Below are 57671 nucleotides of genomic sequence, written 5' to 3'. Positions count from 1 at the left end.
CTGAAGTCGGGCATCAAAGTTACCCGGAAAGTACGTGTGCCATAATCCACCATCTTTTCTCCCTGGCGGTTAAAACCGAAGTTGGGGATGATTTGGTCGGCGAGTTCTTCTATCGACAGGCCTTTCCGGATGGCGGCTTGCCGGAATGCTACCCAGGCAGCACGTTTGTACATGCCGTATGGAGCAGTCTCCATCCAGTCGTTGAGTATGATAAGCGCGTTAGGACTAGCTTTCAATCCCAGTAACTTCATCGTGAGGCCGACAAGTTGTTTGCGGGAGGCTTTCGACCATGACTTTATCAGAGGGGCTAATTGGGCTATCTGCCATTCTGCCCCGTAGAAACAATAAGGAAGCAGAAGCATCCTCCTGTTGGCCTCCGCACTGTCTGCCAGCCAATAGCGGAACAGTTCTTCCAGGGCCGCCTGCCATTCTTTTTCATCGATGAAAGGGACAATCGCATCACAGGCATGTAACCGGGTGATTTGGGTGAGTGCCATATGTTCGCTTAATACATAGCGGAGCACATGGCGCGGTACAAACTCGTCTACATCGGTTTCGTTTGCCCAATGGATTCTCGTATAAGGCTTCTGCGGTAACCAGGCTATTTGTTGCGTGCAATAGAGCTCGATATGTTTGCTGCAATAGTCGATAACAGCCTGTTTGTTTCTGAATTTGATTTTACTGGCTGAGGCATGTGAGTTATCCCAGTATTTGAATAACTGCCGGGTCCAATTCTGCGAATCTTCATCCAGTTCCGGATATAGTTGTTCCAGTAAATTGCGGGTTTTCTTCTCCTTGTCGAGGATGATCTTTTCGATGTTCCTGCGGATTAGTTTGGAGTTTTCCTTCAGTAATCCCAGTAACTGCTCATAGTCTTTCAAGCCGCAATCGGAAAACAGCTTATTCAACCAGATCAGTCTCTTTTTCAATGCGACATCACTATATAAATAATCGTATGCTGCCTGTTTGTTCTTACGGATTATATCGTCGAGCGGCATCTCCTGAAGTGTTTTCAGAACCTGCCAGTCGGAGGCTGTATATGCTTCGCAATAGCTGTCGAATAATGCTGCTAAATCCGGTTGTTGCTTTCTCTTCATATCCTTTTATTCTTCTTTCAATACATCAAAAATACCCAATATACTGCTCAGGAAGCGGGCCGGGACACTTTCGGGCGAGAGGATTGCGTTGTTTTTCGGTTCGTCGTCGGTCGTCTGGTCTTCTCCCATGCGGTAGAGGATGACATCTCCGAGTGTCACGTCGTCATTATATTCCTGCCCCATGTACATATATTCGAAGTTCAGCAGGGCGGCCATATTCAGGTACTTGTCTACCAGATGATAACAAGTGTAGCTGCCGGCATCCCATACCTCTCCGCGAACCATGTTGTGTTTCTTTGCCATGCCGCTTATCTTTCCTGACTTGACGCTCAGGCCGTTGTAACGGGTTATCTTATTTCCGTCCGTCTCCTTTTCTCCTAAAACAATTATGGGGGCGGTTAGTTGCGGGATGGGCTGCACAATTTCATAATCATCCAGTTGCTCCTTCCAGCCTGCAAGAACTTCTTCCTCCAGCTCGATGGGATGGACGAGGGTGATAGCGGCCTTTTCGGGCAGCGTATATTCCTCTTCATCTACCGTATTGAATGTGCCGTCTTCCATATAACGGAACGTTCCGGTCAGTTTGTCTCCGTCATACACACCCCATATCAGGGCGGTTGCAAAACGATGCATAATCGGGTTCTCTACGAAGAGGGTGTTCCAGGAACCGGCTGTCCAACGGCGTCCGTTCATCAGCACCTTTTCCAAACGGTTGGTTTGTGACTGTACGGTGGCTTTGATTTGTTTCTTCAGTTCGGTGAATTCCTTTTTGGCGGCCGTCGCTTTCACTGTGTCGTCATTGGCTCCGGGAGAAGGCATCGACTTGATGGCTTTCTGTTTTTCGTTGTCGAAGATAGAAAGTGAGAAGTCGGGCATCAAGGTTATTGTGAAGTTTCGCGGACCGTAATCGAGTATCTTTTCTCCTTCCTTATTGAAGCCCAGGGTAGGGACAATCTTGTCGGAGAGTTCATCCTCCGGTATTTCCAATGCTTTGGCTGCAAAAGAGAAGGCTGCCTTGGCGGCATTTTTGACCTGATTATTGGGGAACTTGACAGAGATGCCGTCTATCATGACCAGTGCAACGCTTCCTCCGTTCATGGCGATGGCGTTGACCACAAAGGCGGCGATAGCACCACGTGAAGCTTCGGCCCAGTCTTTCAACTGCGTTTTGAGGCGGAGTATCTGTGTGTCGGAACCGTAGATGCAATACGGGACCATAATCATTTTCTTTTTGGCTTCGGCTCCGTTCTCTTTCCAGAACAGATAAATGTTCTCCATCATTTGCTGGAAGTCCGGAGTATGCAACTGCTCCGTTATTTTATCGCAAGCCTTTATTTTGTAGGCTTCTTCCAGACAGAGATATTCGGAGAGGATATAACGGGTGACGATGGCGGGCGCTTTTTCGGTCATGTCGGCAAAGCGTACGTCGGTGAACATGTCTTCGGGTATCCAGGCAATGAATTTCTGATTATCCTTGTCGAAGTTGTCGTTGCAATATTCGACGACGCTTTCTTTGGTAAAGGTAAAGTCTGCACCGAATTTCCGTTCGTTGTCCCAGCGTTTGATGATTCGTTTACCGGCTGCCAGGGCATCTCCTTTCAGTTTGGATAATCCCGATTCCAGCAACGGACGGGTTGCTTCTTCATGGAGGTTAATCAACTCTTCGGCAGTCTTGCGGAGTATCTTCGATTTGTTGGATAATAACCCGAGCAACGGTTGGACGTCCGTTATTTTACAGGTTCCGTAAATCATGTCGAGCCAGTTCTGTGTCTCTTCGATCGAGAGGTCGCCGCTGTTTAGCAAGTCCAGTGCCAGAGACTGGTGGCTGATAATATCTTCTTTATCCAGAACGTCCTGCATCCGGTTCGGGTTATAGGCATAGGCTTTGAAGGCTTCGGCATAGGTGAACCGGCTGGTGGTGTCGAGTAATAGCCGAAGGCTTTCCTTTGGAGAACTGTTCAGCCATTTCTTACGTGTTTCAAGGAATATGTATGTAAGATATACCGGATTATTTATTGCGGCACTGGTACGGACCTGAATCAGCAGCACGTTGATGAACCGCCGGACCAGTTCCGACTCACAGTATAGAAGAGCCAGGGCACCGATCAATAAAGCCGGAGCATTTTTCCCGTATCCCCAGCCGAAGTTGCTGCAATTCTTCAGACGATTCTCCCAGGCAACCTGCGGTGTCGAATCGTCGGTCAGGGCTGAAATAAAATTACCAGTGTTACCTAAGTTTTCTCCCAGCAGGTTAAGCATGCAGCGGGCTTGTAACTCTGTACTTTCTGCCAGTTCTTCCGTGCCTTCTCCATTTTCGAGCAGGATTGACAAAAGGTAAAGGCTGTAGGCAGCCTGTTGGATGGGAGTTGTCTTTGCCAGCATCCGGTAGACTTCCATGAACAATTCCTTATCTTCTTTATACAGGGTATGGAACATGGATGCCTTATCGGTATCATTATCTTCCGTCAGAATTAAATAATAATAAATGCCTAAAGGTGCCCCGATCGATTGCAGGAATGCCAGCATCTTATGCGGATTGAGATGGAAGAACAAGGCTCGTGCCGATATAGTCTCTTTGAGCAGTTGAAGTAAACGCTCTTTTAGTTCGGGAGCGAACTTATAGCAGAAATACAGGATGAATGTGAAACTCGGACCGGAATATCTGTAAGCCAAAACGGTCAGTACCGGTAGATAGCGGGCATATTTATCCGCATCCTGTTCCAGCAACAGGATGGCCAGGTATAAAGCCAGGTATAATTCATGGGTGTTGTTTCGCTGTTCTTCCAGTTCCTTTAATTTATCGGAAAGAAGCAGGTCGGCAAATGCTTCCGATTCGGACGGGCAATATTTCAGTAATATCTGTGCTGTTTCATATAACTCCGGACCTTGTGTTTTGTGACGGGTTACCGACTCTTTAATCAGGTTCCTGAAATCATGGCCGTAACCGATGCGCAGGCAAATCTCCAGATCATCTTTCATTCCCCATTTCTGGATAGGCCCGTCGCGACGTATTTTCGAGAGGATAACCAGCATGCGGCGTGCCAGCTCCGCATTGTCCCCGTTTAATTCATGTATAATCCAGGCGTCATAATTAACATATATCTTTGGGCTCGACATCACCGTTTCGGGAACCTGGTCGATTTTCTCGTCCAGATATTCATATACTTTCGGGGTGAAGGCGCATTTGTAGTATCCTTGCTCATAGATTCTAGTCCATTGTTCGAGCATTTGTTCTTTTGTCATGGTGTCGTTTTAAAGTTTGCTTTGATTGAATATATAAGCAAATGTATAAAAAATATTTTGTAATTTTGCACCTTCCAAATAATAAGGGTGTGAGACAGACAATGAGAAAATATCTGAAATGGCTGCTACCGGTGATTTTTATCGCCTACTATAGCTGTATCACGTTATTTATCCATGTCCATATCGAACATGGCACGACGATTGTCCATTCACACCCTTTCGGAAAGCTGAACGGCGGTCCTTGCCATCATCATGCTACTCTTTCCGAGATACAGCTATTCCATATACTGACGACTCTTAGTGTGGAAGATGGAGCTGTTCATGCGTTACATCTGAATTTTAATGCACAACAGATCGCTAAAATAGTTGAACATCCGGTCTATCCGGACTATAAACTCCCTGACAAAGGGCAGCTTTGCCTTCGTGCCCCTCCTGTTTTCTGATAAAGAATAGTAAGACTTTTATTGATAGGGATAGGTGTTTCTACTATAAACATCCCATCCTTCTAATCTTTTGACCCGGGTCGAATACATTTTTGACCCAGGTGAAACACGTAGTTGACCCAGGTGAAATATGTATTCGACCCAGGTCAATAGCATAAAACATCGGAGGCTTTGAATTAGAAAGTGCCATGTTTTACATTATAACATTACCTATTTATCAGAACAAATCGCAATGAATAAGATAATTACGCTTATACTATGCCTGTGTTGTGTCTTTACAACAGCATGGGCGGATGATGCTCCGGTCCTGAATCCGTCGGATGCCAATATCGTGGGACATATACTGGACAAGAAAACGGGTGAGCATCTTTCTTTTATTAATGTTTTCCTAAAAGGAACGACAATCGGTACATCGACCGATGCTACCGGTCATTATTACCTGAAGAACCTGCCGGAAGGCAAATACACCCTGGTGATGAAAACGCTGGGCTTTAAGACAGTAGAGAAACCTATCACCTTGAAGAAGGGGAAAACGTTGGAAATCAATTTTGAGGCGGAGGAAGACCTGGTATCGTTGGATGGTGTTGTCGTATCGGCAAACCGTAATGAGACAACCCGCCGCCTGGCTCCTTCGTTGGTGAATGTGCTCGATTCGAAAACATTTGAGACGACACATGCTACTTCCTTAGCAGACGGCCTGAACTTCCAGCCCGGTGTGCGTGTGGAAAACAATTGCCAGAACTGCGGGTTCCAGCAGGTGCGTATCAATGGACTTGAGGGTCCTTATACGCAGATATTGGTTGACAGCCGCCCGATATTCAGTGCTCTGACGGGTGTGTACGGTTTGGAACAGATTCCGGCCAATATGATCGAACGTGTGGAGATTATGCGTGGGGGAGGTTCCGCCTTGTTCGGTTCTTCTGCTATTGCCGGTACGATTAATATCATTACCAAAGAACCGTTGCGAAATTCGGCACAGATTTCTCACTCACTGACGATGATTGGCGGCGACCGTCCCGATAATAACACAACGATAAACGCATCGCTGGTGACGGACGACCATAAAGCCGGTATTTATATGTTCGGACAGAACCGTTATCGCGGGGCTTACGACCATGACGGTGACGGATATACCGAACTGGGCAAACTGAATGCCCGCACGCTCGGTTTCCGTTCTTACCTGAAAACAAGCATGTATTCGAAGCTGACTTTCGAGTATCATAATATCAATGAATACCGTCGTGGCGGTAACTTGTTGGATTTACCTCCCCACGAAGCCGATATTGCCGAGCAGACCGAACATAACATCAATGGCGGTGGCTTGAAGTTCGATTTGTTTTCAAAGGATTATAAGCATCGTCTGAATGTTTATACTTCTGCCCAGCATACTCAAAGAAGCAGTTATTATGGTGCAGACAAGAATCCGAATGCTTATGGCAGCACGACGGATATGACCTTTGTCGGAGGAGCGCAGTATTCCTATGAATGGGATAAATGTCTTTTCATGCCTGCCGAGTTTACCGGAGGTGCCGAATATAACTATGACGATTTGCAGGATAAGATGTTAGGGTATCACCGCACGATTGAGCAGACTGTGCATATCGGTAGTGTTTTCCTGCAAAATGAGTGGAAGAATGAGAAAATGGAGTTTCCTGGTTGGTGCACGGATGGATAAGCACAATTTGATAGACCATGCGATATTCAGTCCGCGTGCCAATGTGCGTTTCAATCCGACCAGCGATATAAATCTGCGTCTGTCTTATTCGAGCGGTTTCCGTGCCCCTCAGGCTTTTGACGAGGACTTGCATATTACAGCAGTCGGCGGCGATGTGGCGATCATCCAGATATCTCCGGACCTGAAAGAAGAGAACTCGCAAAGTATCAGTGCCTCGGCCGACTTTTACCGTCGTTTTGGTCCGGTACAGACTAATTTCCTGGTAGAAGGTTTTTATACGGATCTGCGTAATGTCTTCATCCTTGAAGAGATAGGTCGCGACAATGATAATAACCTGCTGATGGAACGCCGTAATGGGAAAGGTGCCCGTGTGATGGGAATAAGCCTGGAGGCAAAAGCCGTCTATTCATGGATGCAGATTCAGGCAGGTGCAACTATCCAGCGCAGCCGTTACAAAGAACCGGAGAGCTGGAGTGAGAATGAGAATCTGGCACCTCAGAAAAAGATGTTCCGTTCGCCGGATGTATATGGTTATTTCACTTCTTCATTTACGCCGGTGAAGCGGTTGACGGCTTCGTTGACCGGCACTTATACCGGCAGCATGCTGGTTCAGCACCTGGCCGGTTATATCCCGGAAGACAGGGAGGAGAAAACGAAGGACTTCTTCGACCTGAATGTAAAGGTTGCGTATGATTTTCCTCTTTATAAATCTGTTACTTTGCAGGTAAATGCAGGTGTCCAGAATATCTTTAATTCTTATCAGGATGATTTTGATAAATATGAGAAACGGGATGCCGGCTATATTTATGGTCCGGGTATTCCCCGCAGTTATTTCATAGGTTGTAAGATCAGTTATTAAGATGTTGATTTAAAATATTCGAAAAGGCCCGGTAAAAGTTTCTTGTTTTTACCGGGCTTTATGTTTACTTTAGCGCCCATTATAAATAAATCTGATATAACATGAAATTAAGTGATCCCAAAGATTGTTTGTATTGCACGAACAATCAGACTTTAGATGATTTGATGATCGAAATAGCTCCTTTATCAGTCTCCCGGCTTTTTCTTTTCAAAGAACAGACTTATTATGGCCGTTGCCTGGTTGCCTATAAAGAGCATGTGCATGATTTGAATATGCTGAGCGATGATGAACGGAATGCGTTTATGGCAGATGTAGTAAAAGTAACCCGTGCCATGCAGAAAGTATTCAATCCGCAAAAGATAAATTACGGTGCTTATTCCGATAAGCTGTCGCATCTGCATTTTCATCTGGCCCCTAAATATGAAGATGGTCCCGATTTCGGAGGAACATTCACAATGAACCCGCAGAAAGTTTATCTGTCGGAACAGGAGTACAAGGAGATGGTGGAGAAGATGAGAGAGGCGTTGTAAGGCTATATAAGATAAAAAAGGAAGCGAAACTGCTTCTTTTATCTTAGTTGTTCATTAAAATCTTCCGGATTCTGACTGTTAGACCAAATGTTGGCAATACAGATTGTCTTTTTTTCTACATAGTAAATGATTTTATGGTTCTTATGTCTACGAAGGAACGATAATTTCTTTTACATGTTTCGGTATTCAGTTCAATCGGTTGTCCCATATTAGGATTTAATGCCAGTAAGTTTACAGTATCTAAAATACTGTTTATGAATTTGTCGGCAGCTCTAATGCCCATTTCTTTTTTATACCAGGCATAAGTTACTCTAGCATTCTTTCTTGCTGGACGTTTCCATTTAATAGTTAAAGGTTTCTCCATGAAGCAACAGCTTTTCGCATCTCTTCCTGTGTATAATAAACAGGATCGGCCTCCGACAGCCTAAGGCTTTCTATCTTCTCCTCATAAGATAATGGACGCATAGCATTTTCAATCTCTTCATCAGTGATGATGTCGATGTCATCCACTTGAGTAGTACGGGATATTTTGTATCGGTTAGATGCGATACGTTTAATATACTTCTTTACTTTCTCGATACTTTCCGTGTCAAGGTTAATGATTTCGTTGAACAGTTCCAGGCGTTCACCCTGTAATTCCATTGCTTTCATATCTTTACTCCTTTCGGTTTTGATGAATTACAAATGTATTTATTTTTTTTGGAACCGGCATAAGATAAGTAAAGAAAAATTATTCAGGAGGCTGTGGTCGCACGGCAACTATACTTGGTGAAGCGCGACCTTGCAGAGCGGATGATTGTATCCGCTCCGGTATAATTGTGGCGATTCCGTGCAACCGACACCATGTCGCTCCCGGATAATGCTACCCTTTTAAACTTTTATTTATTGTATCGATATAATCAAGTATTTCTTCCCGGCCTTCTTTTTTCTCGGATGAAGAGGTAAGGATAGGGGGAAGCTCTTCCCACGTTTCAAGTAATTTTTCTTGATAGGCTTTCAGGTTTTCTTTCAGACGGCCTTTGCTGATCTTATCGATCTTGGTGAAGATGATGGAGAAAGGAACACCGTTCTCACCCAGCCACTCCATAAACTCCAGGTCGATTTTCTGTGCTTCATGGCGGCAGTCGATTAAGACGAATAGATTAGTTAGCTGCTCACGTTCCAGGATATAATCTTCGATAATCCGCTGGATATTCTGTCTTCCTTCTTTTCCCCGTTGAGCAAACCCATATCCGGGTAGGTCGACCAAAAACCAGTTGTTATTGATAATAAAATGATTGATAAGCAATGTCTTTCCAGGTTTCTGAGAAGTCATTGCCAGACCTTTCTTGCCTGTCAGCATATTGATAAGGGAGGATTTGCCAACATTGCTTCGCCCGATAAAGGCATACTCCGGAAAGTTTCCTGCGGGGCATTTCTTTACGTCTGTGTTACTGATAACAAATTCTGCACTTTTGATTTCCATATTCTTAAACTTTTATTGTTTTGTGTTTGACAGAGGCAGCCCATAGCCCGAAGAATGTGATGGCTCCGTTGAGCATCAGCATTTCGTAACCGAAGGCATAGCCTGTATGTTGTTTCACCAGGTAATCCGTTGCGAAACAGATTAGTGGCGAGAGAATACATATATAAGGAACATATTTGTCACGCGGTTGTTTTTGGGTGAACAGGCCGAAGACAAATAATCCCAGCAAAGGACCGTAGGTATAAGAAGCAATCATATAGATTGCATCAATCACACTGCGGCTGTTTACGGCCTTAAAGATAAGGATTATTATGGCAAACAGAGCAGAGATAAGTAAATGAACCATCAATCGGGTGCGTTTAGCCTTGTTCGCTTCCTCCTTTTCTACTCCCAGAATATCGACACAAAAGGATGTTGTCAAAGCCGTTAATGCCGAATCGGCACTACTAAAAGCGGCTGCAATAATACCGATTGTAAAGAAAATTAGGATGGAATGCCCCAAGATTCCGGAAGTGCAGAACATTGGCAGAATATCATCGTTTAAGGCCGGCAGTTCGATATTCTTTTGAGAAGCCAGGCTCAGCAATAATACACCTAATGCCAGGAACAGGAAATTTACCGGCGTGAAAGCAAAACCATAGGTGTACATATTCTTCTGTGCATCTTTCAGGCTTTTGCAGGACAAGTTCTTCTGCATCATATCCTGGTCGAGTCCGGTCATGACGATGGTGATAAAGATGCCGCTGAAAAACTGCTTCACGAAATGTTGTGTGCTGTGCCAGTCGTTGAATTCAAAGATACGAAAATGGGGGTTCTCGGTCAGAGTCTGTACCATGCCTCCCATATCCAGGTCCATGGCATCTTTCACCTTCCAGATGATGACGACCAGCATGGCAACCAGGCAAAGAGCCTGAAGCGTATCCGTCCAGATAATAGTCTTGATTCCGCTCCGGTATGTATATAGCCAAACCAGAAAAATACTGATGATAACAGTTACCCAAAAAGGAATATTCCAGGTACTGAAGACGTAATGCTGTAGAATGAGGACAACCAGATAAAGCCGTGCCGCTGCCCCGACAATCTTTGAAAGCAGGAAGAAAGAAGCGCCGGTTTTATAACTCCGCTTTCCAATCCGATCACCCAGATAGGAGTAGATAGAAGTCAGTTTCAATTTATAGTAAAGCGGTAACAGCACTTTGGCAATCAGTATATATCCGAAAAAGAATCCGAAAACCGTTTGCATATAAGTCATGTCTATGCTGCGGACCATCCCCGGAACTGAAACGAAGGTGACACCGGAAAGCGATGTCCCAATCATCCCGATAGAAACGATATACCACGGAGATTTACGGTTTCCCAGAAAGAAAGCATCATTACTTGTACTTTTCCTGCCTGTTATCCAGGCAATCAACAACAGTATGCCAAAGTAAATTGCAATTATAGAGAGGATGATATAGCTATTCATTCACCAGTATTTAATTAAGTAGAGCAGGGTATTTGGTCCCTGTCGAACGTTCGGATACAAAGATAACAACAATTTGCTAAAATGTAATATCATGTAAACTTCTTCTTCTTTCTGGCGGGACGTTAGAGGGAGAATAAGGGCGTTTGTGAACCGTATGTCAGGTTAGGTCTAATGAATTTTATCGGTGTTTTTCCCCTTTTTGTGGGTAAAATATCCTTATTAATCTATTTTGTTTGTCTTCTTGCTTTATTCTTTATTCCTTTGCAATCAGTTAGAGCTCGTGAGAGTGAAGACAACCGGATTCCACTAGGAACCGGAAAGATAGGTAAACACAAAAAAAGGTCGCTATCGTGAGATTAGCGACCTTTTTATTAATACCTTTTCTCTATAAATGCTCCCCGGAAATAATGTTCCAGTATTTTTGTATAAGAATATCCTTTTTCGCCCATGACGGCTGCACCGATCTGGCAAAGCCCTACGCCATGCCCCCAGCCGGCACCCGTCAGTACGAAACGTTGGGGAATACGAACGCGTATATCTTCTTTGTCTACCACAAAGGCGGAACTGTACAGATGGGTTTCCGATAAAGTGCGCCGTATCTCCAGTTCCTTGCCGATAGTATAAATACGGCGGGTTCCCACAATCTGTAACTCTTCGATACGTCCGGAAGTTCCTCTTTTCAATGGAATCAGGTCTTGTATTTCGCCAAAGTCGATGCCGCTTTTGCGATGAATCAGTTCGGACAGTTCTTCTTGAGTGTAAGACACTTTCCAGCGATAGAAATTTATCGTTTCCTGATCATAGTTGTTCAAGACCTGGCTGAGTATCTTTTTATTTGTTGTGTTGCAAAATGCGTTAGGAGAATTACGTATCCACATTTCCGCTTCAATCGGGTCGGTCAGGTCGGGATAAGAAGTTTCTTTACTGTCCCGTACAACAGTCAGATAGGAGTGGGGCACCGGCTCCCAACAGTGTTCGAACTGTTCGGTCACGCCTCCGCAACATTTAGAGAAACGTGCGTCGCAAATGGATTCGCCATCGGTCAGTATCTCGCCGCGGGTTTCGTGGACTGCTTCCTGTACGATTGCGGTAGAAGCACGGGTAATGCCTTGGTAACGCTGGCAATGGTCGTCGGCACACACATCGAACATGGTATGATCTTCGCGGTCGTACCAACGGATTAATTGGTTATTGTCGCGATGGCAACTCTCATATTTTTCCGAAGCGTTACCCAGGCGGAAATTCTTTTCTATCTGCGCCAATAGCCAGCTGCGGGAGATTACGGCGTGCGCCTTCAGCAACTCTTTTGATGCTGTGGCACTCATTTCAGACGAAATCACGCTTGTCAGATATTCTTCAACGTCAATACTGTTGATTACAACAATCCCGTCATTTGTTGCCACCAGGTTCAGTGCTCCTTTGAAGCGTTGGTCTTCCTGGCGTTGCCAGTGGAAGTCTACTCCGATTGTCACAGCTTTCAGGTCGAACGATGATTGGGGCGAAGCCGGTTCAAAGAAAAGTTCCTTGTAGAGCTTGCCGTTATAGACGATATTTCCGTTTACAAACAATGCGCGTTGTTCTCCCGTCAGGAAGGAACTGCTCTCCGTATGGATATATTCTCCATTGAATATGAAAGAGAGAGCCTTCCCTGTCATAATTCCAACATTAACTAACGGTGCATCCATTCTTTATTTTATTCTTTTTTCGCGCTCAATGAACTTATCGCCAGATAAGCCATCAATGCAATATACATTACAACAGCCAGTGGTTCGGCAAAGTTCCCTTCCAACCATTTTTCATTCAGCAGGTTGATGCCACCGAAACGTAAAGCTGCGCTGATAACTCCCATCAAGGCACCACCTGCGATGAAACCGGATGCAAGTAATGTCCCTTTTTCCAAACGGGCCGTATTCAATGCCTGGTCTTTGCTGCGGCTTCCTACATACCAGCTGATGGCTCCACCGATCAGCAGCGGAGTGTTCAGTTCCATCGGGATAAACATACCCAGTGCGAATGCCAGTGCCGGAATTTTACAGAAGTTCAGAACGATAGCCAGTACGGCACCGATGCCATACAGCACCCAGGGTGCTCCCGAACCGCTCATCAGCGGTTCGATAACGGCTGCCATTGCATTAGCCTGCGGTGCGGCCAGCTGCCCGGTCGTAAATCCGTACGTCTGGTTCAGGATAAGGATTACACCGCCAACTGTTGCAGCAGAGACTAAGGTGCCGAGAAATTTCCATGTCTGCTGTTTAGCAGGCGTACTTCCCAGCCAGTAACCTATCTTCAGGTCGGTAATGAAACCGCCTGCCATGGAAAGTGCCGTACAGACAACACCTCCGATAATCAGGGCCGAAACCATACCGGCCGTTCCTTTCAGTCCGGCAGCCACCAGAATGATGGACGATAAGATTAATGTCATCAGCGTCATACCCGACACCGGATTTGTTCCTACAATAGCAATGGCATTTGCGGCAACAGTCGTGAACAGGAAGGCAATAATCCCGACAATCAACAACCCGATTAAGGCATAATACCAGTTATCCAATACTCCGAAATGGAAGAACAGATAAGTAACAATCAGCGTAGCAAAAATACCGATTGAGATAATCTTCATCGATAAGTCTTTTTGTGTGCGTACTGTGGCTGTGTCTGCTTCCGTATTTTTCCCTTTCAGTTCTTTGGCTGCCAGTCCGACGGCCCCGCGGATAATTCCCCATGAATTGATAATGCCGATAACTCCGGCCGTTGCGATACCACCGATACCGATATGGCGGGCATAGGTCGTAAAGATTTGTTCGGCACTCATGCTTCCGACTGTTGCGGTAATAGCGTCATTACCGAATGTCAATACGTCTGTACCGAAGATGGCAGACATCAGCGGGATGATGACCAACCAGACAAGGAATGAACCGGCACAGATAATCATGGAATATTTCAATCCGATGATATAACCGAGTCCCAGTACAGCGGCACCTGTATTAACTTTCAGCACGACTTTCGCTTTGTCGGCCAGCATTTCACCAACTCCGACAATGCGCGTGCTGACAGTTTCGCTCCACCAACCGAAAGTGGCAATAATAAAATCGTATAAACCTCCGATCAAACCCGCCAGAATAAGCGGTTTCGCCTGGCTTCCACCTTTCTCGCCCGAAACAAGCACCTGGGTGGTTGCTGTTGCTTCCGGGAACGGATATTTGCCATGCATATCCGAAACGAAATACTTCCGGAACGGGATTAATAGAAGAATGCCGAGTATGCCGCCCAGCAGCGAACTCATGAATACTTCAAAAAAGTTGATGGTAATTTCCGGATATTTGTCCTGAAGGATATACAGGGCAGGAAGAGTAAAAATCGCCCCGGCTACGATTACACCGCTACAGGCTCCGATAGATTGGATAATCACATTTTCTCCCAATGCATTTTTTCGTTTGAAACCGCTCGACAGTCCGACGGCAATGATGGCAATCGGGATAGCTGCTTCAAACACCTGTCCGACCTTCAATCCCAGATAGGCGGCAGCCGCGCTGAATATGACAGCCATGACAAGTCCCCAGAATACAGACCAGGGGGTTACTTCCCTGTATTGTTTTTGAGGTGACATAATCGGGTTAAATACTTCTCCTTCTTTGAGTTCTCTGTAGGCATTTTCGGGTAGCCCGCTTACCTTTTCTTCATCTTCCTTTTTCACTGTGAGTATTATTTTTAGTTAGATTTAATCCCAAATGTGTTTTTCTGTATCTATAGCGTTACAAAACTACGTTATTTTTTTAATTGAACAAATGATTAAGGCTGGAAGAATGACAGACAGGGATATTTAGTGAAACAAAATCCCCACCTTTTTGACATAGGTGGGGAAAATGCCCCATGCATGTGGGGAATAATACCCATGCATGTGGGGAAAAAGTCCCATTCGAGTGGGGAAAAAACTTTACTGTAGCGGAGTTGTCGCTCTTTTGTGCAGGCTTCTTAGTTCGAAAGAAAGCATTACACGGAAGATACCGATGATAAGAAGTGCATAAGCAATCATATAAACAAGGGTGAATACACCCAATCCCGGTTGCCAGATGATAGCGATGCTACAGATGATTGCCAAGATACCGAAGGCCATATACCAACCCCAGTTTCCGGTTCCGAACCGTTTCAGGTCCATGGCATAGCCTGTGGAAGAGAAGCCTCTGAACATTAGCCAGAACGCCAGGATAAACGGCAGTACGGTCATGCTCAGTCCCGGACTGGCCATGAGGTAAATACCCAGTATCAGGTCGATAATACCGCCTGCCAGATACCAACCCCAGCTCGAAATGTGCTTCCGGTTCGACACGGCAAAAAGGATTTCGAGCGTACCGCTTACGAACATGGCGACGCTGAATAAAAGGCTTAAAGCCACATAACTTGCCATCGGTGTGAACATCAGGCATATTGCGATCAGGATATATAATAATCCCAGTAAAAGTGAAACCCACCAGTTCTTTACAGCGGAACTGATTCTTTCGTCAAATGTATTCATATCAAGTTACCTTTAAAAATTATTTCTACTGTAACAAACCGTAAGAAAGAAAGGTTTCACGATTAAGTAAATTAAGGGTGCCGATTGTATTTCCTCCATGCCTTCAAAATGAAATATTTTATATACATTTGCCCCGTATTAAGTAAAATTAAAAGTCTGTTTTATGAAAGGAATTGTACTGGCCGGAGGTTCCGGAACCCGTTTGTATCCAATAACCAAAGGAGTATCCAAGCAATTGTTGCCGATTTATGATAAACCGATGATCTATTATCCTGTGTCTGTATTGATGCTTGCCGGGATAAGGGAGATCCTGATCATTTCTACCCCGCAGGACTTACCCGGGTTTCGGCGGTTGCTGGGAGACGGTTCGGATTATGGCGTGCATTTTGAATATGCCGAACAACCTTCGCCCGATGGTTTGGCACAGGCTTTTATTATAGGGGATAAATTCATTGGTAATGATTCGGTTTGCCTTGTGTTAGGCGACAATATCTTTTACGGACAGAGCTTTACGGCTATGTTAAAAGAGGCCGTTAACAATGTGGAGAACGAACAAAAAGCAACTGTCTTCGGTTACTACGTAAACGATCCGGAACGCTATGGCGTTGCTGAATTTGACAAGGACGGAAACGTGCTGAGCATTGAAGAAAAACCGAAGAGCCCCAAGTCGAATTACGCTGTTGTCGGACTCTATTTTTATCCGAATAAAGTGGTCGAAGTGGCAAAACAAATTAAGCCGTCGGCACGTGGAGAACTGGAGATCACAACCGTAAACCAGGAGTTCCTGAAAGACGGAGAGTTGAAAGTTCAATTATTAGGACGCGGTTTCGCCTGGCTCGATACCGGTACGCACGATTCGCTTTCGGAGGCTTCTACATTTGTGGAGGTGATTGAAAAACGACAGGGACTGAAAGTGGCTTGTCTGGAAGAAATCGCTTACCGGAAAGGTTGGATCGATGACGAGAAACTGAAAGAAGCAGCAACTCCGATGATAAAGAACCAGTACGGCCAATATTTATTGAAGTTGATAAAGGAATGAATAAAGACAGTAAAATATTTGTAGCCGGTCATCGTGGCCTGGTCGGTTCTGCTATCCTGAAGAACTTGCAGCAGAAAGGATACACAAACTTTGTTTTGCGTACCCATACAGAACTGGACTTGACCAATCAGTGTGCGGTAAATGAATTCTTTGCGACGGAAAAACCGGAGTATGTCTTTTTAGCTGCTGCCCATGTTGGCGGTATTATGGCAAACAGCCGGTATCGTGCGGATTTCATTTATATAAATCTGATGATCCAGAATAATGTGATCCATGCTTCCTATATTAATAATGTAAAGAAATTACTGTTTTTAGGCAGCACCTGTATTTATCCGGGCGAAGCGCCGCAGCCGATGCCCGAAGATTGCCTGCTCACTTCTCCGTTGGAATATACCAATGAACCCTATGCCATCGCAAAGATTGCCGGTATAAAGATGTGTGAAAGTTATAACCTGCAATACGGAACGAACTATATCGCAGTGATGCCCACTAATTTGTATGGTCCGAACGATAATTTCAATCTGGAGACTTCGCATGTGCTTCCGGCGATGATCCGTAAGATTCATCTGGCAAATGCCTTCATACCGATAATTGGGAGGCTTTGCGCAAAGATTTGAATGCACGTCCTGTAGAAGGAGTGACCGGGAATGCAACGGATAATGACATCCTGGCTATTTTAGCTAAATACGGTATCTATCCGAGAAAAGTGCAGCTGTGGGGAACCGGAAAACCGTTCCGTGAATTCCTTTGGAGTGAAGAAATGGCAGATGCTTCTGTTTATATTATGGAACACATCGATTTCCCGGATGTGCGTCCGGAGGGAAATGAAGTGCGCAACACACATATAAATATAGGTACGGGAAAAGAGTTATCTATAAAAGAAGTCGCTACGCTGATTCAGGAAAAGATCGGTTTTGAAGGTGAACTGGCTTTTGATGCTTCCAAACCCGACGGAACATTACGCAAACTGACGGATGTCAGTAAGCTGCATGCTTTGGGATGGCATCATAAAATAGAGATTGCCGAAGGTGTGGAACTTTTATACAACTGGTATTTAGACAAACAATAATAAATTCGTATAAATGAGTAAAGTAGCTTTAATAACAGGTATCACAGGGCAGGATGGCGCTTATCTGGCAGAATATCTTGTAAAAAAAGGATATACGGTGCATGGTATCAAACGTCGTTCATCCATGTTCAACACAGACCGTATCGATCATCTTTATCAGGACCCTCATGTGGAGAACCGGAACCTGATCCTTCATTATGGCGACCTGACCGACAGCCTGAACCTTACCCGTATCATCGGTGAAGTGCAGCCTGACGAAATATATAACCTGGCAGCTATGAGCCATGTGAAAGTAAGTTTCGATACTCCTGAATATACGGCGAATGCCGATGGTCTGGGTGTGTTGCGTATCCTTGAAGCGGTGCGTCTGCTGAACCTGATCCCTAAAACCCGTATTTACCAGGCTTCTACATCCGAATTATATGGATTGGTTCAGGAAGTGCCTCAAAAGGAAACGACACCTTTTTATCCCCGAAGCCCGTATGCTGTTGCTAAATTATATGGTTATTGGATTACGGTAAACTATCGTGAAGCCTATAAAATGCATGCTTCCAACGGTATTCTGTTTAATCATGAATCGCCGCTTCGCGGAGAAACTTTTGTTACCCGTAAAGTAACTCGTGCCGTTTCGCGTATTGCTTTGGGTATGCAGGAAAAAGTTTATATGGGGAATTTATCTTCCAAACGTGACTGGGGACATGCTAAGGATTATGTCCGTGCCATGTATGCAATTCTTCAGCAGGATGAACCCTCTGATTATGTTATTGCTACCGGGATAACGACGACTATTCGTGATTTTATCAGTAAAGCATTTAAAGAAATAGGAGTAGAAGTCATTTTTAAAGGCGAAAATGTTAATGAGGTCGCAGTATTAAACTATATTGACGAAAAAATGTTTATAGAGAAAGTAGGTGAGGCTTATCTCGAAAAGTTTAAAGAACGGATAGGTGAAGAGGTGGTTGGTATTGACCCTCAGTACTTCCGTCCGACCGAGGTTGACTTACTTATCGGGGATGCTACGAAGGCCCGTACCCGTTTGGGTTGGGAGCCGAAATACACCCTCGATGCTCTTATTCAGGATATGATGCAGAATGATATTAAGCTGATGAAAAAAGAGTCCTACCTGAAAGAAGGTGGATATAAGATTCTGAATTATTTTGAATAAATTAAGAACAAAACATAGATTTATTTTGTTTTAGTTAAAAAAAGAGTTAATTTTGCTCTAAATTTGAGCGTTATTTAAGGTAATTGATTGTTTAATTAAAAAGTTGATGAATATGAAGACTAAAGTATTACTTTTAGCTTTATTGTCAGGTTTTGTTTTCTCTGTGTCAGCACAGGAATTTAAACCACAAGTTGGTTTTAGTACTGAAAAAGGTTATAAGACAAATTTCAAGAAAAACAAAGCTGGCGATAATTGGTTTATTTCTGTTGCCGGTGGTGCAAGTATGTTATTGGGTGACCAGAATAATAAAGCAGATTTTGGTAACCGTCTGAATTTTGCACCTCAGTTCTCATTTGGTAAGTGGTTCAATCCGTATTTGGCTTTCCGTACTCAGTTGAACGGCGGTATCCTTCACGGATTTGTAGGTGACAACGCAGAGATCATGCAGCACAACAAATATGCAGCTGCTCATGTAGACTTGTTATGGGATGTTACCAATTTCTGGGGAGTTTATAATGAAAAAAGAGTATTCCGTTTGATTCCTTGGGTCGGTTTCGGTTATGCACAGCGTTTTGAAAATCAGGGATATGCTAGAACAGAATCTCCTACATTGAATGCTGGTATCCTTACTGCTTTCCGTTTGAGCAAACGTGTTGATTTAAACGTGGAAGTTCAGGGCTCTTTGCTGAACGAACAGTTCAACCGTGTTAACATGTTCCACCTGACAGACGGTATCGCTCAGCTGAGCGCAGGTTTGACATTCAAACTGGGTAAAACTGATTTCGAAGTATTGGAACCGATGGATTACGCTTTGTTGAACGACCTGAACAATCAGATCAACTCTTTGCGTGCTGCTAACGATGAACTGAGCAAACGTCCGGAATCTTGTCCTGAATGCGAAGAAGTTGTAACTAATGTTGTAAACAACTATGTTGACAATGTAGTATACTTCCGTCTGAATAGTTCTAAGATCGATAAGAACCAGCAGATCAGTATTTACAACACTGCTGAATTCATGAAGGCAAACAATGCTCCGATCAAGGTTATCGGTTATGCTGATAAGAACACAGGTACTTCTAAATACAACATGGGTCTTTCTGAAAAACGTGCTAAAGCCGTTGCTAAAGAATTGATCGAAAAATACGGTATCAACTCTAATCAGATTACTATCGAATGGAGAGGTTCTGACGAACAGCCGTACAGCGAAAACAACTGGAACCGTGTTGTTATCATGTCTGCTAATAATTAATTTATTTTTAATTATATCTGAAAAAGGCTGCACATTCTATTGTGCGGCCTTTTTTTTGCACAGAATATTCATTACTTTTGTGGAATTTTAGAACACAGTTATGGAATTCGACAAAAAACATGGTTACCTTATCCAGTGGCTGATAGGAATGGGAGATTTAGTGGTATTAAATCTATTGTTCTTCGCTGTCTATTATGGATTGGGGGAATTTTATACAAAAGCTATATCCTATAGCTTGAGAGAGGTTGTTCTCTTATTGAATTTCTGTTATTTCTTTGCCCTTTATTTTGTTCCCATGCAATTGCATGTGGCTGTTGTTTTTATTGACAAGATTGTACAGCGTGCCTTTGCGTTGGTTTCTATATTTGTCTTTCTGTTTGCTACTTGTCTTATCTTTCTGAATATAGGGGATGCCCTGGCTACATTTCTGCTGGTTTATTTTGCTGTAACAGTTATAATTTTTGCTCTTTGGAGAGTGTTTGTTCGCGTTACACTAAAGATGTACCGTAGAAAAGGACATAATTTTAAAAGAATTATTATTGTAGGAGCAGGTAAGAACGGTATGGAATTGTATCGGGTTATGAAGGATGATCTTTCCTATGGATTTAGTATCATGGGTTTTTTTGATGATAATCTGTCTTTGCAAAGTGTGTTGCCGAATTACCTGGGTATGACGCATGAAGTGGAAAAGTATGTATTGGCTAATGATATAGACGAAATCTATTGTACTTTGCCAGGAACGCAAGACGAGAAAATATTGCGGATAATGAATTTTGCTGAAAAGCATATGATCCGTTTCTATATTGTTCCGGAGTTTTACAGGAATATAAAGAAGAGTCTTGTTATGGAAATAATGGAGTCTATTCCATTATTGGCAGTTCGCCGTGAACCTTTGCAGGCTGCTTACAACCGGGCATTAAAGAGAACTTTTGATATTCTTTTTTCTTTGGGTGTTTTACTGACCATTTATCCGATACTTTATATTGTTATAGGAATATTGATAAAAGCAACATCTCCGGGTCCTATTTTTTTCAAGCAAAAGCGTACCGGTTTGTACGGGCAGGAATTTGAGTGTTATAAATTCCGGACAATGCGGGTCAATGCAGATGCTGATAAATTGCAGGCAGCGAAAGATGATCCGCGTAAAACCCGTATCGGAGATTTTCTTCGGCGTACGAATCTGGATGAGTTTCCTCAATTTATCAATGTATTAAGAGGGGAGATGTCGGTAGTGGGCCCTCGTCCTCATATGTTGAAACACACTGAGCAATATTCGGCTCTTATCGATAAATATATGGTGCGCCATCTGGTAAAACCCGGAGTGACGGGATGGGCGCAGGTAACCGGTTATCGGGGAGAAACCAAGACGCTCGAACAGATGGAAGGACGTGTGAAACGGGATGTATGGTACATCGAGAACTGGTCGTTCTTTCTGGACCTGAAGATTATCGTGGTGACGATTCTGAACATGTCTAAAGGTGAAAAGAATGCCTATTAAACTTATAAATTGCACACTTTTTGTGTATTTGTGTAATACAAATGCATATTTGTGCTATCTTTGCAGCCGATGGGAAGGATACTAGCAATTGATTATGGCCGGAAACGGACTGGGTTGGCAGCTACAGACACTTTGCAGATGATTGCAAACGGTCTGACAACGGTGTCGAGTGGAGAATTGGTCTCCTGGTTATCTGCTTATGTGGCAAAAGAACCGGTCGATTTATTCGTGGTTGGCTTGCCGAAGCAGATGAATAACGAGCCTCGGAAAACATGAAGCATGTAGAGGCTTTCGTGACACATCTGAAACGGACCATTCCGGATATTCCGGTTGAATATTATGATGAGCGTTTCACGTCTGTCCTGGCGCACAAGGCAATGCTCGACGGAGGTTTGAAGAAGAAAAAAAGACAGGATAAAGGCCTGGTGGATGAGATCAGTGCAGTTATTATCCTTCAATCATATTTAGAAAATAAAAAATATCAGTTATAGTTTATGATTTTACCAGTATACTTATACGGTCAGCCTGTGTTAAGAAAAGAGGCTGAAGATGTACCCAGGGATTATCCGGAATTAAAGCAGTTAGTAGCTAATATGTTCGATACGATGTACAATGCCGATGGAGTAGGTTTGGCCGCTCCCCAGGTTGGGTTGTCGATTCGTTTGCTTGTGATCGATGCTGATGTGATGGGAGATGATTTCCCTGAATGTAAGGGATTCAAGCGTGCGATGATTAATCCGGATATCGTTGAAAGCAGTGAAGAAGAGATTTCTATGGAAGAAGGCTGTCTGAGCCTTCCTGGCGTACATGAGAAAGTGTCCCGTGCCAGCAAAATTCGGGTGAAATATTTTGATGAAAACTGGGAGGTACATGACGAGGTGGTAGATGGTTTTGCTGCCCGTGTGGTACAGCACGAATGCGAGCATCTGGAAGGCCATGTATTTATCGACAATGTTTCGGCTATCCGCCGCCAGTTGAATAAAGGAAAACTAAATAGTATTATTAAAGGGACTGCTCGTTGTTCATACAGAGCAAAAGCTGTCGGTAAATAATAAAAATCTATTAAATAATATGACAGATTTAAGTAAAAACATTCAGGCCCTCAGGGAGAAGAAAGCCGTCGTTGAGATGGGGGGAGGCGAGGCTGCTATCGAAAAGCAGATCGCAATGGGTAAACTTACTGCCCGTGATCGTATTCTTTCCTTGCTGGACAAGAACTCTTTTCATGAGTACGATTTGTTTGTAAAGCACGATGGCCGTGACTTCGGAATGGATAAGAAAGATTTTCCGGGTGATGGTGTAGTTACAGGTACAGGTACTATTTTCGGTGCTCCGGTATGTATCTACGCACAGGACTTTACTGTAGCCGGTGGTTCATTAGGTTTGCAACATGCTCGTAAGATCACCAAGATCATGGATCATGCATTGAAGATGAAATGTCCGATTATCGGTATCAATGACTCAGGTGGTGCACGTATTCAGGAAGGTGTTGGTGCTTTGGCCGGATATGGTGAAATATTTTATAGAAATACAATCGCATCAGGCGTTATCCCTCAGATCTCATTGATCCTGGGCCCGTGTGCCGGTGGTGCCGTTTATTCACCTGCTTTGACAGACTTCGTATTTGTGGTTGAAAATATCTCCAAGATGTTTATCACCGGTCCGAATGTGATCAAGACAGTTTTGGGTGAAGACATCTCCATGGAAGATCTGGGTGGTGCCCGTGTTCATGCGGAAACAACAGGTAATGCTCACTTCTATGCCTTGAGCGAACAGGATTGTTTCGAACAGGTTAAACGTCTGGTCAGCTTTATCCCCTGGAATAACCAGCAGCGTGCCAAGACTACTGAGCCGAAAGAACCGACAGCGATGCTGAACATTGAAGAAGTTGTTCCAGCTGATCCGAAACAGCCGTACGATGTTCGTGACGTTATCAAATGTATCGTCGATGATTCCGACTTCCTGGAAATTCAGGAACTGTGGGCTGCCAATATCGTGATCGGTTTCGGTCGTATGGCAGGCGAAACAGTCGGTTTCGTTGCTAACCAGCCGATGGTGCTGGCCGGTGTACTCGATTGCGACAGTGCCGACAAAGCTGCCCGTTTCATTCGTTTCTGCGACTCATTCAATATTCCTATTATTACATTGGAAGACATGCCGGGTTATTTGCCGGGCGTAGATCAGGAACATGCCGGTGTGATCCGTCACGGGGCAAAAGTTTTGTATGCTTATTCGGAAGCAACTGTGCCTAAGATCACAGTGATTCTGCGTAAAGCTTATGGTGGTGGTTACATTGCGATGAACTCACGTCACCTGGGTGCCGACTTTATGTTTGCATGGCCGAGTGCAGAGATTGCCGTTATGGGACCGGAAGGTGCAGCTAACATTATTTTCCGTAAGGAAATCATGGAAGCTGAAGACCAGAATGCAATGCGTCAGGAAAAAGTGAAAGAGTATATCGAGAAGTTCGCTAATCCTTATGTGGCAGCTTCGAAAGGATTTATCGATTCTGTTATCGAGCCGAAAGAAACACGTGCGTTGTTGCTTCACGCTCTGAAACTTTCTGTTTTGAAAGAGGAATACAGACCGGCTAAAAAGCACGGAATCCCTCCGTTCTAATTAAATCCGTACATATACTTTTTGAAAATATGGAAAATAAAGAAAACGAATATGTAGATTTTGTAGTTACCGCCCGTAAATACAAAACGCTGCTGACAGAGAAATATAAGAACCGTAAGATGTGGCATAAGCCTTTCGTCGGTGATGTGATTTCGACTCTTCCGGGAACTGTCGTGAAGATCTATGTGGAAAAAGGGCAGGAAGTTGAAGCCGGTCAGTTGCTCCTCATTCATCAGGCGATGAAGATGTACAATCGGATCGTCGCTCCGGTATCCGGAGTGATTACTGAGTTGGACGTTACCGAAGGAGATAAGATCGCAAAAGATCATTTGATGGTAAAAATACAGCCGAAGTAAAATTTGGTTATTTCATAGTACGTGCGAAAAGGTTGTGCCGGTAGTGTTTATACACTGGTGCAACCTTTTTATTTGATACATTTTGCACTCAATTTAAGTTTTTTGGCTTGATTACGGTTTGTTGAGGATTATTTTTGCTGCGAACCGTTTTAACATTCACATGAATTGCTTATTTTTGTTCGCTGAATAAAGAGGGGTGTCAAAAGTCTGTTGAAACCTTTTGGCATGCCTCTTTTTAACACTTAAGGCAATCTGATGAAAAAAATATTCCTCTTTTTGATGTTTGTAGCATGTTCGTTGGCGATGTCAGCGCAGATCAATACGGATCGTGTTCTGGCTATCGGACGTAATGCCTTGTATTTTGAAGATTACGTATTGTCGATACAATATTTCAATCAAGTCATTAAAGCAAAACCCTGGATCGCGGAACCCTATTTCTACCGCGCTGTTGCCAAGATCAATCTGGACGACTACAAGGGAGCGGAAGAAGACTGTACATTATGTCTCCAGCGGAATCCATTTCTGGTCCAGGCCTATTATGCCCGCGGTATTGCTCGTCAGAGCCAGGAAAAATATGCCGAAGCAATTGCCGATTACGACAAAGGTCTTGAATTTAAACCCGAGGATCGCCAGATGCTTGTCAATAAAGCCGTAGCCAATATCCAACGGAAAGACTATGATGATGCCGAAAAGACATTCGATGTGCTGATGAAAGCGCATCCTAAATATTCGATGAATTATCTGACCCGCGGTGCTATGTATACCGAGAAAGGCGACACGGTAAAAGCGCTTGCCGACTATAATAAGGCTATTGAAATGGACCCTTATTATGCTCCGTCCTATGGTAACCGTGCGATCCTGCTTTATCAAACTAATAATCTGAAAGGTGCTTTGGCGGATCTGAACGAGGCTATCCGCCTGAATACCCGTGAAAGTGGCTATTATATCAATCGTGGTCTGGTACGTTACCAGATGAACGACCTCCGTGGAGCGATGGATGATTACGATCAGGTAATCGGTATGGATAAAAATAATCTGATTGCCCGCTTTAACCGGGGACTGCTTCGTTATCAGGTAGGCGATAACAACCGTGCTATCGAAGACTTCGATGTGGTGATCCAGCAAGAACCGGATAACTATATGGCTTATTATAACCGTGCTCTCCTGCGTTTCGAAACAGGTGACTATCGCGGTTCCGTTCAGGACTTCGATGTTGTTTTAGGTCAATATCCGAATTTTACTCCGGGTTATTACAGCCGTTCCGAAGCAAAGCGTAAAATGAATGACCAGGTAGGTGCCGATCGCGACTACTGGACCGCTATTGAAATGGAAAACAATTCCAAGAAGGACCGCCAGTCCGCGCAGGGTGGAAATGCCATGGCCTCTACTAATACGACTGGACAGGATAGTAATGCATCTTCTTCGGATGACAAAGGTGAAAATACACGTGAGAAATCAGATAAAAACATCAGTAAATTCAATCGCCTGGTGGTGTATGACAAGGAAGAGGAACGCAGGAATAAATACCAGAGTGATGTCCGTGGACGTGTGCAGGATCGTAATGTCCGCGTAGATATCGAACCTCAGTTTGTCCTGACTTATTACGAAAAGATTGATCCGATCAAGAAAATTGTTTATTACGACAAGACGATCGAAGAATATAATGCCCGTATGGTTTTATCGCGCAAATTACGCATAACCAATGAAGAGGCTGCCCTTACGGAAGATCAGATTTCGGTTCACTTTGCCTCGATCAATGATTATTCCGCGAAGATAGAAGCCCAGCCGGGAAATGCGGATGCGTGGTTTGGTCGGGCTGTAGATTATATGCTTGTGCAAGACTTTACGGAAGCTATCAAGGACTTTAATAAGGTTATTGAACTTGATCCGACCTATACGATGGCTTATTTCAACCGTGCAGTGGTACGTTACAAACAATTGGTTTATGATATGTCCCAGACAACTACAACCGATGACTTGTCAGCCTCTATGGGTAGTATGAACTTTAAGATGGGGCAGAGTCCGACACAGCCGAAAGCTCCTTCTGATCCTAGATCGGCCGAAGTGAAGGATAAAAGGAAGGCTTACGAGCATGAGTTGATTACACGTGATTATGATATGGTTATCCGTTTGAACCCCGGATTTGTGTATGCCTATTTCAACCGCGGAAACCTGCGTTGTGTGCAGCGTGACTTCCGTGCGGCCATACAGGATTATGATGAGGCGATCAAACGTGACCCTGATTTTGCAGAGGCTTATTTTAACCGCGGACTGGCTCATCTCTCTCTGGGTGATGCTAATCAAGGTATTGCGGACCTGAGTAAGGCTGGCGAATTAGGTATTATCAATGCCTACAGTATCATCAAACGTATGACAAGCAATTGATCTGAATAAGCTTTTTAGGTTCAAAACAGACATGTTTCCCAACAAAACATGTCTGTTTTGGGTTTAAAGCATATATCTTTTGACTTAAAAAGATCATTTTACGAAAAAGAATGCTAAATTTGCATGCTAATTAAAGAATTATAGAGAACAGATTATGATAAAGATTACATTTCCGGATGATTCCGTAAGAGAATACGCCGAAGGAACAAGTGCTATGCAGATCGCAGAAAGCATCAGTTCCCGTTTGGCTCAGGAAGTTTTGGCCGCAAGTGTGAACGGAGAAACATGGGACCTGTCTCGTCCAATTATGCAGGATTCAACTGTGAAGCTGCTAAAGTGGGATGATGAAGAAGGTAAACATGCTTTCTGGCACTCAAGTGCTCACCTGATGGCTGAAGCACTGCAGGAACTTTATCCTGGCATCAAGTTCGGTATCGGTCCGGCTATCGAGAATGGATTCTACTATGACGTAGATCCGGGTGAAGCTACAATCAAAGAAGGTGATTTCGCAGCAATCGAAGCAAAGATGCTGGAGTTAGTAGCTAAAAAAGAAGAAATCAAACGTCAGGACATTACCAAGGCTGATGCCATGAAAATGTTCGGTGACAGAGGTGAAGAATATAAAACTGAGTTGATCAGTGAACTGGAAGACGGTACGATCACAACCTATACACAAGGCTCTTTCACAGATTTGTGTCGTGGTCCGCATTTACCTAACACATCTTACCTGAAAGCTGTAAAGATTCTGAGCGTGGCCGGTGCTTACTGGCGTGGTGATGAAAAACGCAAACAGTTGGTTCGTCTGTATGGTATCACTTTCCCGAAAAAGAAAATGTTGGATGAATATCTGGCATTATTGGAAGAAGCCAAAAAACGTGACCACCGTAAGATCGGTAAGGAACTGGAGTTATTCACATTCTCTACCGCAGTAGGAGCAGGTCTTCCTTTGTGGTTGCCCCGTGGTACTCAGTTACGTTTGAAACTGGAAGATTTCCTGAAACGTATCCAGAAGAAATACGGTTACCAGCAGGTAATGACTCCGCATATCGGAGGCAAACAACTGTATGTAACATCAGGCCACTATGCAAAATACGGTAAGGATTCATTCCAGCCGATTCATACTCCGCAGGATGGTGAAGAATTCCTGTTGAAACCGATGAACTGTCCTCACCATTGTGAGATATTCAAAGCATTTCCGCGTTCATACAAAGACCTGCCTTTGCGTTTCGCAGAGTTCGGTACGGTTTACCGTTATGAACAGAGCGGTGAGTTGCACGGTTTGACGAGAGTACGTGGCTTTACGCAGGATGACGCCCACCTGTTCTGCCGTCCGGATCAGTTGAAGGATGAATTCCTGAAAGTAATGGATATTATCTTTATCATCTTTAAAGCGCTCGATTTCGAAAACTTCGAAGCCCAGATTTCTTTACGTGATAAAGTAAACAGAGAAAAATATATCGGTTCGGAAGAGAACTGGGAAAAAGCTGAAACCGCTATCATCGAAGCCTGTCAGGAAAAGGGTCTGAAAGCTAAGATCGAATATGGTGAAGCTGCTTTCTATGGTCCGAAACTCGACTTTATGGTGAAAGATGCTATCGGTCGCCGCTGGCAGCTGGGAACTATCCAGGTAGACTATAACCTGCCGGAACGTTTCGAGCTGGAATATACAGGTGAAGATAACAAAAAACACCGTCCGGTAATGATCCACCGTGCACCGTTTGGCTCAATGGAACGTTTCGTAGCCGTGCTGATCGAACATACAGGAGGTAAATTCCCGTTGTGGCTGACTCCGGATCAGGTATGTATCATGCCTATCAGTGAGAAGTTCAATGAATATGCATGGGACATCGCCCGTCAGCTGGAAGAACAGGACATTCGTGTTTTGGTAGATGACAGAAATGAAAAAATCGGTCGTAAGATTCGTGACAATGAATTGAAACGTATTCCTTATATGCTCATCGTCGGAGAAAAAGAAGCAGAAAATAATGAAGTTTCTGTAAGAAAACAGGGCGAAGGTGATAAAGGTTCGATGAAAATTGCTACCTTTGCAGCGCTTTTGAACGATGAAGTAGAGGACATGATGAATCGTTGGCAAAATAAAAACAAGTAAATAACTAATAACGAGGAGAATAAATCTTTTTGAATGAAGAATGACAATCTGAAAGAACAGTACAGAATCAACGAACGTATTCGTGTTCGTGAAGTTCGTTTAGTAGGTGACAATGTAGAACAAGGTGTATTTCCTACATCTCAGGCATTAAAAATGGCTGAAGATCAGGGATTGGACCTGGTAGAAATTTCACCCAATGCTGCGCCCCCCGTTTGTAAAATAACCGATTATCAGAAATTCCTCTATCAGCAGAAAAAGCGACAGAAAGAGCAAAAAGCGAAGTCTGTGAAGGTTGTTGTGAAGGAGATTCGTTTCGGACCTCAGACAGATGATCATGATTATAACTTCAAACTGAAGCATGCTAAAGGATTTCTGGAAGAAGGCTCTAAAGTGAAAGCATATGTGTTCTTTAAAGGACGTTCCATTCTTTTCAAAGAGCAGGGTGAAGTTTTATTGCTTCGTTTTGCTAATGATTTGGAAGACTACGGTAAAGTAGAACAGTTACCGGTTTTGGAAGGTAAACGTATGATCATCATGCTGACACCTAAAAAAGCAGGGGCACCGGCTACAGCAGCTGCTCCGAAACCTGCATCTGCGGGATCTGGACCGGCAAAGCCTGTGGTTAAGAAAGTGATAACCCTGAAGCCGAGGACAGAATCTGACGCTGAAGAAAATAAAGAATAAAAAACGCCCGTAGAGGGTGTCAAGTTTAATAATTAAAACAAAATTGGAAAATGCCTAAGATGAAGACTAATTCCGGTGCCAAAAAGAGGTTCGCCCTTACCGGAACAGGAAAAATCAAAAGAAAACACGCTTTTAAAAGTCACATTTTGACTAAGAAGACTAAAAAAGCTAAGAGAAACCTTACTCACACTGGCCTTGTTGCTACTGTTGATGTAAGCAGTGTTAAGCTAATGCTTGGCATGAAGTAATCTTCTTAAATTAAGCGAGTTTTACAAAGATTTTTATTAACCGAATGTATTTAGCAAGTAAGATCATCATAAAGGATGACGCTAACATTCAAAACAGATTAGAATTATGCCTAGATCAGTAAATCATGTTGCTTCAAGAGCAAAAAGAAAACGGATTTTAAAACTTACCAGAGGTTATTATGGTGCACGTAAGAATGTGTGGACCGTAGCAAAGAATACCTGGGAAAAAGGTTTGACTTATGCATTCCGTGACCGTCGTAACAAGAAACGTAACTTCCGCGCATTGTGGATCCAGCGTATCAACGCTGCTGCTCGCCTGGAAGGTATGTCTTACTCTCGTTTGATGGGAGCTTTGCATGCTGCAGGAATTGAAATCAACCGTAAGGTGTTGGCCGACTTGGCTATGAACCATCCGGAAGCTTTCAAAGCTATCGTTGCAAAAGTAAAGTAAATTGATATATAAATGTCAATAAGAGAAGGGTTCCGGTTTCGGGACCCTTTTTTTGTTAGCTTTTTGCAATTCATACCTTCTGAAACACTGAGACTTCACTTTTTTATTCATTATTTAAGGGGAAATTGTTGACATTTTGTTTGGAAGATTCAAAGGCTTTACATATCTTTGTGATAAGAAAAATGAGTTAGCCGCACTTGTTCGATTGGGAAACTCATCAGTTTATTTTAATTCCGAGACAACGCTCTTGTCGCTAATGGCGGGCCGCACCCTTCGGGGCATGCATCGCACAGCGGATTACAAAGGTGGCAAAGCACTCAAATCCTGTCATACGGAGTTTGTTCATATCTACGGTGCGGCTTTCTTCTCATATAAAGGGAAAATCTCTTACGGGATTTTCCCTTTTTCTTTGTATATTTACCGCACCAAGAATAAATACACAAAAACTGATTATTATGTTACTGCCAAAACAATCGCGCATAGCGATGACGGGTGTTACTGTAGTATGCTCTTTGCTTCTTGTTGCCTGTTCTCCGAAAGAGACTGTGCAACTGAATGTAATCCCGCTGCCTGCACAGGTTAGTGCTTCAGGAGGCTTTTTGAAAGTCGACAGTGCTGCTGTTTTTTCTACAGCAAAGCCTGCAAATGTCCGCTTTATCGTGGACGAGTCAATAGGTGGAAATCCGGAAGGATACCAGCTTGTAGTGAATGAAAAGGGTATCGACCTGAAAGCGGCCACCGGGACAGGTCTGTTCTATGGCGAACAGACACTCCGTCAGCTGTTTTCTCCCCAGGGAATCCCTTATGTCACCATACAGGATGAGCCTCGGTTCAAGTACCGAGGGATGCACCTGGATGCGTCGCGTCATTTCTTTCCCAAAGAAGAAGTATTCAAGTTGCTGGACGTGATGTCCTTTTATAAGCTGAATAATCTGCATCTTCACCTGACGGATGCAGGAGGATGGCGTATCCAGATGGATAAATATCCTAAACTGACTACTGATGCCGCTTTCCGTACCGAATCCGACTGGCGGAAGTGGTGGGATGGAAAAGACCGCAAATATCTTCCTGAAGGAACTCCGGGAGCCTATGGCGGTTATTATACCAAAGACGATATACGTGCGATCGTTGCCTATGCAGCCTCTAAACATATTAATGTATTGCCGGAAATCGAATTTCCCGGTCATTCGGAAGAGGTCCTGTTTGCTTATCCGGAGTTAAGCTGTTCCGGTCAGCCTTATAAGAATGGAGATTTCTGTATCGGTAATCCGAAATCATTTACCTTTATGGAAGACGTACTGGATGAAGTGATCGAACTTTTTCCATCCGAGTATATTCATATAGGAGGGGACGAAGCCGGTAAAGGTGCTTGGAAAACCTGTCCTAAATGTCAGGCTTTGATGAAAAAGAATGGCATGAAAAGCGTGGATGAACTGCAAAGTTATATGATACATAAGGCAGAGGAACATCTGATCTCTAAAGGCCGTAAGCTGATCGGCTGGGATGAGATACTGGAAGGTGGTCTTGCTCCGGAGGCTACCGTTATGTCCTGGCGTGGCGAAAGTGGTGGTATCAAGTCTGCCCGTATGGGACATGACGTGGTGATGACACCGGGTAATTATATGTATTTTGACTTCTACCAGGCAGATCCTAAAACACAGCCTTATGCTATCGGCGGATATACTCCGATAAAGAAAGTGTATAGTTATAATCCGATTCCGGTCGACTCCCTGACTGCCGAAGAAAGTAAACACATCATGGGAGTACAGGCTAATACCTGGACGGAATATATTCAGGATGAACAACATCTGGAATATATGATGTATCCCCGTGCCCTGGCCTTGGCAGAGATTGCCTGGTCGCCTCAGGAAAAGCGCGAATGGAATGACTTCAAACCCCGTATGAATGCTCATATCTCAAAATTACAGCAGATGGGCATCAATACATTTACTCTTTCCGACGAACTGGAAGTAACGATGAAGGTCGATACGGTCAGCAAACAGATTGAAGTCTACCTGGATGCCGAAAAGTATCCGGCAGAAATCCGTTATACGACGGACGGTACTGTCCCGACAGCCTCCTCCACAGTTTACGACGGGATGATTCTGGTGAAGGATTCAGCTTATGTTAAAGCTGCCATTTTCAGTAATGGCCAGTTGCAGGGAACCCCGACCGAGAAGAAAGTCGATTACCACCGCGCTATCAACAAGCCTATACATTATAATAGTAAGTTGTATCCTGGTTATATGGCAGGCGGTATGAATGCGCTGCTCGATGGCTATCGGGGAGGACTGACCTATCTGGATGGTCGTTGGCAGGGCTACCTGAACGATCTTGATTGTGTGATCGATATGGAAGAAGTTACCGATGTTCACAAAGTCTCCGCCCGTTTCATGCAACTGATCGGGCCGGGAGTTTTCCAACCGGCTACAGTCGAGTTATTGACATCCGAAGATGGAACGAATTTCACTTCACAGGGAATTATCCCGACCACCATCTCCAATAAAGATCCCGAACTTTCTTTCCAGGAATATCTCTTCCAGGGAGACTGGAAAGCCCGCTATGTCCGTCTGAAAGCTGATGAAGCGAATAAGGGATTCATCTTTGTGGATGAAATCGTCGTATGGTAAAGAGGATGATGAGCCAATGTGGTAAATATGCCAATGTGCCAATTCTAAGAATTAATGCATATGTATACTCATTGGCATATTGGCACATTTTCAAATTAGCATATTATTAATTAACTAAATAAATCGAGAATGAAGAAGCAAGTAATGAGCCTCCTGCTGTGTGGTAGCCTGATGGCGGCAGCACAACAGCCGGTAGATTATGTAAACCCTTTTATCGGGACCAGCAACTACGGGACTACTAATCCCGGAGCCATCTGTCCCCAGGGTATGATGAGTGTCACTCCATTCAATGTGATGGGATCGGAGAGCAACCGCTTCGATAAAGACAGCCAATGGTGGTCCACTCCATACTCCGCCGACAATGACTACATGACAGGTTTTGCCCATGTAAACCTGAGCGGGGTAGGTTGTCCCGAATTAGGCAGTCTGTTATTGATGCCGACCGCCGGCGAACTGAAAGTCGATTACCGAGAATATGGTAGTAAATATAAGGATGAAGTAGCTCATCCCGGCTATTATAGCAATGTCCTGACAAAATATGGTATCAAGACCGAAGCGACAGCCAGTATGCGTACCGGCCTTAGCCGTTTCACTTTCCCAAAGGGGCAGGGGAATATTCTGCTGAACCTGGGAGAAGGATTGACCAACGAAACCGGAGCAACCGTTCGTATTGTCAACGAAACAGAGATTGAAGGAAGCAAGTTGCTGGGAACTTTCTGTTATAACCCGCAGGCCGTTTTCCCGATCTATTTCGTAATGAAGGTCAGCAAGGCTCCCAAGTCGATGGGATATTGGAAGAAACAGCGTGAGATGAAAGGTGTGGAAGCCGAATGGGATGTCTATTCAGGCAAATACAAACTATATACCAAGTATAACCGTGAAATGAGCGGTGACGATGTCGGTGTATGGTTCACCTATGATACGGAAGAAAACGAAGCCATCGAAGTCAAGATGGGTGTCTCTTTTGTCAGTATCGAAAACGCCCGTCTCAACATGAATACGGAACAACCCGGTTTCGATTTCGATAAAGTCAGGACAACCGCCAGCAATATGTGGAACAGCGACCTGTCACGTGTAAAGGTAGAAGGCGGTAGCAAAGACGACAAGACAATTTTCTATACCGCTTTATATCACCTGCTGATTCATCCGAACATTATTCAGGATGTAAACGGTGAATACCCGATGATGGAAAGCCTGAAAGTAGGTCATACTACCGGAAACCGTTACACTGTATTCTCTTTGTGGGATACCTATCGTAACGTAAGTACCTTGATGACCTTGCTTTTCCCCGAACGTCAGCTCGATATCATCCGTACCATGGTCGATATGTATAAGGAAAGCGGCTGGTTGCCTAAGTGGGAACTATACGGACGCGAAACCCTCACGATGGAAGGTGATCCTTCCATACCTTATATAGTAGATGCCTGGATGCGCGGCCTTCGTGATTTCGATGTAGAAACAGCTTACGAAGCGATGCGTAAAGGAGCTACTACACCGGGTGAGTTCAACCTGCTTCGTCCGGACAATAACGATTATATGAGCAAAGGATATGTTCCGCTTCGTGAACAATACGACAACTCCGTATCCCATGCTTTGGAATATTATATAGCCGACTGGAACCTGTCCCAGTTTGCTAAAGCTTTAGGAAAGAAGGAAGATGCAAAACTCTTCTATGACCGCTCGATGGGCTATAAACATTATTACAGCAAAGAATTCGGTACGCTTCGTCCGATTCTGCCCGATGGAACATTCTATTCTCCCTTCAATCCTAAACAAGGTGAAAACTTCGAACCCAATCCCGGTTTTCATGAAGGAAGTGCCTGGAACTATACTTTCTATGTTCCTCACGATATCCCCGGTCTGGTTAAGCTGATGGGAGGCCAGAAGAAATTTGTAGACAAATTGCAGATGGTATTCGACGAAGGCCATTACGATATGGCAAACGAACCGGATATCGCCTATCCATATCTGTTCAGTTATTTCAAAGGTGATGCCTGGCGTACACAGAAACTCGTTCGTGAATTGTTAAGTAAATACTATCATAATGCACCGAACGGTCTTCCCGGCAATGACGATACCGGAACCATGTCGACCTGGGCCGTTTTCTCTATGATGGGATTCTACCCGGCTTGTCCCGGCGATATGGATTATGTACTGACTTCGCCGACCTTCAATAAGGTTACCATCGATTTGAATAAGAAATTCTATCCAAAAGGTGAGTTAGTAATCGAATCCATGCATAACAGTCCGGAAGACATCTATATTAAAGAAGTAACAGCCGACGGAAAGAAGCTAAAAGGCTATACTATTTCTCAGGAAGAATTGGTAAATGCCGGAACGCTTAAATTTATTTTGGAAGATACGCATAAGTAAGAGATAAAAACATGGCAGAAATAAGCCTGGAAGTTTTGAAACTTTCCAGGGCTTTCTATTTCGAATATAGGATACTTGATAAATAATAAATCCTTTTACCTTTGTAGTCATCGGTTTTTCCTTTATTTTTGCAAAGACAGAATTAAAAAAGGACAGATGAGCAAATATAAATATTCGCTATATGGGTATCATGCTATAGAGAAAGCTGATATTACTATCAATGGAATAACTGTGTTGTCCGGAGAAAATGGTTGTGGCAAAAGTACTTTGTCAAGATGGTTGTATTATATAATTAATGAATCGAACAAATTTGACGAATCTCTTTATGAGGAATTCTCCAATAAATTAAGAGGAAATCTTCAAAAATTGGTTAGAGCTAGTCGGGAGATAAGTCAGAGCGATGAATTCACCTCATATCATGAGGTGATCGATCAGATAAATGATCAAGTTGATATAGACACATTGAAAGAAAGATATATAAGTTTGGTTAAGCAGTTCGAATTGAGACTGATATCTTTCTTATCTGCAGAAATGATGAAGAGCAGAAAAAAACGTATTTTCTCTTATCTGAAAATTTCATATAATGAAGATAAAATCCTCTTGGAAAAGAATATCGCTGAATTTTTTAGTTCATTAATAGCTGATTTTGATCAAAAATATGAAGAACTCTGTCTTGATAAAGAAAAACGCTCATCAGATCAACTGTATAGATTTATAAAAAAAAATTATTCTGAGGAAGATAAAGCTCCGTCAAACATACAACTTTCAGAAGACGGGGTTAAGCTATTGGAAAAAGGAAAATTTAATGCTCCATTGATGATTCATAGAGCAATATATATAGATACTCCAATGGCTTTGTCTGATAAAGCTAAAATGTTAAGTCCCCATTGGACAGATTTATATGAAATGATGATAAGTCCTCAGGGAGAAATGCCTCAGTCTGGCAAAAAAGTGTTGTTACGCATCAGGCGACTGATAAATGGGCAGATAATAGTTGAAGACGATACATTTGGTTTTAATAAGGAATTGCATTTTCATCGGGAGGATGGTTTAAATATACCTTTGGAAAAAGCTGCTACCGGTTTGAAAGCTTTTGCTTATTTACAGCGTCTTTTGGAAAATGGTTATCTGAATGAAGAGACCTTGTTGCTTATTGATGAACCCGAAGCCCACTTACATCCTCAGTGGATAGTGGAATTTGCACGTTTATTAGTTTTGCTGCATAAGGAATTAGGCTTAAAAATTATGATTGCCAGTCATAATCCGGATATGGTTGCAGCTATACAATCGATTGCCCATAAAGAGGATATTATCGAAAATACCTGTTTTTATCAGGCGACTAGAAGTGAGAATTCATTACAATATACATATCAAAACCTCGGAAGCGATATAAAAGAGATTTTTGAGTCTTTTAATATTGCGATATCCCGTATTCAAGATTATGGTTCCAATAATTTATAATGAAGACATTATTGTTTCTCATTTGATAGCTAAACATTGTTTGTGCTTATTAGATGAAGTCTCTCAAAGAGATTATAATAAAGTAGGGATTTTTTCAAACAAGATCAAATGTTTGGCTTTGGATGATTACGAAACAAAGTTCTGTGGTGGTTCAAAAGATAATACAATGGATGCAGCAGTCGGAATTAGTGATTATCAAAATAATCGAAAAGTAAATCATAGATTGTTGTTGGTAGAATTACGTTTGGATTATCAAAGTTCTAGAAATCTGGAGAAAAGCTCATTAGCTCGCAAAATAAAACATTCTAAAGATTTATTATCAGAGTCTAGGATTGCCCTCAATAGTTGTTTTATTTTTTCTGAAGAGGTTGCTCCCAAGGCTCAAAGTTGGGTACGGCGTTTTGCTCGTGAGTTTAGTGCGAATTGGGAGGTGATGAATCCCATACAGTTTAATGCTTTTATAAAATTTGAATCAGATATGCCGTATCAACCGGAAAATGATTTAGATAGAATAAAAGAAGTCTTGTATGAATGTTTGAAGAAAAAGGATTTAAAGAACTTTTTTGATAATACAAGATATTGGCGTACAGAAGCTTTAAAATATAGGAATCAATTTAAATTATTGGAATTTGAAGCCATTACAGATACGCTATGGAATATATGGAAATCTTTTGATATAGCGGCTTATTCATCTGATGAAATGGATATTCTTGAATCAGAAATAGAAAAAGAGGATTTGCAGATTCTCATTGGAAGATACGCATAAGTAAGAAAAATAAATTATCGTAAGGGAGCCCTGGGGAGTAATGAACTTCTCAGGGCTTTTTGTATTTAGGAAACTGTATTATGAGCGTAGAGATTGATAGGCGGATTTGTTACTGAATGTAAAATCTTTTGAAAAGATGAAAGAGGGATAATTCAAAATGACTAGAAAAAAACGATCGTTTTTTTTATGTCATTTTTATTTTGTACAAAACGGTCGAAATATTAACCGGAGATCTAACAAAACTCCACAATCCGCACTAGTATGCAAAACAAATTAAGAGGATGGCTGGCAGATAACAGCTTAACGGCAGATCCGAAAGATCGGATCCTGGTACTCGAATCCGCAGGTAACGCAGGGCTCGATGATATCTATAAAGAGATGCGTGAAGAAGATACCGGGCTGCGACAAGAAACTCTCGTACATGTAGTTACACTCTATGAACGCATAGTGGCACGCTTCCTGATGAATGGCTTTAGCGTCAACACCGGATTGTTCCATGCAATACCCCGTTTTACGGGAATTATCGAAAAAGGCCTTTGGAACCCCGAAAAGAACGGCATCTACATCTCTTTTATCCAGGATAAAGTAATTCGCGAAGAGATCGCAAAGACAGAAATCGTCATAGAAGGCGAAAAAGCCGACGTGATGTATATCACTGGTGTGGAAGATCGCAGTAACAATATGACCGACGGCAGCATGACACCCGGTCGCAACTTCGCCGTTTTCGGCGCTTATCTCCGCATAGTGGGCGACAACGAAGCGGTGGGGATCAGTTTCCGCAATACGACTACCGACGAGGTGGTGAAAGTCGGCAGCGACATGTTCAGTACGAACGATCCCGGGACGTTGATCTTTATTGTCCCTACCAGCCTGGTCGACGGTACGTACGAACTCACCATCACCAACCAATATATGAAAGGTAAGAACGCCCTGCGTAAATCACCCCGTTCCGTCTCGACCACCGTGTTTGTCGGCGATGGCGGCGGTGGAGGTGGCGACCGCCCCGAAATAGAATAAAAACACCGTTGCTTTCGCGGCACCGGGAACCCCGGCGTTCCCCTTGCAGGAACCGAGGCGTTCCCTATGCCGCGAACGGACGGTTGCTTTGACGGGAACCAGTACGGTTGCACCACCCGGAACCAATGCGGTTGCACAAGTGGGAACCATAGAAAAAATTGAGCTATCTGCAAATTATAGGATGAGCCAATTAGTGACGGTGCCTTCAGGCTGTAGGCCTGTAACAAACTAGCCCAGGGTTCTAACCCTGGGTTCCCTTGAATTTTTCTCTTTCTGAGGCACCCTGTAGGGGTGCGACAAGACGAAAAGGGTTGATATTTAGCTTGTCCCGCCCTTACCAACGACGCTACATTCAAATATGATAAATACAGAATCAATAACAATAATATAATCATCAAAATGAACAAACAAGAACTCATCCGGCAACTGGCCGGCGAAACAGGACTCCATGAGCGGCAGGTGCGCATGACGCTCGACTGCCTGATTCTTTCAAAGGTTTTATAGTGGGGGATGCTAGGCAGAATGCAGCAGACGGTGGAACCGTCATAATACAAGGTGGTATTGTGAATGCTGTAGGAAAGAACGGTGCAGCAGGGATAGGCGGTGGATACAGCAAAAATTCTAGAGGCGGTGGAGGTGGTAAAATCACCATTTCCGGCGGAACAGTCAATGCGACTGCAGAGGAGGGAGGTGCCGCAATCGGCGGAGGAGCCAGTGGCGTTTCGACTTCCAAGCAAATGTATGGTGGTCAGGTCGGTATTTATCGTCAAACAGGAGGCACTGTCAATGTTCAATCGGTGGATGGGGCTGGTATCGGAGCGGCCAGTTATACAAAATCAAGTATAGATGATGACAAAACCCTCGAGATAACAGGAGGCCGGGTAACAGCTACTGTTTCCGGAGGTGGAGCCGGTATCGGTAATGGAGTCGGGAGCTCCTTATCTCCGGATGTCTATTTGTCAAAAAGAGCTGATATGACTCTCGTTACGGCAGAAATTGTATGTAATACGAATAGTGGTGCCGGTATCGGCGGAGGTGAAAATGCTTCTAGTCCTGCTGTTTATATTAATGCGAAGTCAGTTACTGCTACCTCTAAAACCGGAGCCGGTATTGGAAACGGCAAAGGAGGAGAATATAACGGGGAAATATATATTTATGGGGGCGATATAAAAGCATATTCAACCGATGGCCAGGGGATTGGAAAGGGCTTGAATTCCATTGGTAACATACATAATATAGTATTGGGAGATACAGATTTGGCACGAGGAATATTACAGGCAGATATCCATTCGGTAAATAATTATGCGCTGTCTAAATTTACTTGCTATAGCGGAACCATAAAGATTAAATCGGATACAAAAGATCCCTCTGTGGATCCATCTTATACTACATCAAGTATCTCCGGAGGCTCCGTCTATTTGCCAAAACCTCCGGCAACTGTTAATGTCGATAATGTGGCACTCAATATGTATCAGGTAAAAGTCCGGGCCTCCGGACTATCGAATAATAAGGATTATGTGTGTTCTTATCTTATTAAAAAGCAGAATCCCAACTTTCGGAAGAAAACCTTCTATGCCCGTCCTATTAACGGTTATTTTTATTTCTGGTTGGAAGAAAGCAGTGAAGCGTGCGATATAACGATTGACGGTAAATCTGTTTATCTGGGTGAGGTAAAAGCCAATAATAACAATCTCGCCCCGACGGTTGTCGAGAATGTGACAGGTGGAGGCAGGCTCTGTTACTCCTCTTTGAAAGGAGCGCTCGATGCTTCGAAGGAGCACGATAATCTGAAAATGACGTACGATTACATGCTTCCTGCAAGCGAAAATGCCGTATCGACGAAATCTGTCGCTTTCGATATGAACGGTTATACCCTTTCCAACGGGGGAGATGCAAGTGTAAAGATTAACAGCGGATTGTTTACCTTATCAAATTCGAAAGGATATACTACATCTACTTTTCATCCGCTTATTGAGATGCAGGGCGGCTATCTGAAAAAGACAGAAACAAGCGGCGGCGGAACATTGAACTTGCCAGATATAACATTGAAGGAAGCAGGGGATGCGAGTGCTATCCCTGTCTATTGGTGTAATTTGAATAATGGTAGTTTCGGAACAGCCGCCGGTTTCAAACAGGGAGATCGGGATTTGGTAAAAGACCAACGCGTTTTCGGTGATAATTATCCCTATTATTTTTGGCTGGGTAAAGAAAAAGAGGCCGGTGTGTTTTCAATGAATGCAACTCCGGGTGGCGGAACGAAAAAATACTATTATGCTGATAACCTTGCCACTCCGGCACATAACCTGACCTTGTCGCTCACCTCTTATAAGGCCCTGATAGAAAACACATCTACAGGTAATCCGGGTTATTATAAAAATCTTGCCGACGCTTTTGCCCAGGCTGTTGACGGGGAGACGGTCAAGCTGATCGACAACTACACAGCCTCCAGCGAAATGATCCGTCTGCCGGAAGGCTCCAAAAACATGACGCTCGATCTGCAAAGTTATTCGCTCAGCGGCGATAAAACATTGGATGCAGGCAACCATTGGCTGACCGTGGCAGGAAGTGGCAAACTACAAGGAAACACAACGTTAGCAGGGTTGGTCTATACCGAACTCGATGCCGGTATCTGGAAACGATAAAGATGAACGGCATGCAGGTTTATCGCACATTCGTTACGAACCTGCCTGTTCAAAATAGCGGAAAGCTCACTTATCAACCGGCGAGCGGGCAGACTATCTTTCTGCCGGAACCAAGAACAGTAAAGCGGAAGCCTGCCTCTGGCTGCCTGCCGGGCAGCAATCGGTCGTCTTGTCAGACGTACTGCCCACTACTACCGAACAGTTTGCCGAGGTATCGCTCTCGGTGGCGGCCAACCATTCCAATACGGTAGCCGCTTCGCCTTTGCTGAATATCAGCGGCGGGACAATCACGGTTACGCCTACCGCATCGGGGAGTGCCAACGTGACCTACGGATCGAAAAGCTACGTCTCTTCTTTCTCCGGCACCAGCGCCTCCAAGCGCATCGGCATCTACGGGAGCGTCGACCGTGACAGCGGCAAAGACCACCGACTGCTGATTGCTTCGGGCAGCGAAACAACCTACCTGAGCCTGCGCGGCATCCGTGTGCAAACCGCATCCGATAAACCGGCACTCGAAGTAAATGCCCCGGCGGACATCGAACTGGTGGGTGATAACCGGCTGAAAGGCAGCTATAGCGGTTCGACTACTTCGCCCGCCGTACAGGTAAAAAGCGGAGGGAGCCTGATCTGGCAAAACTGTACCGACGGTAACGGGCGGTTGTATGCCGACGGCGGTGCTATCGGAGCGAATGCCAGTCCGGCGATACAGGTCGAAGCCTCCGCTACGATGGCAGTTTCGGGCGCTACGCTGGTGGCGCGCCACGGTAACGGCAAGGCGGCGGATGCCATCGAAGGCGGCACGCAAAAGATTCTGGCAGGCAGTGTCGACGCTCTCTATAAAGACGGGGCGCGTCCGGTGAATAAAAGTAATAATGAAGTATATAAAGTCTCCGTCACTACCGGCCTGACGCCCGACCAGCCTTATACTTGTACCTATAAAGACTGCAACCCCAGCCCGTTTATGGCGATGCCCGATGCGGCAGGCAAAATCTACTGCTGGCAGCCCGAGCAGGAACTCAGTGCCGAAAAGACCAAGGTCGTGCTGACTCATCCCGTTAGTTTCGAGAAGACGGAGATCGAAGTGGTACAGGTGGAACAGAACGACGATAATGTCGCGCCGATCGTACTCCGCATGACCGATGCCGACGTCAAACGGCAGTCGTTCGGTAACCTTCGGGATGCCTCGACGCAATGGAGGCAGGTACGGAGGGAGCCGTCAACACCTATTCGCTGCAATTGCTGACCCGTATTGCCAACCTGCGCACCGAACAGGCCGTTCCCGCCTATACCAGCGTGACGCTCGATCTGGGTAGCTTCGAGATCGCTGCCCAGAACGGTTCGGACGTCTCTTTCGACGCTTCCGCCAACGGCGCTTACCTGAATATCACCGGCAAGGGAAATATCAAGAACACCTTCCGCATTAAAGGCGACGTGTTTATCACCGGCGTAGTGCCCCTGACTGATGCCGTGGTCGAACTGGGCGGCAAGGCGGTGTTCCGCACCCTGGTGAAAGACCTGCCTGCCGCCGCCGGCAACAGCTATGCCTACAGCTACGGCGAGCAGCAGAATGTACCGTTCTACCTCCACGACGCACAAGCCTGTCTCTGGCTGCCCGACTACGGACGCAGCGAGGAGTTGCGCTTTACCGTCAGCGGCACGGGCGGATCGAGTACCGAATATACGGCGGGCAATATCACCACCGTGACGCAGCGTACCGAAGCTATTCCCGCCACTCCGGTCGGTGTGGTGGCACGTGTCGTCTACCGCAACGGTGCGATGAACCAGGCTTTCAACACACTACAGGAAGCCTTCCGGGCAGCCGCTACGGCCTGGACGTCGGTATCGGCATCGCTTCCGGCGGAAACCACGATGACCGACAAGCTGAAACTGGTGAATGTGCAGCTGCTGACCGGCGTAACCGTATCGGGTACGCTGAAAGCGGAGGGTTGGTTCACCCTGAACCTGAACGGCAAGAACCTGACATCGGCCTCGGGTGCTAAGCTACAAGTTACTAACGGAGCGCATCTGGCAGTGGCCGATGTCACGACCGGCATCAAAGGCAATATGGCTGTCGATATCGATCTGGCAGGCAGCGCACGCCTGTTTGTGCCCGGCGCGGTTCGCCTGGAAGGGAATGTGACAAAAGGCGGCGTGGCCGATGTGTTCTACTGGCGTACGCTGGTGAATATGAATTACCAGTCGTCTACCATTGACAAGGTGACGTTCGACGCGGTGGAATATCCCGTGATCGACCGCGAGGTATGCCTCTGGCTGCCAGCGAGCACCGACGATACGAAGGTCTATTCGTTCGGCGTCGGCGACAAGACCGAGCAGGTGAGCGGCTACCAGGTTTCGGCAGGCAAGCACGACAACGACATGACAATAGGCGGCAACAACAACGTCGCCCGTATCGGCACGCAGGAGCATGCCACCCTGAAAGCCGCCTTCGATGCCGCAACGATGGGGCAGACCGTCGAACTGATGAAGACAACTTCGCTGGAGGCGGATTATTCGCTTTCCGGCAAAAGCATCGTCTTCGAACTGGGCAAATACGAACTGACCGGCAGCCATCCGCTGACGGTGGCATCGGGTGCCTCGCTGGTGATAAAGAGCAAGAGCGGAAGCGGAAAGATCGGAAGTCCGTTGTCGGCACAGGCAGGCGGCACATTATATATCGGCCAGGATATACCGGGCGATGCGATCGGCACGGTCAGCGAAGGCGGCAATCCGCGTTACCGTTTGCTGGTGACTAACCTGCCGGCGAATATCCCTTCGGGCACGCATAGCTTCACCTTTGCCGAAATAGGCAGCGACGGCAACCCGACAGGTGCTCAGCAGGCAGGCTCCTTCGTGGTGCGCGAAAACGTAGGCTGCCTCTGGCTGGAAGAGCAAGTGGCGCGACGCCTGACAATGACGGTGGGAGGTACCGATTACCCGACCGACAATGTGACGGTCAACGCCGATCACTTTAATATCGAGACTTACGGAGTCAGCGACGTGGCTCAGATACGCAACGGAAAGAAATACCGCGACCTGGCGGCTGCCTTTGCCGACGCATCGGGCAAGACGATCGTCCTGTTGAAGAATGCCGCCCTCAAACAGAATGTGGAGGTGAACGGCTCTGTCGTGCTCGAAACGGGCAGCTACACGGTTACTTCGCAGGATGTGGGTAGCCTGAAAGCGGTTATCAGCGTGCCGGAAGCTGCAAACCTGCAAATAACCGGCAAGGGGACCATCGGCTCCAACTTTACCATTGATAAAGCCGGGCGGACGGATGTGAACAGCAACGGAAATCTCCAGGCAGACCGCACGGTGTCGCTGACGGGGACTGTCAGTCTGAACGATAAACAATTGCAACGTGTCAGCGTCGAAGGCTTGCCTGCCGCCGTGAAAGCGACCTACGAATATAACGGGCAGGAGGGCGAAGCCACTACCTCGTCCGACGGTTCGCTTTGTCTCTGGATGGAGGTACAAAAGAGTTCGCCTTCCAACTTCTTCGTGGAGGCGTCGGGCATGACCTATATGGCGACTTCGGTGCTCGTCATGGCTACCCATGTGAACCCCGTAACCGTTACCCCCGTGACAGCCGTTGCCGCCATTGGCGACAAGACATACGACACGTTGGCCGATGCCTTCGACGAGTTGGCGGACGGAGCCATGGTGAACCTGCGCAAATCGCAGGCGGAACTGACTGGCGCACACCGCTTGCCGGATGCTCTGACGGGATCGGCAACACTCGACCTGGCAGGCAACGTGATTACCGCCGTCAATGCCTCGTTCGATGCCAACAACGGCAGGCTGGTCATGATGAACGGTGTGCTGGGCGGAACGGTAGCCCTCACCCAAAACGTCTATGCCGAAGGGTCGGTGATCATGAACAATGCGCAGGTCAGCCTCGACGGCAAGACGGTCTGGCGCACCTTCCTGACGCTCCCCGACGGGACGACGGCGTTTACCTTTAAGCTAGGCGACGGCACAGCCGTCTCTTCCGATAATATCCGCCAGGCGGACGGCCATCCGGTAGCCTGCCTCTGGCTGCCTTCTTCTAATGTGGCACGTACGTTGACGGTGACTGCCGGCGATGTGGAATATGCCCTCAACAATGTGGTGGTCGCCTCTACCCACGGCAACGAACTGGATGTGACCGCTGGCAACGATCCGGTAGCCGAAGTCGACACGAAAACCTTTGCCTCGCTGGCCTCGGCGCTTGCCTCTGTGGCAGAAGGCGGAACGGTGACATTGAAAAAGAACCTCTCCCTCTCTTCCGTGCAGGATATAAAGAAGAACCTGACACTCAACCTGGGCGGCCTGAGCTTTACCTCGGGCAACAGCGGTTTCAATGTAGACGCCGGCAAGACGCTTAAGATCGTTGGCGGCATGCTGCTCGGAACTTGCGCCTGCAAGGGGAGGGTACGGTTAGCGCAGGTAGCGACGTGAAGATTGCCGGCATTGTGCTGAACAAGGAGAATAAGGAAGTCTACCGTACCCTGATCAAACGGGGACCGTCAGACGCCGGCCTGCCGGGTTGTTACTGGCTGGAGGCTACCGGTGCCGATTACGACCTGACGCTGCCGACCGTTGTCGTTCCGGGCGAGACCTGGGAAACGACCGTGCCTGGCACATTGGGAAATCATCATACAACGCTGACGGCTTACAAACGGATCGAAATCGCTTCGGGCACGCAGTCCTGGAACGAGAGCTATCAACAAACGAATCTGGTGCTGGCATCCGGTGCCGTGCTGGACTTAAAGGGGGTAACCGGAACCTTCTCTCTGCACCGCCTGACCCTTCATGATGGAGCAAAAGTGACTACGGCCAATAGCGGTCTGGTGGTCGCAGAGGAAGGTATCCGCTATATCCGCACGTTTACCGGCATCGACCGGTGGGAGTCTGTTGCCTTGCCGTTCACTGCCGACCGGATCATGACCGAAGAGGCGGATGCCGACGCTCCCGGCGGCAAGCGAATCACTCCGCTGCTTCCTGCCACCGGAACGGGTACGGCGGGTAACTTCTGGCTCAAGACGATGAATGCAGGCGGTACGTTGCAAAACGTCAGCACGACGGAGATGACGGCAAACGTTTCTTACCTGATGGCGGTACCGTCGCAGTTGCAGGACAAGGCGATCATGTTTGTCTCCGGTCCGAATCAGCTGCTGCGCCGCGACAAGGTGACGGCGGTGAAGCCGGCAAGCGGTTTTGCTTCCTATGCCAACGGCACGCTCGACGAACTGACCGTGAACGAATATTGCTACGTGCTGAATGATGCCGGCGATGCCTATGAGCGGAAGACGACGGCTGTGATATTGCCGTTCCGCGGTTATCTGCTGGCGGATGCGAACACAACGACCATCAAGCCGCAGCTGCGCATCGGAGTGATAACGGATGCCGTGGTTCCGGCCACGCTGGAGCAGCTACGTATCCATACCCTTCCCGGCCGTGTGGTGATCGAGTCGCTGCGCGAGGAACAGATCCGTATCTATACGCTCGACGGACGTCTGCTGCGTGCCTTGCGCATCCCGACAGGCTATACGGAGATCGTCTTGCCGCGCGGGCTGTATATTATCAATCGTCAGAAGATCATCATCAACCAATAATACACATATATATAATGTATAAGAAAATAACCAGATTACTAGCAATACCCGTCCTGCTTGCAGCCACGCTGCATCCTTGCCGGGCGCAGTGGGTCGACCCGGGCGACAGCCCTGACCTGAAATGGGACGTGGCGCAGTTGAACGGCGGCACATCCTACAACACCCTGCCGGAAGCCTTCCAAAACGTATCGGCCGACGGCGCGACGATCCGGTTGCTGATCGGCGTCACCCTCGACGGGAAAGCATCGCTTGCCGTCTCTTACCGCACGACCCTCGACCTGAACGCGCTGCCCCTGGTCTGCGCCTCCGGTACCGGTTTCACCCTGGCGGATGGCAAGTCGCTGACGCTGGAAAATGGCACGGTCTCGGGTTCCTTCTCCCTCTCCGGCAGCGGACAGTTGTTTGCCGGAGCCGATGTGAAGATTCCGGGGTTGGGAGTCACCGAGACGCTCCCGGGCACGACCGATCCCCGCAACCTCTACCGTATCCTGGTCACCCTGCCGGGCGGCGAATCGGCAGGGGCGATTTCGGGTGTCGCCTATGGACAGACCACCGTCACCCGGTATGCCCGCAGCGGTAACCGACTCTGTTGCTGGCTTCCTCAGAGTGTAGCGGCGCTGGCTGTCACTTTCAGTTATACGCCCACGGGCGGACAGCCGCAACTCTACACCACCGCCCCGCTTATCGTCACGCAGCATGCCGAAAATGCCGTGCCCGTGGAGAAGAAAGAGGGAACGGCCGGTATCCATGTGGCAGAAGTAGCCGGCAGCGGAGGAAGCAGCCAGTCGTATACCACGCTGGCGGAAGCCTTTACCGCCGTGAAAGACGAATCGACAACGGAAGCAAGGACGATCGGCCTGCTGGCAAACACGACGCTGAATGAACAGGTGGAAATAGCTTCCCCTATCGTGCTCGACCTGCATAACTTTAGCCTGACGACCTCCGGCAATGCCGGTTTCACACTTCCGGCAGGTGCGGCGGGTAACGGTGCTCTACATATAAAGAACGGGCAGATAGGCGGGAGCTTCTCCCTGGTACCCGGTTTTATTGCGGACCGGACGGTTACACTATCGGCTGCGGTTATGTTAAATGGCAGGCAGGTCTATCGCGTCCGGCTGCTCCTGCCGGATGACAGTGCGGGCGAGACGCTTTCTTTCTCCTACGGGAATGTGAATAACGGTACGGTCGCCGCTCCCGTTACGGAAGACGGCCATCCGGTTGCTTATCTTTGGCTACAGGCTCGTGCGGCAACCTCTTTCTCCCTGACAATCGGCGATAAGACGTTGACAAAAGAGGGCATCTCCGTACAGGCAAACCATGACAATACCGCCGACCTGCGCCACGGGGATACCGAGGCTGTGCTCTATGCCGCCGGAGAAACACCGGGTACGGATGACGGTACGGCTTACGGCAGTTTCCATGATGCCCTGAATGCTGCGGGACAGAGCGACGGTAGCCAGCTCTGGTTACAACGTGACGTTTATTTCAGTGGCGTCACCCCGCACGGCCATCCGATCGAGGCAAACGTACTGACGGAGCTTCATCTGGACGGCCATACCCTGACCGCCACCAACTGCACGCTCGACGCTTCCGCTCCGGGCGCCTGCCTCCGTATCTGCGATGCCGACCGTGGGACGGGACGTATTACGGGTACCTTCCGTATCAAGGGGGATGTCTATATCGGAAAGGATATCATCGGCGGCAATATCGGTGTGGTGCTGAAAGGGGAAGATGCCACCGATACGCAACTCTACCGTGTACTGGTGCAGATAGATGAACCCGGCGCCCTGCCGGACGGCTTTGCCGGTTGGCGGCTGGGAAGCCTTGCGGGGCAGACCTGTTACGTAAAAGACAAACTGGCCTGTCTCTGGCTGCCGGTAGGGATGGCTCCCGAAACGCTGACATTGGAAATAAACGGTATAAGCTATACCGCCACCGTGCAGGTTTCCGCCTCTCATTCCAATACGGTCACGGCCCGCAAACCGGCGGTAGTGGCTGCGATCGGAGCGAAGGAATATACCTCGCTGGCCGATGCCTTTGCCGATGCAGCAAACGGGAATACCATCCTGTTGAAACAGAGTACGGCGCTTAGCGTTCAGGTTACGGTTCCCGACCAAGTAAACCTGACAGTGGATTTGCAGGAGTTCACCCTCTCGATGCAAGCAGCGGCAGCCTTTACAACTTCCGGCAACGGACGCCTGTTGGTGGAGAGTTCGGACGGACGGGGTATCCTCTCCGGTAATTTCGCTGTGACGGAGCAGGTCTGCGTATCTTCTTCAGTGTCGCTTACAGGGATCGTGACGGCAGGCGGCCATACCGTTTACCGCACCTGTTTCTTCCTCCCGGCGGTTTCGGATGCGGGTAGCTGGGAGTATGGCGCACAAAACGGTACGCTCTTTTTCCCCGGCAAACAGAATACCGGCGGGCAGGCGGTGGCCTTCGGTTGGTTACAGACCGAGACGGGAGTGCACGACCTGGTTGTCCGGTTATCCGGTACCATGGCAATCTCGAAGACATTGACCGGCGTCATGATACAGGCCAATCATAACAATCGTTTCGATATGGAGGCGGGGACAAGCCTGGTACAGGTGGGGGCGCAGTATTATCCCTCTTTTGCCGCCGCCCTCGAACAGGTGGAGGCTGCCGGCAGCGGTACGATCCGGCTGATCGCCGACCAGGCGTTGCGGGGAATGCAGAATATAACCGGGTCCGTGGTGATCGACCTGAACGGCCATGTGTTGTCGCTCGCTTCGGATGCCGCTTTCGATGTCGCCGGAGGGGCAACCTTGCGGGTGACCGACGAAAGCATTGCCTCCGACAAAGGATATCTATACGGTACGCTTTCGCTGAACGGGGCGGTCTATGTCGATCCGAAGGTGAAGCTGGGCGGCACGGTGATTCGCCGCGGTGAAGAAGTGTACCGCCTGACGGTGGACGGGTTGCCTATCGATGCCGGCGTGGCTCCGGTCACTTATACCTATGCCGCTTCGGGCATGACCGGCCAGGCATTGCTGCTCGACGGTTCCGCCTGCCTCTGGCTGCCGGGCGAACGGGAGGAAGAAGACCTGTCGTTCACGGCAAAAGACGGTACTGTCTACGAAACGACCTTGTTCCCTTCGCTACCCGCTCATAATGCCCGCCAGCAGGCTTTCCGCCGGGTGGAAGTGGATACCGATGTAACCTGGGCGGATGCAGCAAACAAGGATTGCAACGTCGTAGTCGGGCCGGGTGTGAAACTGACGATCGCTACCTCCGGACAGATGAAAACCCTCCACCGTGTCACGATGGGCAACGGTGCGGAGATCCTCTGCAACGAACCGGTGCTGGCAACGGGCGGCATCATCCATACCCGCTCCTTTGCCGTTGCCAATCATTGGGAGGCTTTCTCCCTGCCTTACGCGCCGCGCCGCATCACAGCCGTGATCGACGGCAGCCTGACGGAACTTTCTCCTTACCTGGAGTCGGGAACGGGCGGTCATTTCTGGTTGCAGGCATTGGCGGACGACGGTTCGTTCAGTTATGTAGCGGAAGAAGTCTTGAAAGCGAATGCCGGATACATTATCGCTGTGCCGGACGGACTGACGACGGCTGGCGGCGGTGCTGACCGGGCCGTCTCGTTCGTTTCGGCTGCAAACCAGTTCCTCAACCGCAAGGAGGTGACGGCGGTAGCTCCCGAAGAGAAAGGGTTTAAACAGTTTGCTACCGGCACGTTGCATGACTTGCCGCTTACCCGGCCTTTCTATCTGCTGAATACCGAAGGGACGGAATATATCCGGCAGGATGCTTCTGCCGATGCTCCGGTTTCAGTGCCGCCTTTCAGCAGCTACCTCCTGACCGACGACCGGACGCTGGCCGTCAATCCTACGCTTCGCATGGCGGGATTGCCTACGGCTACGGAAACGGTTGTCTCCCTGTCCGGCAATGATCTCCGGGTGTGGGGAGGCAGGGGATGCATACGGGTATCGGCTACTGAAGCGACCGACCTGGCGGTTTATACGCTCGGCGGACGATTGCAGTTGTGCGTCCGTATCCCGGCGGGGGAAAGCATTCTAACCTTGCCTGTCGGCCTCTATATCGTGAACCGGCATAAAATATACGTCAATGAATACTAACAGATTAAGAGAGATAGCGTGATGAAACAATATATCCGACAACTTTTATTCCTCAGCCTGCTGTTGCTGTCGGCCGCAGCGGGAGCACAGGAGATCGTAGGCCCCGGCGGGCCGGACAGTCCTTCGACAGGCGACAAGACCATAACAGTCACCCAGTCACCTGGCGGGACGATCACGCCGGCAGGTGACTGGGTGGTGACGGTGGTAGGCGGTACAAGTCCCGTTTTTACCATCCGTGCAAAAGAGGGGCATGTACTGGCTTCTGTGTCGGTGGATGGTGTTCCGCTGGTAATCGGCAAAGACCTGGCTTCTTATACTTATACATTTACAGCGATCGCGGAGAACCATACGCTGACCGCTTCGTTCGCTTCCACCCGCTTTACCCTGACAGCCGAAGCTGGCAACGGGGGAAGCATTACACCGACTTCGGCCCTGGTGGCGAAAGGGGGCAGCCAGACGTTTACGATCCATCCCGATGCAGGCTATGAGATCGAAGATGTCAAAGTGGACGGCGTTTCAGCTGGTGCCATGTCTTCCTATACCTGTACGGACGTAGCGAAAGACAGCCGTATCGTAGTCTCCTTCAAGTCCCTTGCCTATACCGTAAGCCTGGAGGAAATGCAGAACGGCAGCCTGAAGATCACAGATGGCGAAGGCAAAACAGTTGCAGACGGTGATAAAGTGCCATATGGAACCTTGCTGACCTTGCTACCCCAACCGGCGGAAGGGTTTGCCCTGGAAGAACTGACGGAGAATGGCAAGATGCTTGTCGGGACGGTCTTTGCAGTGAAGGGAAATGTTGCTTTTGGTGCAGTTTTCAGTAAAGCGGTCTATACGGTAACGATCAAAATTCCAGTGGTAAAAGGAGGTGCTCTGACAGTGAAGAATGGGCAGACGGTCCTGCTTTCCGGAACCCATCGAATTGAATATGGCACAGTGCTGACCTTGGAGAACCGACCGGAAACCGGCTACGACTTTAGCGGCTATGAAGTAGCCCCTGGCAATCTCCTGAACTCTGACAAGGTTACAGTTACAGGCAATGTTACAATCGGCGCTGTCTTTGCTCCGAAAATATATCCGGTAACAGTTACCGCTCCTGTTTCTACTGAAGGCAGTCTCTCCGTCATGAACGGACAGGAGGCAATCGTCGGTGAAATACAATTACCTTATGGCACACAATTAGCACTTTCCAATAAGCCGGCTGTCGGCAAGACCTTTGCTGCCTATACCGTTGAGCCGGCCTCGGCCCTGACCGGCAATATCGTAACAGTGACTACAGGAACGACTATCGGTGCCCGTTTTAAAGAGGCGGGAAAGGACGAAGAAGACATTGGATCGGACGGGGAGAAATTGTATAAGGTCACTTATTCCGCTCCACTGGTCGTAAGAAAGGACGAAAGCGTTGTCGGCAACGGAGAGATGGTAAAGGAGAATACCTTGCTGACCCTGGTGGCTGTCAACACGAATACGCAGAAGGTGGTCTCTCTGTCGGCTAACGGCAATCCGGTGGAGTTCCTCACGGACGGCGGCCTGAATACGGCTTTCTATAAGGTAACAGGTGCGGTCGCTTTTACTGTTAGTCTGGCCGACAATCGTTTCCCGGTACGTATCGAAACGCCTGACGGCGGAATATTGGCTGCTTCGGCAGGAGGGCAACCGGTTATCTCCGGCAACAGTTATTTGTATGGTACTGCCGTCCGTGTCACGGCAACGGCTACCGAAGGATATAAGCTGGTACGTATCATGGCGGGTAACCGGGATATCACCCTGTCGCAGCAGGTGATACTGACGGAAGACCTGGTACTGTCCGCCACCTTTGTCCGCCAGGGCGATATCGGGGCGGACCCTGATCCGGAGAACCCGGACCCGGACGCTCCTGCCGGCATCGACCTGACTCCCCAGCAGGTAGTCTATGACGGGCGGGTACAGTCTTTTCGCCTGGTAACTATGCCCGGAGGGATTGTAGATAAAGTTCAGGTCACCTACTTTCAGAATGCTAAGAAAGTGCAACCCATAGCCGCCGGACTGTACGACGTGCAACTGACACGCCCGGCCGACGACCGTTTTGCCGCTTTCGACCGGACGATACCGGGCGGACTGGAAATACAACGGGCACCTGTAACCATCGCCTCGGTTGATTATACGCAGGAGCAGCAGCTAGGCAGCTTGGTTCGTACCCTGGCTACCCTGGAAGGTGGAAAGGCCGAATACAAAGGAAAGGTTGTTGCCGGAACCTTCGCCTGGACCGATCCGTCGGCCACCGCTGGCAAACTGGCCGTTACTGTATCCGGTTATCAGGGCGTACGCTTCACGCCGGCCGATCCGGACAACTACCGGGAAGCGACAGCGCAGGTGCATATACAGGTCGGCGCTGCTCCGGCACCAGCTTACCGGATAACGGCACTGACGGAAGGTGAGGGGACAGTCGCTTTCTATAATGGCGATCTGGCTTGCGAGCCTGCGGAACCTTTCTATGAAGGGATGAGCCTGTCGCTACGGGCTGTACCGGCTTCGGGCTTCCGGTTCGAAGGTTTCCGGGTGGACGGTGTCTTGTATGACCTGAATCCCTACAACCTGACAGTTACGAAAGATCAGACGGTCACGGCTTGCTTTCAGCAGAAAGCCGATCCGGCTACCCCTTCGGCAGTGACGGTAACACTGACACCTCCCGCCTCCCTGACGTATGACGGCCGGGCGAAGCTGGTAGGTGTATCGTCTGTCCCTGCCCTGAACGGCTGGCAGGTGGAATACCGGAATGAAAAGGATGAGGCGGTGATACCTGTGGATGCCGGGACTTACCGGGTATTGGTGAGCCGTGAGGAAGATGAGGAATGGCTGGCTTTCGAAAAGACTTCGACGTTTACGGTAAGCAAGGCGGTGCCTGTTGTCACGGAGTTGCCGGTAGCCGGTGGTTTGCCTGCGGGTGCACCCCTGGCGGATTCGGAATTGACTGGTGGTATGGCTGCCGTTGCCGGTTTGGGGATGATTCCCGGTGTGTTCGAATGGGACGATCCGGAGATGATCATGGAGGCGGAAAAAGAACGGACAGTCCGCTTTGTCCCCTCCGACAAAGTCAATCTCTTTACAGTAACAACCCTGGTGACGGTTCCTTTGGTCGACCCTCCCGCACCGGTTCGTATCACTTATACCCAGCCTTCCGGAGGTACACTGACCGTCACCTGTGAAGCGGACGGAAAGCCGTTGCCGAGCGGAACCTTGGTCGTAGCCGGTACGGAGATACGCATTCAGGCAGTAGCTGTCGATTATTTTGCTTTGGAGAGCCTCTGTATTGGAACAGCCGACTTTACAGCCGATGCGATCAACGGAAACGGGACAGTCGTGCATGCCATGTATAGCTCCCGGGAAATCAGCGCCTCCTTCATCCGTTCTTCTTATCCGCCCGATCCCGATATTCCGGACAACCCGGATGACCCGGACAATCCTGATAATCCCGACACTCCCGACACTCCCGATAATCCGGATACTCCTGACGTCCCCGAGGTGCCTGATTATCCGGACCATACCATATGGGTACGTACGACCGGCCTGGGATCTGTTTCTCCGGAGACAGGCAAAGTGAGTCACGGCAGCGATCTTTCGTTTGAGTTCACTCCGGGCTACGGACAGCAGTTGGTGGATGTGCGATTAAACGGAAACAGTGTCGGAGCGGTATCCCGTTACTCTTTAAAGAATATAAAGGAAGATGCAACGATAGAGGCCGTATTCAGTAATATCGGTATCCCAGTTTACACGTTGACCTCCCGGACAGTCGGGAAAGGCGGATTCGTTACTCCTGCCTGTGTACGGGTAGCGGAAGGCAGTAACCATCAGTTTATTGTGCATACGGAAGCAAAAGGAGCGTTGGAAAGTGTGCAGGTTGGAACGGGAGGCACCCTGAAGGCGATAGGGAAACCGTCTAGTTATATTTTCCGGAACGTGAAGGCAGACTCTGTGCTTGTCGCCACTTTCGGCATTGCTACGGCTACGGAAACAATAGTAGCTGATAGTCCCGGAAAAATATGCACTGTCGGCAACAGCCTGCATGTATATCCGGCTTCCTCATCTTCTATTCTTACAGTCTATTCAATCTCCGGTCAACTGATCCGTCAGGAATCTTTATCCGGCAACACAGTGATCCGCACCTTACCGTCCGGTCTCTACATCGCCGAATTAAAAGACGGTAACCTGCTTGTCAGACAGAAGATATGGATTGGTAAATGAAAATAGAGGAGCCAATATAAGAAAAAATTGAACAATCTCGTTCCCGTGTCAAGCACGGGGACAGGATAGTTCAATTTTGATAAATTCTGAACCAACAGTTACCCCTCATTATCCTATTGCCTCTTTGTTAAAATCACTACATCTAGTGATTGATCGCCTTGTTTCTTTCCTGTTCCTTTGCAATCGTAATTACTAATAGTGAAAATACGATGAAACAACGCTACTTGTTTGTTCTGATTGCAGGGACTGTCTTTGGATTACAACCGTTGATGGCTGATGAAGTAAAAGTGAATGTGAATGAAAATGACACCATCAAGACGTATAATATCGATGAGGTCATTATAACATCTTCTACAAAGGAAACGAATGACTTACGGTTATTGCCCGGTTCTGTTTCCATCCTTTCCCCCCAAGCGATATCAGGACGTCAGATCGATGCGTTGAAAGATATCAGTTCGTTTGTTCCCAACCTGTATATGCCGGATTACGGCTCCAAAATGACTTCGGCTATTTATATCCGCGGTATCGGTGCACGAAGCAGCGGACAGTCGATCGGACTTTATGTCGATAATGTGCCGTACCTGGATAAGAGTACCTTTGATTTTGAATTGAATGATATACAGCGCATGGAAGTGTTGCGTGGTCCGCAGGGTACTTTGTATGGCCGTAATGCGATGGGAGGGATTGTGAATATTTATACATTGTCACCCTTCAATTATCAGGGAACGAAGTTTTCGATGTCGACGGGCAACTATGGTGCCTCTAAGATCAAAGCGTCCCATTATCGAAAACTGAGCGAGCACGTAGGTATTTCCCTTAGCGGTTACTACGACAGGAATGACGGTTTTTTCATGAACGAATATTCCGATACGAAGGCAGATAAGGAGAAGTCTGCCGGTGGACGCTTTAAACTGGATTGGCTGATCAATCCGGCAATGAAACTGCAATATGCATTCAATTATGATTATGTCGACCAGGGTGCTTTCCCTTACGGACAATATAACAGGGAGACAGGAAAGGTGGAACCTGTACGCATAAATGATCCCAGCACCTATTGGCGGCGGATGCTGAATAACAGCATTTATTATGAGTGGAAAACGGATAAATTCCTACTGTCCTCTACCACCGCCTACCAGTATCTGAAAGACGATATGAAGATGGACCAGGATTATACGGAGAAGTCTATTTTCACACTGAACCAGCAGCAAAAGCAATATGCTTGGAGTGAAGAGGTGGCGATCCGGTCGAATCACCAGAAGAATTATCAATGGAGCTTCGGTGCATACGGCTTTTATAATAGCCTGAAAACAGATGGCCCGGTGATGTTTAAGGAGGATGGTCTGAAAGATGTCTTGCAGAAAGCCTTTGATGATCTAGTGGCTGGTAGCCCCAAGGCTCCGCAATTGACCGTATACGGTGATGATAAGAATCAGATTTATTTCCCCGGATATTTTGAAACGCCGACATTCGGTTTTGCTGTCTTCCACCAGTCCACTTATAACAACTTATTTACGGACGGGCTGTCTGTAACGGCAGGTATCCGGCTGGATTATGAAAAGGCAAAGCTGAATTACGACTCTTCGGTAGATAGTATGAAGATAGGTGTATCTATGGGAGGACGTCCAATGGGTGTTCTGCCTGTCGAGACAAGATTGGAAGGTAAAACATCGCAGGACTTTTTGCAGGTGCTGCCTAAGGTATCAGTGAGGTATCAATGTTCGCCGGGTACGTTTACGTATGTGTCGGTTGCCAAAGGGTATAAGACGGGAGGCTACAATGTGCAGATGTTTGGAGACCTGGTGCAGGAGTATGCCCGGTATGACCTGATGTCGAAGTTTATGCCCAACGAAGCAAAGAAGCCGGCAGAGGTGGAAGATGTGGCTGCCTATAAACCGGAGCACAGCTGGAATTATGAAATGGGCATCCGCAGCGAATTGATCAAGGACCGTCTGCATGCCGAACTGACGCTTTTTTATATGGATATTCAGGATATCCAGTTGACGACATTTGCCAAAGGGGGAAGCGGACGCATGATCACCAATGGAAGCAAGGCCGACAGTTATGGGGTGGAGGTAAGCCTTCGCAGCCGTATTGCCGAGGGCCTGACAGCTGATTTGAATTATGGTTTCACCCGTGCTACCTTCCGCGATTATAAGACGTTGGATAAAAACGAAACGGAGATAAATTATAAGGATAACTTCATCCCGTACACTCCGCGTCACACCGTCAGTCTGGGATTGAACTATACCAAACTGTTGCGGAACAGTTGGCTCGACCAGTTTACCGCTTCCGTCCAGTATGCCGGAGCCGGGAAGATCTTTTGGACCGAAAAGAACGATATCAGTCAGGACTTTTACGGTGTGTTGAATGGCAAAGTGGGAGTACGTAAGGGAATTGTGAACCTGAATATATGGAGCCGCAATATGACTGACACTGACTACCAGGCATTTTATTTCGAATCATTCGATAATTCATTTATACAAAAAGGCAAACCATTCCAGATCGGGGCGGAAGTGGCTGTAACGTTTTAAATTCAGTATTGATCAGGATTGAACTATCCTATCATCAACCTCACTTGACTATTACAGGTCTATTTGCCGTCTGCTTTAGCTGACGGACTAGTAAAGAATCTATCTCTTTGGACTTTAGTCCCATTTCTTAAAGCTTTCTATCTGAGAGAAATGTGGCTAAAGCC

The 57671-nt window shown here is 46.9% G+C and carries 37 protein-coding genes and 3 pseudogenes (1 of these 40 running past the window's edge); 30 read left to right on the top strand and 10 right to left on the bottom strand.

Annotated elements, in window-relative coordinates; genetic code table 11:
- Both DXA15_RS06390 and DXA15_RS06385 read right to left on the bottom strand, forming a co-directional pair.
- A protein-coding gene (locus DXA15_RS06390) for a DUF4132 domain-containing protein (RefSeq protein WP_128133467.1) crosses the window boundary here: on the bottom strand, positions 1 to 1097 show its 5' portion. The gene continues 829 nt to the left of window position 1, outside the view; the window shows 1097 of its 1926 coding nt (coding positions 1-1097); its start codon is at positions 1095 to 1097; the stop codon falls past the left edge of the window.
- A gap of 6 nt (positions 1098 to 1103) precedes the next feature.
- The gene (locus DXA15_RS06385) at positions 1104 to 4340 is read right to left on the bottom strand and encodes a DUF4132 domain-containing protein (protein ID WP_128133466.1); all 3237 of its coding nucleotides are present in this window, start codon (positions 4338 to 4340) and stop codon (positions 1104 to 1106) included.
- A 41-nt stretch (positions 4341 to 4381) separates the two neighbouring features.
- Between DXA15_RS06385 and DXA15_RS06380 the strand changes: the two genes are divergently transcribed.
- From DXA15_RS06380 to DXA15_RS06370, 3 genes and pseudogenes are all read left to right on the top strand, one after another.
- Positions 4382 to 4783 carry a hypothetical protein gene (locus DXA15_RS06380; RefSeq protein WP_128133465.1) on the top strand — a complete coding sequence of 134 codons (402 nt, stop codon included), beginning with the start codon at positions 4382 to 4384 and terminating at the stop codon, positions 4781 to 4783.
- 232 nt (positions 4784 to 5015) lie between these two features.
- A pseudogene (locus DXA15_RS06375) lies at positions 5016 to 7317 on the top strand (TonB-dependent receptor).
- A gap of 101 nt (positions 7318 to 7418) precedes the next feature.
- On the top strand, positions 7419 to 7847 hold the full coding sequence (locus tag DXA15_RS06370) for an HIT family protein (RefSeq protein ID WP_128133464.1): 429 nt from the start codon (positions 7419 to 7421) through the stop codon (positions 7845 to 7847).
- Between the two features lie 115 nt (positions 7848 to 7962).
- On the opposite strand, the gene DXA15_RS06365 is transcribed toward DXA15_RS06370, so the two are convergent.
- From DXA15_RS06365 to DXA15_RS06335, 7 genes are all read right to left on the bottom strand, one after another.
- Positions 7963 to 8211: a type II toxin-antitoxin system RelE/ParE family toxin gene (locus tag DXA15_RS06365; RefSeq protein ID WP_233566922.1), complete on the bottom strand. Its 249-nt coding sequence runs from the start codon at positions 8209 to 8211 to the stop codon at positions 7963 to 7965.
- Positions 8196 to 8498 carry a hypothetical protein gene (locus DXA15_RS06360; protein WP_224265325.1) on the bottom strand — a complete coding sequence of 101 codons (303 nt, stop codon included), beginning with the start codon at positions 8496 to 8498 and terminating at the stop codon, positions 8196 to 8198. The genes DXA15_RS06365 and DXA15_RS06360 overlap by 16 nt, the downstream gene beginning before the upstream one ends.
- Positions 8499 to 8709: 211 nt before the next feature.
- On the bottom strand, positions 8710 to 9312 hold the full coding sequence (gene yihA / locus DXA15_RS06355; protein ID WP_128133463.1) for a ribosome biogenesis GTP-binding protein YihA/YsxC: 603 nt from the start codon (positions 9310 to 9312) through the stop codon (positions 8710 to 8712).
- 4 nt (positions 9313 to 9316) lie between these two features.
- The gene (locus tag DXA15_RS06350) at positions 9317 to 10777 is read right to left on the bottom strand and encodes a sodium:solute symporter (protein ID WP_128133462.1); all 1461 of its coding nucleotides are present in this window, start codon (positions 10775 to 10777) and stop codon (positions 9317 to 9319) included.
- 371 nt (positions 10778 to 11148) lie between these two features.
- Positions 11149 to 12462, bottom strand: coding sequence for a SpoIID/LytB domain-containing protein (locus DXA15_RS06345; RefSeq protein WP_128133461.1), 1314 nt, complete (start codon positions 12460 to 12462; stop codon positions 11149 to 11151).
- An 8-nt stretch (positions 12463 to 12470) separates the two neighbouring features.
- Entirely contained in the window at positions 12471 to 14468 is a 1998-nt protein-coding gene (locus tag DXA15_RS06340) for an OPT family oligopeptide transporter (protein ID WP_128133460.1), read from the bottom strand.
- Positions 14469 to 14708: 240 nt separating this feature from the next.
- Positions 14709 to 15287, bottom strand: coding sequence for an HdeD family acid-resistance protein (locus tag DXA15_RS06335; protein ID WP_128133459.1), 579 nt, complete (start codon positions 15285 to 15287; stop codon positions 14709 to 14711).
- A gap of 163 nt (positions 15288 to 15450) precedes the next feature.
- Here DXA15_RS06335 and rfbA point away from each other — a divergent pair, with 163 nt between their 5' ends.
- The 19 genes and pseudogenes from rfbA to DXA15_RS06235 all read left to right on the top strand — a co-directional run bounded on the left by rfbA (position 15451) and on the right by DXA15_RS06235 (position 38407).
- On the top strand, positions 15451 to 16326 hold the full coding sequence (gene rfbA / locus DXA15_RS06330; protein WP_128133458.1) for a glucose-1-phosphate thymidylyltransferase RfbA: 876 nt from the start codon (positions 15451 to 15453) through the stop codon (positions 16324 to 16326).
- A pseudogene (locus DXA15_RS06325) lies at positions 16323 to 17395 on the top strand (GDP-L-fucose synthase family protein). The gene rfbA and the pseudogene DXA15_RS06325 overlap by 4 nt, the downstream one beginning before the upstream one ends.
- Positions 17396 to 17408: 13 nt before the next feature.
- Positions 17409 to 18560: a GDP-mannose 4,6-dehydratase gene (gene gmd, locus DXA15_RS06320; RefSeq protein WP_128133457.1), complete on the top strand. Its 1152-nt coding sequence runs from the start codon at positions 17409 to 17411 to the stop codon at positions 18558 to 18560.
- Between the two features lie 112 nt (positions 18561 to 18672).
- Positions 18673 to 19809, top strand: coding sequence for an OmpA family protein (locus DXA15_RS06315; protein WP_128133456.1), 1137 nt, complete (start codon positions 18673 to 18675; stop codon positions 19807 to 19809).
- 100 nt (positions 19810 to 19909) lie between these two features.
- Entirely contained in the window at positions 19910 to 21307 is a 1398-nt protein-coding gene (locus DXA15_RS06310) for an undecaprenyl-phosphate glucose phosphotransferase (protein WP_128133455.1), read from the top strand.
- Between the two features lie 69 nt (positions 21308 to 21376).
- Positions 21377 to 21798: pseudogene (ruvX, locus tag DXA15_RS06305) on the top strand (Holliday junction resolvase RuvX).
- Between the two features lie 3 nt (positions 21799 to 21801).
- Complete coding sequence (gene def / locus DXA15_RS06300; RefSeq protein WP_128133454.1) at positions 21802 to 22359, top strand: peptide deformylase; 558 nt, start codon at positions 21802 to 21804, stop codon at positions 22357 to 22359.
- A gap of 19 nt (positions 22360 to 22378) precedes the next feature.
- Positions 22379 to 23926, top strand: a complete 1548-nt coding sequence (locus DXA15_RS06295; protein ID WP_128133453.1) for an acyl-CoA carboxylase subunit beta — start codon at positions 22379 to 22381, stop codon at positions 23924 to 23926.
- 29 nt (positions 23927 to 23955) lie between these two features.
- Positions 23956 to 24282, top strand: a complete 327-nt coding sequence (locus DXA15_RS06290; RefSeq protein WP_007657087.1) for an acetyl-CoA carboxylase biotin carboxyl carrier protein subunit — start codon at positions 23956 to 23958, stop codon at positions 24280 to 24282.
- A gap of 255 nt (positions 24283 to 24537) precedes the next feature.
- Complete coding sequence (locus tag DXA15_RS06285) at positions 24538 to 26667, top strand: tetratricopeptide repeat protein (RefSeq protein ID WP_199676236.1); 2130 nt, start codon at positions 24538 to 24540, stop codon at positions 26665 to 26667.
- Between the two features lie 154 nt (positions 26668 to 26821).
- A complete protein-coding gene (thrS, locus tag DXA15_RS06280; protein WP_128133452.1) occupies positions 26822 to 28777 on the top strand; it encodes a threonine--tRNA ligase in 1956 nt (651 codons plus the stop codon).
- Positions 28778 to 28810: 33 nt separating this feature from the next.
- Positions 28811 to 29461 (top strand): translation initiation factor IF-3, encoded by a 651-nt coding sequence (gene infC, locus DXA15_RS06275; RefSeq protein ID WP_128133451.1) that lies wholly within the window; start codon positions 28811 to 28813, stop codon positions 29459 to 29461.
- Positions 29462 to 29511: 50 nt separating this feature from the next.
- Positions 29512 to 29709, top strand: coding sequence for a 50S ribosomal protein L35 (rpmI, locus tag DXA15_RS06270; protein ID WP_128133450.1), 198 nt, complete (start codon positions 29512 to 29514; stop codon positions 29707 to 29709).
- Positions 29710 to 29815: 106 nt separating this feature from the next.
- Positions 29816 to 30160 carry a 50S ribosomal protein L20 gene (rplT, locus tag DXA15_RS06265; protein ID WP_005635321.1) on the top strand — a complete coding sequence of 115 codons (345 nt, stop codon included), beginning with the start codon at positions 29816 to 29818 and terminating at the stop codon, positions 30158 to 30160.
- Between the two features lie 455 nt (positions 30161 to 30615).
- Positions 30616 to 32790, top strand: coding sequence for a beta-N-acetylhexosaminidase (locus DXA15_RS06255; RefSeq protein WP_128133449.1), 2175 nt, complete (start codon positions 30616 to 30618; stop codon positions 32788 to 32790).
- Positions 32791 to 32919: 129 nt separating this feature from the next.
- On the top strand, positions 32920 to 35163 hold the full coding sequence (locus DXA15_RS06250; RefSeq protein ID WP_128133448.1) for a GH92 family glycosyl hydrolase: 2244 nt from the start codon (positions 32920 to 32922) through the stop codon (positions 35161 to 35163).
- 156 nt (positions 35164 to 35319) lie between these two features.
- Positions 35320 to 36624 (top strand): AAA family ATPase, encoded by a 1305-nt coding sequence (locus DXA15_RS06245; protein ID WP_128133447.1) that lies wholly within the window; start codon positions 35320 to 35322, stop codon positions 36622 to 36624.
- Positions 36605 to 37390, top strand: coding sequence for a hypothetical protein (locus DXA15_RS06240; RefSeq protein WP_128133446.1), 786 nt, complete (start codon positions 36605 to 36607; stop codon positions 37388 to 37390). Before DXA15_RS06245 ends, DXA15_RS06240 begins: the two co-directional genes overlap by 20 nt.
- Positions 37391 to 37651: 261 nt before the next feature.
- Positions 37652 to 38407, top strand: coding sequence for a DNA-binding domain-containing protein (locus DXA15_RS06235; protein WP_128133445.1), 756 nt, complete (start codon positions 37652 to 37654; stop codon positions 38405 to 38407).
- Here the strand turns inward: DXA15_RS06235 and DXA15_RS06230 are convergent.
- On the bottom strand, positions 38330 to 38557 hold the full coding sequence (locus DXA15_RS06230) for a hypothetical protein (protein WP_128133444.1): 228 nt from the start codon (positions 38555 to 38557) through the stop codon (positions 38330 to 38332). The two genes, DXA15_RS06235 and DXA15_RS06230, sit on opposite strands and share 78 nt — an antisense overlap.
- 249 nt (positions 38558 to 38806) lie before the next feature.
- Between DXA15_RS06230 and DXA15_RS26060 the strand changes: the two genes are divergently transcribed.
- The 8 genes from DXA15_RS26060 (at position 38807) to DXA15_RS06190 (ending at position 57507) form a co-directional block, all read left to right on the top strand.
- Entirely contained in the window at positions 38807 to 38911 is a 105-nt protein-coding gene (locus DXA15_RS26060) for an HU family DNA-binding protein (RefSeq protein ID WP_147349092.1), read from the top strand.
- The gene (locus DXA15_RS06225) at positions 38911 to 41049 is read left to right on the top strand and encodes a hypothetical protein (RefSeq protein WP_128133443.1); all 2139 of its coding nucleotides are present in this window, start codon (positions 38911 to 38913) and stop codon (positions 41047 to 41049) included. Before DXA15_RS26060 ends, DXA15_RS06225 begins: the two co-directional genes overlap by 1 nt.
- 169 nt (positions 41050 to 41218) lie before the next feature.
- Positions 41219 to 42292, top strand: coding sequence for a hypothetical protein (locus DXA15_RS06220; RefSeq protein WP_128133442.1), 1074 nt, complete (start codon positions 41219 to 41221; stop codon positions 42290 to 42292).
- Positions 42241 to 45486, top strand: coding sequence for a hypothetical protein (locus tag DXA15_RS06215; protein WP_128133441.1), 3246 nt, complete (start codon positions 42241 to 42243; stop codon positions 45484 to 45486). Before DXA15_RS06220 ends, DXA15_RS06215 begins: the two co-directional genes overlap by 52 nt.
- Positions 45483 to 46643: a T9SS type A sorting domain-containing protein gene (locus DXA15_RS06210; RefSeq protein WP_128133440.1), complete on the top strand. Its 1161-nt coding sequence runs from the start codon at positions 45483 to 45485 to the stop codon at positions 46641 to 46643. Before DXA15_RS06215 ends, DXA15_RS06210 begins: the two co-directional genes overlap by 4 nt.
- Positions 46644 to 46657: 14 nt before the next feature.
- Positions 46658 to 50755 carry a hypothetical protein gene (locus DXA15_RS06205; RefSeq protein WP_128133439.1) on the top strand — a complete coding sequence of 1366 codons (4098 nt, stop codon included), beginning with the start codon at positions 46658 to 46660 and terminating at the stop codon, positions 50753 to 50755.
- Positions 50756 to 50776: 21 nt separating this feature from the next.
- Positions 50777 to 54976: a T9SS type A sorting domain-containing protein gene (locus DXA15_RS25250; RefSeq protein WP_233566919.1), complete on the top strand. Its 4200-nt coding sequence runs from the start codon at positions 50777 to 50779 to the stop codon at positions 54974 to 54976.
- A gap of 209 nt (positions 54977 to 55185) precedes the next feature.
- Positions 55186 to 57507: a TonB-dependent receptor gene (locus tag DXA15_RS06190; RefSeq protein ID WP_128133438.1), complete on the top strand. Its 2322-nt coding sequence runs from the start codon at positions 55186 to 55188 to the stop codon at positions 57505 to 57507.
- Positions 57508 to 57671: the final 164 nt, after the last annotated feature.

Origin of the sequence: Parabacteroides sp. AM58-2XD, assembly GCF_003463685.1 — a bacterium.
Lineage (GTDB): Bacteria > Bacteroidota > Bacteroidia > Bacteroidales > Tannerellaceae > Parabacteroides > Parabacteroides segnis.
This window is presented reverse-complemented; position numbering and strand designations above follow the sequence as displayed.

Coding starts and splice junctions, on each gene's coding strand:
- DXA15_RS06385 (WP_128133466.1), bottom strand. CDS start 4,340: ATGACAAAAGAACAAATGCTCGAACAATGGACTAGAATCTATGAGCAA.
- DXA15_RS06380 (WP_128133465.1), top strand. CDS start 4,382: ATGTATAAAAAATATTTTGTAATTTTGCACCTTCCAAATAATAAGGGT.
- DXA15_RS06370 (WP_128133464.1), top strand. CDS start 7,419: ATGAAATTAAGTGATCCCAAAGATTGTTTGTATTGCACGAACAATCAG.
- DXA15_RS06365 (WP_233566922.1), bottom strand. CDS start 8,211: ATGGAGAAACCTTTAACTATTAAATGGAAACGTCCAGCAAGAAAGAAT.
- DXA15_RS06360 (WP_224265325.1), bottom strand. CDS start 8,498: ATGAAAGCAATGGAATTACAGGGTGAACGCCTGGAACTGTTCAACGAA.
- yihA (WP_128133463.1), bottom strand. CDS start 9,312: ATGGAAATCAAAAGTGCAGAATTTGTTATCAGTAACACAGACGTAAAG.
- DXA15_RS06350 (WP_128133462.1), bottom strand. CDS start 10,777: ATGAATAGCTATATCATCCTCTCTATAATTGCAATTTACTTTGGCATA.
- DXA15_RS06345 (WP_128133461.1), bottom strand. CDS start 12,462: ATGGATGCACCGTTAGTTAATGTTGGAATTATGACAGGGAAGGCTCTC.
- DXA15_RS06335 (WP_128133459.1), bottom strand. CDS start 15,287: ATGAATACATTTGACGAAAGAATCAGTTCCGCTGTAAAGAACTGGTGG.
- rfbA (WP_128133458.1), top strand. CDS start 15,451: ATGAAAGGAATTGTACTGGCCGGAGGTTCCGGAACCCGTTTGTATCCA.
- gmd (WP_128133457.1), top strand. CDS start 17,409: ATGAGTAAAGTAGCTTTAATAACAGGTATCACAGGGCAGGATGGCGCT.
- DXA15_RS06315 (WP_128133456.1), top strand. CDS start 18,673: ATGAAGACTAAAGTATTACTTTTAGCTTTATTGTCAGGTTTTGTTTTC.
- DXA15_RS06310 (WP_128133455.1), top strand. CDS start 19,910: ATGGAATTCGACAAAAAACATGGTTACCTTATCCAGTGGCTGATAGGA.
- def (WP_128133454.1), top strand. CDS start 21,802: ATGATTTTACCAGTATACTTATACGGTCAGCCTGTGTTAAGAAAAGAG.
- DXA15_RS06295 (WP_128133453.1), top strand. CDS start 22,379: ATGACAGATTTAAGTAAAAACATTCAGGCCCTCAGGGAGAAGAAAGCC.
- DXA15_RS06290 (WP_007657087.1), top strand. CDS start 23,956: ATGGAAAATAAAGAAAACGAATATGTAGATTTTGTAGTTACCGCCCGT.
- DXA15_RS06285 (WP_199676236.1), top strand. CDS start 24,538: ATGAAAAAAATATTCCTCTTTTTGATGTTTGTAGCATGTTCGTTGGCG.
- thrS (WP_128133452.1), top strand. CDS start 26,822: ATGATAAAGATTACATTTCCGGATGATTCCGTAAGAGAATACGCCGAA.
- infC (WP_128133451.1), top strand. CDS start 28,811: ATGAAGAATGACAATCTGAAAGAACAGTACAGAATCAACGAACGTATT.
- rpmI (WP_128133450.1), top strand. CDS start 29,512: ATGCCTAAGATGAAGACTAATTCCGGTGCCAAAAAGAGGTTCGCCCTT.
- rplT (WP_005635321.1), top strand. CDS start 29,816: ATGCCTAGATCAGTAAATCATGTTGCTTCAAGAGCAAAAAGAAAACGG.
- DXA15_RS06255 (WP_128133449.1), top strand. CDS start 30,616: ATGTTACTGCCAAAACAATCGCGCATAGCGATGACGGGTGTTACTGTA.
- DXA15_RS06250 (WP_128133448.1), top strand. CDS start 32,920: ATGAAGAAGCAAGTAATGAGCCTCCTGCTGTGTGGTAGCCTGATGGCG.
- DXA15_RS06245 (WP_128133447.1), top strand. CDS start 35,320: ATGAGCAAATATAAATATTCGCTATATGGGTATCATGCTATAGAGAAA.
- DXA15_RS06240 (WP_128133446.1), top strand. CDS start 36,605: ATGGTTCCAATAATTTATAATGAAGACATTATTGTTTCTCATTTGATA.
- DXA15_RS06235 (WP_128133445.1), top strand. CDS start 37,652: ATGCAAAACAAATTAAGAGGATGGCTGGCAGATAACAGCTTAACGGCA.
- DXA15_RS06230 (WP_128133444.1), bottom strand. CDS start 38,557: ATGGTTCCCACTTGTGCAACCGCATTGGTTCCGGGTGGTGCAACCGTA.
- DXA15_RS26060 (WP_147349092.1), top strand. CDS start 38,807: ATGAACAAACAAGAACTCATCCGGCAACTGGCCGGCGAAACAGGACTC.
- DXA15_RS06215 (WP_128133441.1), top strand. CDS start 42,241: ATGGAGGCAGGTACGGAGGGAGCCGTCAACACCTATTCGCTGCAATTG.
- DXA15_RS06205 (WP_128133439.1), top strand. CDS start 46,658: ATGTATAAGAAAATAACCAGATTACTAGCAATACCCGTCCTGCTTGCA.
- DXA15_RS25250 (WP_233566919.1), top strand. CDS start 50,777: ATGAAACAATATATCCGACAACTTTTATTCCTCAGCCTGCTGTTGCTG.
- DXA15_RS06190 (WP_128133438.1), top strand. CDS start 55,186: ATGAAACAACGCTACTTGTTTGTTCTGATTGCAGGGACTGTCTTTGGA.